The following is a 57,671-nucleotide window of genomic DNA, read 5'->3' on the forward strand; positions in this document are numbered from 1 at the left end:
GATGGACAATAGCACCGCAATTAAGCCCCTCGTCGGGATCATTATGGGAAGCCAATCGGACTGGAGCACGATGGGCGAGGCCGCCGCCTTGCTCAAGCAGCTGAAAATCCCATTTGAAACAAAGATCGTCAGTGCGCACCGCACTCCCAAGCTACTGTGTAGCTACGCCGAAGAAGCCGAGGATCGCGGCATTCAAGTCATTATAGCTGGCGCTGGCGGCGCTGCCCACCTACCGGGCATGACAGCTGCGATGACACACTTACCCGTACTGGGCGTCCCCGTACAATCCAAAGCACTCAGCGGCCAAGATTCGCTACTCTCCATCGTGCAGATGCCAGCAGGCATTCCAGTCATGACACTCGCCATTGGAATCGCAGGCGCTAAGAATGCTGCCCTTTCAGCCGCGTCCATCCTTTCTTTGGCTGATCCCGAGGTGCGAAAGCGTCTAAAAACGTTCCGCGACCAACAAACGCAAACTGTACTTCAAACAGAACTCCCCCAAATATGATAACTCCAGGCAGCACAATCGGAATTTTAGGCGGCGGACAGCTGGGACGCATGCTCATCCTAGCAGGACGTGCACTAGGCTACCGCTTTCACGTCTTCGAGCCTAAGGGCCCTTGCCCCGCGGGCATGGTGGCCAACCTCGAAATCAATGCAGAGTACTCCGACGAGGCGGCACTCAAACGCTTCGCCCAAGGTGTCGACATCATCACCTTGGAGTTCGAAAACATCCCATCCCAGGTAATCGACATGCTCAGCGCAATCAAACCCGTGCTCCCCAGTAGTCGTGCCCTGCACATTTGCCAGCACCGACAGCGCGAAAAAGACTTCCTAAAAGAAAACAAACTCCCCTGCGTTCCGTTCGAATATGCGGACTCAGCTGAAAGCTTAAAAACAGCAATCCAGGCCATAGGCTTTCCCTGCGTGATCAAAACAGCCGCTTTTGGCTATGACGGCAAGGGACAGATCAAATTAAATGCCCCGGAAGAGGCCGCCGACACCGACTATCTCTGGAACTACTTGGAAAATCCCCCACGTGTGGTGGTTGAAAAATGGATTCACCACGTGGGTGAATTTTCAGTCATCTGCGCCCGTAAGCCCGATGGCAGCACCAGCACCTTCCCGATGGCGGAAAACATACATGTGCACCACATTTTGCACGCCTCCATCGTGCCAGCTCGAATCACTCAAGTCACTCAGACTGCTGGAGCCGAACTGGCTTGCAAAATCGCAGACCTACTCGACGTGGTTGGCTTAATCGCGGTCGAACTCTTTCTGCAAGAAGATGGCACCCTGATCATTAATGAAATGGCACCACGCCCTCACAACTCAGGCCACTATAGTATCGACGGCTGCTTAACCAGCCAATTCGAACAACACATACGCGCAGTCGCCAATCTCCCATTTGGCTCCACCGAGCTACTCAAGCCCACAGTAATGATAAACCTACTGGGTGATGTATGGTCCAATGGAGAACCTGACTGGACAAACTTACTCACCGATCCTCGTGTTAAATTACACCTCTACGACAAGGGCGAGGCGCGCCCAGGCCGCAAGATGGGACATTTCACACTAATTGGCGACAATATAGATGACACCCTCGCAGCCGCAGAAAAACACTTTCAAGCACTCTGCGGACAATAGCCAACGATCTGCTTCAAAAATGATTCGACCTCGAAAGTTCGATGTCCCACTTTGATCGCCTTCAAAATGAATATCCAGCCCACCAGATCCGAATTCAAGTCACTCACAGCTAAAGGAAATACAATTCCAATTTATCTTGATCTGACGGCCGATTGCGAAACCCCACTTGGCGCTTACTCAAAGATTCGCCACCAAGGCCCAGCCTTCTTATTTGAATCCATCGTAGGCGGTGAGCGCATCAGTCGCTTCTCTTTTTTGGGCGCCAATCCACGCAAGGTGTTACGCGTCTTTGAAAAGGAAACCACGATTCAGCACAAGGATGGCTCAGTCGAGACGATCGCCACTCCCACTGATCCGCTCAATTTAATCGAATCAGAAATGGCGGGCTATCAGCCAGTAGAACTGCCAGACATGCCTCCGTTCTGCGGGGGCGCTGTCGGCTTCGTTGGCCACGAGTTTATTCACAGTATAGAACCTACAGTTCCAAAACCGAGTGAGAACCCACTCGAGGTCCCAATCCTCTACTACATGATCGCCGATTCTGTTCTGGTTTTCGACCATGTCAGACAGATCCTACGCATCTGCGTACATGCCCATACCGACGATCATGATACCGATGCAGCCTACAACAATGCCGTGCGCGAAATTGAACGCATTTACGACCTACTCGAAGGTCAACCCCCGGTTGAACATCGCCCGATCGGAGTCCCCAGTGAAATACACGTCCCCGAAGGGAACTTTACCCAGGCGCGCTTTGAAGATGCCGTCGACCAAGTCAAATCTTACGTGCGCGCTGGTGACGTAATACAAACCGTTCTATCCCAGCGATTTGTAAAAGAATTCAAACCAACCCCAGTCGATCTCTACCGCGCATTACGCACCGTTAACCCCTCGCCCTACATGTTCCTAATGGAAGACCCAGACTTCTCAGTAGTCGGTGCCTCTCCAGAAGTACATGTCCGCCTGACAGGTGATCAAGTAGAGATCCGCCCAATCGCAGGCACACGCCATCGTGGTAAAAATGAAGCTGAAGACCTAGCCTTAGAACAAGATCTATTAGCAGACGACAAAGAGAAAGCGGAACATCTAATGCTAGTCGATCTCGCTCGCAATGACATTGGCCGAGTGTGCCAATATGGCTCTATTCGAGTTCCGGATTACATGACTATAGAACGTTATTCACATGTTATGCACATCGTTTCACAAGTTGTGGGAACAATTCGCCCAGAATGCACCGCTTACGATCTGATGCGAGCCACCTTCCCTGCGGGTACTCTAAGCGGCGCCCCCAAAGTTCGAGCCTTGCAAATCATCTCAGAACTCGAAAATAGCCAACGTGGCATTTATGGCGGCGCTCTCGGCTACTTTGAATTCAATGGAAATCACGACTCTTGCATTGGAATTCGAACTGCTGTGATCAAAAACGGAAAAATCTACATCCAATCTGGCGCTGGCATTGTCGCCGACTCAGTCCCTGAAAGTGAATTCATGGAAACGATCAACAAAGCCAAGGGTATGCTGAAAGCCGTTGCCTTGGCCGAAAATATGTTTAACAGCAGAAAAAAAGCGTCTAATAGCTCAAATTAGCATTTTTTTGTAAGGCGATATAATTTGTTGCGATAGGTATTGGAACCTCGGGAATAAATCCGCGGTCAGAGTATCCTAACAGTGAAAACCACCACTGAAACAAATTATAATCATGGCACAGACAGCAGAAAGAACCCGTAATCGACGCTCACAAGCCAACCAGCTCTCCGCGGTCCCGCGCGCCCGAACGGACGTCATAGAGGCCGTCACTGACGTGCGCGAGCTCCCAGCCACTGACCGGAATGTCATGCGCACCTATATGCAAGAGATTTCAAAAACTCCCTTGCTATCGAAGGAAGAGGAAGTCGAGCTAGCGGCACGCATACAAAGTGGCGATAAAGCCGCCCGCGATCATATGATTTCGGCCAACCTGCGGCTTGTAGTCAAAATTGCCTACGATTACAATAACTTTGGCCTGCCACTATTAGACTTAATTAGCGAAGGTAATATTGGCCTGATCAAGGCAGTCGAGCGCTTTGACCCTTCTAAAGGCGGTAAACTCAGCACGTACGCGGCCTGGTGGATCAAACAATCAATCAAACGCGCCCTCGCCAACCAGAGTAAGACCATACGCCTACCGGTGCACTTGGTCGACCGTATCGCTAAAATGCGCAAAATCACTGCGGAACTTGCCGACGAACTCGATCGCGAACCAACCGACGAGGAAATTGGCTACGCAATGGACATGCCCGTCAACAAAGTTGCCCACTTGAAGTCAGTAAGCATTCGCCCCGCGTCCCTGGACGCCCCCGTCGGCGAAGATGGTGAAACGACTTTCGGCGAACTGGTCGGCGACGACAATGAGGCCTCCCCATTGGAAAATTTACAGGAAAAATCGATGAGTCACGACATTAAGTCCGTCATTGATCGCCTGGAGGAACGTGAAGCTGAAATCATCCAACTCCGATTTGGGCTCGACGGCAATCGCCCACTCACACTGGAAGAAGTTGGCGAACGCTTCGATGTAACTCGTGAGCGAGTACGCCAAATTCAAAACATCGCAATACACAAAATGCGGCGACTAATGACCGAAAACGAGCGTCAACGCTCAAAAGAAGAGGTTCAGGAAGAACGCATTGAACAAGAAAAGATGAAGGTATTACAGGAATTTTTTGAGGAACAAGTAGCCTCATAGTTTTCTGACTCAACTGTTGTTTGTTAAAAAAATGCCCTCTGCGTGGAAACGTCAGAGGGCATTTCTGCATCTGATGACAAAGATGTGAACATTCACTCACCAGCTTCGGAAAGCAGGCCGACCCATTCACACAAATAGAGGCTGACGTCGGTCCGGCCGCGCGGCAAAAAATATACCACAGAACATATTATCAAGAAGCCACAGGCTCTGAACGGGCCATGCGGCTCGGATCAAACCGCTCAACCATTGGCACCTACTTGGAGATAATTCGCTCTAGCGCTGATCAAGCGCTAGATAATCGCGTTGAGTCTTGCCAGTGTATATTTGACGCGGACGGTGAATGCGACTCTTAGGATTCTCAGCAATCTCTTTCCAATTTGCAATCCAACCGGGCATACGACCGATCGCAAACATTACGGTAAACATTTCGACAGGGATCCCAATCGCCTTGAGAATAATACCACTATAGAAGTCAACATTTGGATACAGCTTACGGCTAATGAAATACTCATCTTCCAAGGCAGCCTGCTCGAGCTTACGTGCGATGTCTAACAGAGGATCCTTCATGCCAATGCTCTCAAGAATGCCCTCAGCACTCTTACCTAAAATCTTCGCGCGTGGATCATAATTCTTATACACTCGGTGCCCAAAGCCCATCAACTTAGCCTCGCCCTTCTTAGCAGCTTGTATAAATTTTGAACCATCGTCCCCCGCAGCGTGAATTTCTTCAAGCATCTTAATCACCGCCATATTCGCACCACCGTGCGAGGGGCCCCAAAGCGCACAAACTCCTGCTGACACGGAAGCAAATAGATTAGCCCCCCCCGAGGCCACCATACGCACTGTAGAGGTGGAGCAATTTTGCTCGTGATCTGCGTGCAGCATCAAAAAGAGATCAAGCGCCTTACCTGCACCATGATCATCGATGTATTCATTATATGGCTCTGAAAACATCATATGCAGGAAGTTTCCAGTATAACGCTTATCCGCGGGGTAAACGAAAGGCATGCCCATCTTCATACGATAAGTCATAGCAGCGATCGTGCGCACCTTAGAAATCAAGAGCGCTGCAGTCTCGTCAAAGTGAGCTAAATCCTGCTCGCGGTCATTCGACGACATTTCAGGATAATAGGCACCCAGCGAATTCAGCATCGAAGAGAGAATTGCCATCGGGTGCGCATCACTGGGGAAACCATCAAAATGGCTATGCATACCAGTGTGAATAGACGCATTCTTACAAACCTGTTGACGAAAGGCACGCAGGCAGCCTTCCGATGGCAACTCGCCGTAAATGACCAGCATCGCGGTCTCGAGAAAAGATGAATTCTCGGCCAGTTGCTCAATGGGATAACCACGATGGCGAAGGATTCCCTTTTCACCATCAATGAAAGTGATATCGCTCATGCATGAGCCTGTATTGCCGTAGCCTTCATCAAAAGTGATACAACCACTCTTCGCTCGCAGTGTCCGCGTATCTAGGGCTTTTTCGCCCTCAGTTCCCTCAATAATGGGGAACTCAAAATTTTCGTTTCCAAGTCGGATAGTGCCTGTATTTTCCATGGTAGTGGTCGTATTGCTGCGTCAGTAAAGAAATCCCAGAGCGTCAAAGGTCCTCTCTGAGTGCCTTAGCTCTAATAAAGCTAAAGCGATCTCAAAAAGTTTCGGTATAGATGCAATCCTTTTGCCTGACTTTTTTCGGGATGAAATTGGGTTGCGTAACAGTTTCCGGAACGAATTCCAGAGACAAAGGATCCGCCATAATCAGTACGAAAGAGCGCCAGACTGGGATCCTGCGGCTCAATGTAATAACTATGGACGAAATAAAATTGATCTTGGCCTGAAACAAGGCCTTCTGTAAGGGGAGCGTGAGAATCAAAGCTGACTGCGTTCCAGCCCATATGCGGGATCTTCAGCGAAGGATCGATCACGAAGCGCTTGACGGATCCCTTAAAAATACCCAGCGCCTCCGTGTCTCCCTCTTCGGAATGCTCAAACAACGCTTGCAGTCCAAGACAGATCCCAAAAAAAGGACGATCTGCAGCGATCCAATCACGAATGGTGACATCAAAGCCAGTCGCCTGCAAGAGACGCATGGTATCCACAATCGCCCCCTGCCCGGGAAAGACCAAGGCATCAGCCGGACCGATCTGGCTGGGCTCTGAGACCAAATAGGCATCAGCCCCGACATGCTCCCAAGCTCGCACGACACTACGTAAATTCCCCATACCGTAATCAATAACGGCGAGACGTGGTTTGGACTTGGAAGCGTGTTCAGACATATCGAAGCGACCGAAGCTGCCAAATTTTGAGCAAGTTGCAAGCAGACAAGATTTTCGATGAGGAAAAAATTTTCCAGAGCGCAATTCCGAGAGGCGACAACAAACAAAAAATAGGCAAAATGGGGCTCCCGCCGCTTTCACACGACCTTCCCAGCAGGCGAATTGTTGGATTTTAACCACAAAAAGGCCTGACAGTAATACTGCCAGGCCTTGGATTAAATTCTTCGAGTAAGATAATTAGACCAACTTCTTAAAAAGCAGTGTCGCATTATGCCCACCAAATCCGAGATTGTTGCAGATCGCGACATTGACATCAGCCACCCGCATCTCATTCGGCACGTAATCCAGATCACACTCAGGATCAGGCTGATTATAATTAATCGTCGCAGGTATCTTACCATCGCGGATTGCAAGTGCGCAAACTGCCGATTCGATACCTCCAGCGGCCCCCAACAGGTGCCCGGTCATCCCCTTGGTTGAAGACACCGGAAGTTTATAAGCATAGTCCCCAAAGGCCTTTTTAATTGCCCCCGTCTCAAACTTATCATTGTAGGGAGTCGAAGTACCGTGAGCATTGATATAACTCACATCTTCAGCCTGAATGCCCGCTTCCTTAATCACATTCCGCATCGCGGCACCCAACGCCTTCCCCTCTGGATCGGGCGAAGTAATATGGTAAGCATCACAGGTTGCGCTGTAGCCAGCAATCTCACAATAAATAGTGGCACCACGTGCTTGCGCATGCTCAAGTGTTTCCATGACCAAGACACCAGCCCCTTCACCCATGATGAAACCATCTCGTCCCTGATCGAAGGGGCGGCTGGCTGTGATTGGATCGTCATTATAACTCGTGCTCATCGCTTTCATTGAGCAGAAACCAGCATAGCCAAGCTCAGTAATCGCAGCTTCGCTCCCACCAGCCAACATAATATCCGACTCACCATCACGTAACATGTGATAGGCTTCACCGATACTATGCGTACCAGAGGCACACGCACTCACAATACCAAAATTAGGACCACGAGCTCCAACTTCAATCGCCACCACGCCACTGGCAATATTAGCAATCAGCGAAGGAATCATGAAGGGCGATACACGACGAGGGCCACCTTCGTATAAACGACGACTCTGGGTCTGAATCGTCAACATGCCACCAATACCAGATCCAACAAGCACACCGAAACGATCGGCCTCGAGTTTCGCAGTATCCTCAATTCCTGCATCCTTAAGCGCTAGGCGAGAGGCTGCGACAGCAAACTGAGTATAGCGATCATTACGACGGGCCTCCTTGGGGTCCATGTATTGTCCAGCCTCAAAATGGGTACACTCTGCACCAACTTTCGAAGGGTACTCTGTGATATCGAACGATTTCACTGTATCGATGCCACTCTTACCTGCCAGCAGATTATCCCAAAAAGTCTCTACCCCGTCACCGTAACTGGTTACGGTGCCGATGCCTGTAATCACGACACGTTGTCTCTCAATTGCTTCACTCATGATGTCTATATAAAAATTAAGCCGCATTTAAGCGGCTTAATCGTAAGTTTGAAAGTAGAATTTTCTTATCCTGCCTTTTCAGTGATGTATTTAATCACATCACCTACAGTTTGCAACTTTTCTGCATCAGATTCTGGAATTTCGCCGTCGATTTCATCGCTGAATTCTTCTTCGAATGCCATGATAAGTTCAACTGTATCAAGCGAATCAGCACCTAGATCATCCAGAAAGGATGCTTCTGGAGTAACTTGCTCCTCATTAACGTTAAGCTGATCGACGATAATTGTCTTTACGCGTTGTTCGATTGTTTGGTCTGACATAATTTTCTGTGTTTAGGTTAAATAAAACTAGCTATTGAATGTGGCATCACATGACCATACCACCGTCAACTGTAAAAACCTGTCCGGTGATGTATCCTGCATCCTCCGAAGCGAGGAACCCCGTAACCGCAGCAATGTCCTTGGCCTCCCCCATACGCTTCATCGGAATGATACCAACAATCGCTTCCTGTTGCGTCTCGTTAAGTTCCGCGGTCATGTCGGTAGCAATGAAGCCAGGTGCCACCGCATTGACAGTGACATTCCGAGCTGCGAACTCCTTGGCCAAGCTCTTTGTCATACCGATCATGCCAGCCTTGGCAGCGGCATAATTCGCTTGTCCGGCATTGCCAGTCAGTCCAATGACCGAGGTCATGTTAATGATGCGCCCCCAACGCTTACGCGTCATCGGGCGCGCGAGATATTTAATAAAGGTAAAGCAGCTGGAAAGATTGGTTTCGATCACATCATCCCAATCATCATCACTCATACGAAACAATAGACCATCCCGTGTAATTCCTGCATTATTCACCAGAATATCGATATTCCCATGTTGCTCCAAAAGCGCTTCACAAGCTTCCTTAACGGCAGCCTTATCAGCCACGTCAAGGGCACGGGACTCTGCGGAGCCGCCACTGGCATTAATTGCGTCCGCCACAGCCCCACAAGAGCTCTCCGAGCGGCTGACGCAAATTACGTGGTGTCCCTTACTGGCAAGTAACTTAGCAATACTTTTGCCGATGCCACGGCCGGCACCAGTTACGAGGGCGATTCTTTTCTCTGTGGTTTCACTCATGTAAAGTGAAGTTTCCGACATTTCGTTCCTTTGGCGCAAGCCCAATGTTGCCTCCGAGCAACATTGACAGACAGGGCACTTACAGGCTCTAGTTAGCTTAATGTCAGAACAAGAACCACAGCGCATCCAAAAGCTCATCGCAAATTCCGGGCTTTGCTCACGCCGCGAGGCCGAACGCTTTATCGAAGAAGGCAATGTCCGCGTGAACGGAAAAATCGCCCAACTCGGCGACAAGGCCACACTTGATGCGGCCATTTTTGTAAATAATAAGCCGATCATGCGCAAAGAAGAGCGCCCGATCACGCTAATTATGAATAAACCAAAGGGTGTGCTCTGCACAAACTCAGATCCACATGCCGAACGCACTGTGTTTGAACTGCTCCCTCCCGACCTCCAACGCCAACGCCTATTCTGCGCAGGACGTCTGGACAAAGACAGCGAAGGCCTACTGGTCATCACTAACGATGGCGATCTAGCTCACCGTCTCACTCACCCCAGTACTGAAATCGTCAAACGCTACCGGGTCGTGCTACACCGCGACTTCAACAAGGCCGACATCCCCAAGCTACTCGCAGGCACCGAATACGAAGGTGACTTCCTTAAAGCTGAAAAAGTTATCCCAGCCCCTCAAGTCGGTGAAGGCCACCAACGCCGACTGGAAGTGCACCTACATCACGGAAAGAAGCGTGAGGTGCGCCGCCTGTTTGAGGCCAACCGATACTTCGTTAAAAAGCTAGTTCGCGTGCAGATTGGCGGCATTATTCTAAAAAACATGCCCCGTGGCGGCATACGCATTTTGGGCAAAAAAGACATTGAGCGTCTCTTTGGTTGATGCTAGCCGCAACCTCAAGCATCGGCTCAAGGCCTCTCCAAATTAGCTCACAGTGACAGTCAGCCATAATATTGAGAATCAAATCCTGCCGGCTCAGGCTGTCACTTTATACATTACCACCTCGACGACCGTTTAAAATTACTCATTTAAAGCGACACGATAACACTATGCGAAGAACCTTCTCAATTTCACTACTCGGCTGCATATTGGCCATCAGTTCGCACGCGGCCCAAGAGATACTATTGCGCCTACAGCCCAGTCTGGACGCAGCGGTAATCGCAAAGGTCACAGCCAGTCAAAAGGTGCTCCTTGACACGGCGCCCGCCCCCATCAATGCCGAACTTGGCTGGCGCCAAATCGCTCTACCAACTCCATTTGAAGGCTATGTCCCGGAGGCGACACTCAGCAAGAACTTCACCATCATCGAAGGCACACCCGTCCACTACCTTCCCACCAACGAGTCCGTAAGTATCACCCAAATCGATAAAAATGATCACTACGAGGTCTTACGTGTCAAAGAAGCATGGGCAACAATTCGGGTCCAAAAAGACATTACAGCTTACTTCCTCTACAATACTGAGGAAGCAAGCGCCTCGAACTGGACCGCCCCCCTCAATACCCCACAGGCGAACAAGGTGAACGATACAGATTCAGCGCCTAAACCCATTGCCTTCCCGGAACCAGTCACCATCCCTGCCCCACGCGCCCGTATCAATCCCGACCAGCCCATCGCACAACTCGACCCCACCACACTCCCCCCAGAGAATGTCACCTGGCAAGCCGCAGCTCAGAATGAAAAACAAACAGAGCGCAAGGCTCATGATCAGGATCCGCACACACCGCAGCTCTCGCTGCCCATCATGGTTTCACCAGATCAAACACAAGCGAGAGAAAACATCCCCGAACTCGGTCCCGCAAAAACCCCACGCCTGCTAACTGGCACACTAATCCGCGAAATTAATGTCGAGGGGCCAGGCTATCCAATTCGTCTACGATCTCCCGAAGGCCGCTTGATCGCCTATGTGGACTTCTCCAAGATCTACATCAGTGACCTCACCCCCTACCTCAACCAGAAAGTCTACCTACGCGGACAAATCTATCCACTGCCCAAGACCCATAGCCAACTCGTGATCCAAGCGGAAACACTCCGCTTAGCTGAGTAGTCAAGATGCAAGCAATAAAAAACATCACCTTTGCGGTCAATACCACCAAGCCAGGAGCCGAAGAGGCTGCTCGCTATCTTGCGGGCATAGCTGATTGCGAGGGCGTGCGAACTACCATCAGCAGCGACTACCCACTCCAAGCTGATGCGCTCGACGAACAGGACCTCTGCTGCTCAATCGGAGGGGATGGCACCCTGCTAGGGGTACTCGATGCCGCGCTCCAATCAGGCTGTGCCGTGCTCGGAGTCAACATGGGGAAACTCGGGTTCCTAGCCACATTCACTGCCGAAGAAGCTGCGCAGGACCTGCCACAGCTCATTCAAGGCCACTACGAAATCGCAGAGCGCTCCGTACTTCAGTGCACCACTCGCAATGGTGAATCGGTTTATGGACTCAACGATGTTGTGTTAAAAGAAACCGACGGCCTCGGCCTGATACGGCTACAAGTCGCTTCCAACGGCAACCCTGTGTCCGAATACCATTGCGATGGCCTCATATTTTCCACCCCCACCGGCTCGACTGCCTATAATCTCTCCGCAGGCGGGCCTATTATCGGGCCCAAAGTCAGTGCCATCGCAATGACACCGATCTGCCCCCATACGCTGGGTAATCGCTCCGTGATCTTCGACAATTCCTCACGTATCAGCGTCACCCATCTCGAACCGGGTCCCTGTCCACGCATTACCATCGATGGCCGCGTGCGTTTTGCCTCAGCCGACAACTTTCCCATCGAGATCGCCGTCGCCGAACGCAGTTTCCGCCTGATGCAACACCCCGACCACTCCCACTTCGCCATCGTCCGCGACAAACTGCGCTGGGGCGACCCGACAATTCGGTAAACGAATTGCCGGGAGTGGAAAGTTGGGAGTGAGACGTGGAAAGTAACTACAATGAGTATACAAAATTACATCACGGAACCCCGGCTCAAAGAAGCCCTGGACCTCGCCAACGAAATCAAACGCATGACACATGCACTAATCTCCAAACTAAAATAACTCCCTCTTTACTGCGCGCAAAGCGCACCTCCCTCAACTCTCGACTTCCCACTCTCCACTTCCCACTTCCCACTTCCCACTCCAAAAGTGAGCATTTTAGACAACATCGCAAAGCCCCAACGTGAGGCAGCCCTCAAAGTCGCTGAAATCCTGCGCCAAGCCGGCGGCCGCGCACTTTTGGTCGGCGGCTGCGTGCGCGACGGGCTGCTCGGCATTCCCGCCAAGGATATCGACATCGAAGTCTATGGCCTCGATGCCGACGCAGTGGAAGCCGCGCTCAAGCCTCACTTTCGCTTGGACACGGTCGGGCGTGCCTTTGGTGTCTTCATCCTCAAAGGGCTCGATATCGACATCGCCCTGCCCCGCCGCGAGTCCCGCACCGGTCCCAAGCACACAGATTTTAAAGTCGAAGGCGATCCCCACATGTCGCCCCGCGAGGCCGCTTCACGCCGCGACTTCACCATCAACGCCATCAGCTACGACCCGCTCACGGGCGAGCAACTGGACCCCTATAACGGCATCACCGATCTTAAAGCGAACTGCCTGCGCCACGTCTCCGAGGCCTTCAGCGAAGACCCGCTGCGCGTGCTGCGTGGCATGCAATTCATCGCCCGTTTCGACCTCACGGCCGCCCCCGAGACCATCGCACTCTGCCGCCAGCTCTCCCCCGAACACCTCCCAATGGAGCGCCTTTGGGAGGAATGGAAAAAGCTCATCCTCAAAGGGCAACAGATCCGCAAAGGTCTCAACTTCCTGAAAGACTGCGATTGGCTACAATATTTCCCAGAGCTAGCAGCGCTCGACGGCTGTGAACAAGAGCCACAATGGCACCCGGAAGGTGATGTCTGGACCCACACCGGCCACTGCCTCGACGCCTACGCCGCCCACCGTATCGGCGACGAATGGGAAGACCTCGTCGTCGGCTTCGCCGTGCTCTGCCACGACTTTGGCAAGCCCGACACCACCTACACCGACGACAACGGCCGCATCCGCAGCCCCCGCCACGACGTGCTCGGCGTGCCGATCGCCAAAACCTTTCTCGAGCGCCTCACCCGCCAGAAGAAAATTTTCGAAGAAGTGCTCCCACTCGTCGAGCAACACATGCGCCCACTGGCCCTTTACCGCGACGGCGCCGGCGACTCCGCCATCCGCCGCCTGGCTGCCAGAGTCAAGCGCATCGACCGCCTGGTCCGCGTCGCCCACGCCGACAAAAACGGCCGCCCGCCCATCGAATCCGATGGCTACCCCGAAGGCCAATGGCTACTTGATAAAACAGCCGAGCTCGCCATTCAGGACAACGCCCCCAAGCCCATCCTACTCGGGCGTCACCTCTTAGAGCTCGGCATCAAGCCCGGCCCCCACTTCGGCAAAATCCTCGACCGCGCCTACGAAGCCCAGCTCGACGGCGCCTTCACCGACGAGGAACAAGCCCGCGACTACCTCAAAAAGCTGGTAACCGAGATCTTGTAGGAGCTTCACCTGTCAAGACCGCCGAACACTAGCAGTCGCCCGAAACGTAGCAGGGTTGCTTTAGCGCCCTGTTTCCATGCCGAGCCGCTTTCAAAACACCAAATCGGGCGCTAAAGCAACCCGACTACAGCACCCAGCAACTTTCCCACATTCAAAGTTGGACCTTCGACGTTCGACGTTCAAAGTTCTTCTCCACATGAAATCTCTTTACCTACTCGACGGCATGGCGCTGGCCTATCGCGCGCACTTTGCCCTGATTCGCAGCCCCATTTACACCAGCAAAGGCTTCAACACCTCGGCCATCTTCGGCTTCACCGCCACCCTGATCGATCTGATCACCAAGCAAAAGCCAAGTCACCTCGCGGTGGTCTTCGACACCTCCGCCCCCACCGAACGCCACATATTACACCCCGAGTATAAGGCGCAACGCGAAGCCATGCCAGAAGACCTGGCCGCCGCACTGCCCCACCTCTCGCGTGTCGCCGAAGCCTTCGGCATTCCTGTGCTTAAAATGGATGGTTACGAGGCCGACGACATTATCGGCACCCTCGCCCACCGCGCGGAAGCGGACGGCTTCGACGAAATTTACATGGTCACCCCCGACAAGGACTTTGGCCAACTAGTCACCGACAAGATCAAAATGTATCGCCCCGGCCGCAAAGGCGACGGCGGCGAAATCCTCGGCGTCGAGGAGATCAAAGAAAAATGGGGCATCACCCGCGTCGACCAAGTCATCGACATGCTCGGCCTCTGCGGCGACGTCTCCGACAACATTCCCGGCGTGCCCGGCATCGGCCCCAAGACCGCCGAGAAACTACTGGCCAAATACGACACTGTCGAAGGCCTGCTCGACCACGTCGATGAGCTCAAAGGCAAACAACAGGAAAAAGTCCGCGACAACGCCGACCAAGCCCGCCTCTCCAAAAAGCTCGCCACCATTCAACTCGATGTTCCCATCGATTCCGACTGGGACGCCATCCAGCTGGAAGCGCCCGACCAGGAAAAGCTGATCCCGATCTTTGCGGAATTCGAATTCCGCACCCTCGGCAAACGCATCTTCGGGGCCGACTTCTCCGTGCAAGCCGCCGCCACCGACCTCGTGCTCATGAGCGAGGACGACGAGAAAGCCGCCAAGCAAGACCCGGGATCGCAAATCTCCGCATTTGCTGCGTCCGAGTCCGCCGACCCACAATTGGCCCTCATTCCCGAGATCGCCTTCAAAAAGTTCGGCGACCTCAAGACCGACTACCGCATCGTCGAAACCGATGCCGAACTCGCCGAGCTCGTCGGCAGCCTCACAGCAGCCAAAGCATTTGCCTTCGACACCGAGACCACCGGGCTCAATCCCCGCGCCGCGCAACTCGCCGGCATGTCTTTCTCCACCCAGCCACACAGCGGCTACTGGGTGCCCGCCAGCGAAGCCGCCCTGGCCGCGCTGCGCCCGGTCTTCGCCGACGCCACACTCACCAAAATCGGTCACAACCTCAAATTCGACCTGTCCATCTTAGAGGAAAACAACCTCCCCGTCGCCGGCCCCTGCTACGACACCATGCTGGCCCACGCACTGATCGACCCCGAACAGCGCCACAACCTCGACACACTCTCCGAGGACTTTCTCCAATACTCCCCCATTCGTTTCAGCGAGCTACTGCCCGACGCCAAAAAAGGCGAGTCGATCGACTACTCCGGCGTCGCCGAAAAGGACCTCGCCCACTACGCGATCGAAGACGCCGACATCGCGCTGCAACTCTGGCAAACCTTCGAGCCCAAGCTCAAAGAAAGCGGCCAGGCCAAAGTCTTTTACGACATCGAAGTGCCCCTACTGCCCGTGCTCGTCACGATGGAGCGTGAGGGCATCCGCATGTGCGAAGACACACTCGCCGCCACCGGTGCCTCACTCGAAAGCCACATCGCGCAACTACAAGCCGACATCTACCAAGTCGCCGGCCACGAGTTCAACCTCAACTCTCCCAAGCAACTCGGCGAAGTTCTTTTCAACGAACTCAAACTCGTCGAAAAGCCCAAGAAGACCAAGACCGGCCAGTTTGCCACCAACGAGCAAGTACTCTCCAGCCTCGCGCCCAAGCACCCGATCGTCGCCGACCTACTCGAATATCGCCAGCTCACCAAACTCAAGAGCACCTACATCGACGCCCTGCCCAACTCAGTCGACGCCAAAACCGGCCGCGTGCACACCCACTACGGCCAAGTGCAAACCGCCACCGGCCGTCTCTCCTCCAACGATCCCAATCTGCAAAACATCCCCGTGCGCAGCCCCAAAGGACGCGAGATCCGCAAAGCCTTTGTGCCGCGCGAAGGTTGGAAACTCCTCGCCGCCGACTACTCCCAGATCGAGCTACGCATCCTCGCCGCCCTCACTGGCGACGAAGGCCTACTCCAAGCCTTCAAAGAAGGGCAAGACATCCACACCGCCACCGCCGCCAAGATCTTTGGCGTCACACCCGAAGACGTCACCCGCGACCAGCGCAGCACCGCCAAAATGGTCAACTTCGGCATCCCCTACGGCATCTCCGCCTTCGGCCTAGCCCAGCGCCTCGGCACCGTCAGCCGCAAAGAAGCCCAAGAAATAATCGATAATTACTTCGCCCAATTCCCCGGTATCCCCGGCTACATGGAAGCACAAAAAGAAAGCGCCCAAAAGAAAGGCTACGTCGAAACCAAGTGCGGACGCCGCCGACACCTACGCGACATCAACTCCGGCAATGGCACCATCCGCGCCGCCGCCGAGCGCAACGCCATTAACATGCCCATCCAAGGCACCGCTGCTGACATGATCAAGATCGCCATGGTGCGCATTCAAAACGCCATCCAAGAAGCCGACCTAAAAAGTCGCATGCTACTCCAAGTGCACGACGAACTCGTCTTCGACCTAGAGCCCAGCGAAGAAGCCCAACTGCGCGAAATCGTCACCCAAGGCATGATCGGCGCGCTGGAACTCGCCTGCCCCATCGAAATCGAAATCGGCCTAGGCGACAACTGGCTCGAAGCGCACTAAAAAAGAGAAAAAACGTCTTAATGCAATGCGAACATCAGCTCATAAATAAACACCAAAGCGTAGAAAAGATCCAGCGCGTGGAGACAAGTCGAATGGATCTCGAACCAAACAGGAGTCAGGCACGAGATGATCAGTTCAAGCCAGAATGATGAGTCGCAGTTTGAAACTGACTAGAACACTTCTGTTTTAGATGGACACAAAATTCGTATCAGCAAAATGAGATCGATTCGCTAAATCAATCAGCCAAGGTTGACATCTGTTGCAGAGCTCAAATTCTCTACACATGCAAGAGACAAAAGTGGCCGTCATCGGTTTAGGAATTATTGGTTCAATCTGGGCAGCAAATTATGCCTCAGAAGATATGCTGGCAGCCAGCTGGAACCGTACTCCTAAACCAGATCTGGATCTCAAACAAACTGACTTAGCCGGCTGCGCCAAAGCAGCGCAGCATTTACAAATTTGCCTCTATGATGCTGATTCTGTACGCGAGGTGCTGAAACAATTGCTTCCCCATCTCAACGCAGGACATGTTGTGATTCAGTCCTCCACCATCGATGGCGAGAGTGCCACCGAGTTTTCGAAATTGGTACATAACACTGGAGCTCGCTATTTAGAGGCTCCTTTCACTGGTAGTAAACCTGCCGCCGAACAGAGACAAACAGTGTTTTTCCTCGGAGGATCCCCAGCCTTAGTCACTGAAATAGAACCACTATTAGCAAAGCTCTCCAGCAAGCGTTTCCACATCGGCACTCCCCATCAAGCAACTGCTGTTAAGTTAGCAATGAACTTACAGATAGCAAGTATTAGTCAGGCGCTATGTGAAGCCATTACACTCACTCGAAGTGCAGACATCAGCGACGATTGTTTCTTTGAAGTCCTTAGAGCCAATGTATCATGGTCAGGACTAGCAGAACTCAAAGAATCCAAGCTCCGACAGGCTGACTACAGTCCACAATTCTCGACCAAAAATTTACACAAAGATATGCGCTTAGCGAAACAAACAGCTAAGTGTGAACTACCACAACTGGAACGCACCCTACAAACCCTTGCGACTGCAGAGGCAGCTGGTTATAGCGAACAGGATTTCATTTCTATGATTCAATTACTGGAAGAATGAGCACTCGGCCTAACGCCACTCATGCTTCGGGTAACGCCCTGCTAATTCCTTGCGTACATGCTGATAAGCACCGCTCCAAAAGCCATCTAGATCATCCGTTAAATGCGCCGGACGTTGATTGGGTGCAAGTAATTCGACAAGAAGTGAAACTCGACCATTGGCGACGCGTAATTGACTGCTGGGTACATCGTAAAAATCTTGCAATTTAGAGGCAATGATGGCTCGACCGTCAGCTTCGTAGCGAATGCGAGCGGGACGATTACGGCGCGGTAAGCTCATTTCAGCAGGTGCATAGCTATCGATGTAATACAATTGCTCCGGGCGAATCCATTCCTTCACCGTGTCCAGCACTGGACGATCCTTAATATCTTTATAACTGAATGCTCCGTGACAGATTTGCTCAATCAAAAGTTGACGTGCTTCATCGTCAATCGAAGCGACTTCTGTCTCAGGACAGTGACGTGCCACAAAATTAACACGCTGTATCCAGTTTTCTACGACAGAATCCCATTTTTTTAAATTCAGTTTCCCTGCCACGACTTCAGCCGCCAGTAACGCAGCAGCTTCATCACAATTAGGCTCACCTCGATCATTCGACTTCAGCACTAGATCGCGAAAACGCCGTTCTTGACGACACACGACTCGCCTCGCCGATTCATCATAACGAGTCAGCTGCGCCTCGCTAAAGTCCGCATCAAATAATTCATCCAGCCACCGAGGTTCGACCACAGTCGCCAACCCTAATAATACCGTCACCTCACCGCGCAGCTCCCGTTCTTCAATCTCAGCTGCAACAAATAACTCACTCTCAACAACACTCTCACGCCGCAGCTCTCCGGAGCGCCCATGTACCATACGGCAGCGCCGTGTGCCACGATCGTTACGTATAGCAAGATGATCTGAGAATGCGACCAATAGGCACTTACAAATACGTTCTTCGAAATCAGGCAAAACACCTGAACGTACATCCAAACCAGCCTTTCCGGCAAGTTTCAGAATTTGCTGCGCCACTGCGCTCGCTTGGCGTGCCGCTCCAGCATGAATCCCCAATGCACCGCACGTATTGGGATTAAATTTAGCAGCATGTGCCACTTCCCAAGCTCTTAAATGTACAAAGAAATCAGAACGCGAATCCGCATGATCCTCAACCTGCCGCAACTGCTCACGTCGTATATGCGCGTCTCGCGCCGTACGATAAAAATGCCGGCCTTGGCTCAGAGCCGCAATTAAAGCTACATCTGGCAGCACCCCCAAACGATCTGCTTCGATCAATAAACGCGCATAACGAGGGTGCAGGGGGAAGCCAGCCATCTTGTCACCAAGATCAGTAATCAAATTGTCTGAATTCAAAGCACCTAAATCCCGCAATAATAGATAGGCACGCTCTAATACATCCGAGTCAGGCGCTTCGAACCAAGGAAAACACTTCAAATCTTGAATGCCTGCAGCGGCCAACATCAAAACAGTTTCCGACAAATCGACACGCTTCACTTCAGCTTCATCGCGCTCCGAACGCGCTAAATGCTCAGCCTCACTCCACAGCCTCACACAGACTCCCGGGCCCGTACGCCCCGCACGTCCGGTTCTTTGCTCCGCCGCCGCACGACTGATCGGCTCGACCAGAATCGAATTAATCCCTCGCCGCGCATCGTAACGCGCAATACGAGCCAGACCGCCATCAATCACTACACGTACTCCCTCAATTGTAATCGAAGTTTCGGCCACATTGGTTGAAACAATAATCTTAGGGCGTCCACCACTTGAAACAGCTCGATCTTGCGCATCGGGTGATAACTCTCCATGCAATGGCAGCACCTCATAGCCATGTGATTCAGGTAAGTTCTCGATACATTCGATCGTCTTGCGAATTTCGAAGGCCCCAGGCATAAAGATCAATACATCGCCACTCACTTTGGATGCGACTGATTTTTTAAAGGCGCCTGCAGCACGTTCCCAAACTGGGCCCGCCTGTCGCCCCAGCGCTGCGCCCGCATAACGAATCTCGACCGGGTACATGCGCCCCGCAGCCTCGACACGATGACACGGCGCAAGAAAATCCTCCAAAATGTCAATATCCAAGGTCGCCGACATCACTACCAACTTTAAATCCGCTCGTGCTTCACCTAGCACCTGTAAAGCACAAGCCAGGCTCAAATCACTCGTCAAATGACGCTCATGGAACTCATCAAAGACCACTGCCCCCACTCCCTTGAGCATTGGATCGTCTAAAAGTTGTCGCAGTAAAATAGCCTCTGTCACAAAGCGAATGCGTGTCTGTGCACTCACCACATTCTCAAAACGAATTTGGTAGCCCACCTCACCACCGAGTGGCACGCCTCGCTCGACGGCAACACGTTTCGCTAACAAACGAGCAGCCAAACGCCGCGGCTGTAGCACAACGATTTCACCTTCAATCTTAGAACGATCCAGTAGAATTTGAGGTATCTGTGTCGACTTGCCGGAACCTGTCGGAGCCGACAGCACGACGCGCCCAGTTTCTGCGAGACCTGTCAGCAAGTCGTCAGCGACATCATAAATAGGAAGAGTTGGAGGAATCGGTGGCATAAAATTCGGTCAGTATCATTTGAGGCAGAATCATTCCACTGCGTAAAGACTGGAAGGTCGTCATAAGGAGATGTCCTTCACGCATAAAAAAGAGATGTTGCCACCGTAATTCTACCTCAAACAGCGAAATCAAGGCCGCTTTCGCTGTTGAGCCTGCTTACAAAACACTGTCTACTCTTCCAAATGGACAGTGAATCATTACAGCGCAGTCTCCGTCAGGAGATACTCTTTGCACGTCGCAGGATCTACGAGGTCGGCGAAGCAACTCCGCTGCATTCGATTATTTTAAGGGAGCCCGACCTGCAAATCTTTGTAAAGCGCGAAGACCTCTCCCCCATTCATGCCTATAAGTGGCGCGGCGCATATAACCGCATGGCTCAGTTAAATGCCGATGAATTACAACGTGGCGTAGTCACTGCATCCGCAGGCAATCATGCCCAAGGTGTTGCGCTGGCAGCGCGCAAGCTCGGCACCCACGCGATTATTTATATGCCTCTATCCACGCCACGCATGAAGCAAGTTGCAGTGCAACGCCATGGTGGCGACTGCGTCACCATTCGCCTGCACGGCGACAGCTACGATAGTGCCAGTGGAGCCGCCCACAGTTGCGCAGCAAAAGATAGACTGACTTACATCCATGCCTACGATGACCTCGCTGTTATGGCTGGCCAGGGAACCCTGGCCGATGAGATCGTGATGTCTGGCAAAGGTCCCTTCGATGTTGCCTACTTACAAGTCGGCGGTGGTGGTATGGCCGCCGCCACCGCGAGCTGGTTGAAAATGAATTTCCCCGGGATTCATATCATCGGAGTCGAAGGAGTGCAGCAAGCCTCGATGGCGGCCGCGGTCAAAGCTGGCAGACCCATTGCATTGGACCAAGTTGACGTCTTTTGCGATGGCACTGCCGTGCGTAAAGTTGGCACCCTCACCCACCAAATCTGTGCTGAGCTTGTAGACGAATGGATGACTGTGAGCAACGATGAAGTCTCCGCCGCGATTCAATTTTTATGGGAGCAATTGCGCTGCATTCCCGAACCATCCGGAGCAATGGGAATCGCCGCGATACTCAAACAGCGCGAAGTACTCGCAGGCAAGCGAGTGCTCAGCATCCTATGTGGCGCGAATATGGACTTCGAACAACTCGCCACCATCGCTCGTCGCTCGGCAGTTGGTGCTGCGCGGCGCCGTTACCTTAAAATACAAATTCCCGAGAAGGCGGGAGCGATGTACCGACTACTGGAAGCACTCCCCGACACGGTCAATATTGTCGACTTTCAATATGGAAAAACCGACGCCGAAATGGCTGGCCCCGTCATCGGCTTCGACCTGTCCCCCATACAATATGCCGCCCTCACACAAGCGCTGACAGATGGTAAGTATACATACAGCGAAGTCACAGCCGAAACCGATGTTGCATTTCGACTCATTCCTTACGAGTCCAAGCTATTAAGAAATCCGACCTTCATCACACTGGAATTCCACGAACGCTCCGGAGCACTCGCAGATTTCCTACGCGCGGTGAGTCCACACTCAAACCTGGCCTATTTTAACTACATTTATTCGGGCGAGCGTGTCGGCCGCGCCCTACTCGGCTTTGAATTCGAAACAATCGTCGCACATGACAACTTCGAGCAAGTGCTTCAATCAGCTTCGCACGCCTACCGCGCCTACGAACTGGTTTCCCAAAATACCTTAAAACGCATTCTTGGGTAAAGTATCACAAGCCTCATACTTTGATGACCAATGATCACAGTAAACAGCGACGAAACGCTCAATATCTTGGCAGTCTGGTAGTAAAGACTTAATCATCGACCACTCATGTACGACTCCGGACTCATTTTCACGGCAATCATGCCGATATTCTTCATCATCCTCGCAGGGTTTATCGCTCGTCGAGTGGGCTGGTTGAACGAAGTCGCTGACCGGAGTCTGACTACGGTAGTCGTAAATCTACTCTATCCCGCCTTCATCTTCTCTCTGGTACTCGGCAATGAAGCGCTGCGTGAACCTGCGAATATTGTGCTGCCCCCGCTCATCGGGCTCACCACCATCGTCGCGGGCTTCGGAGGCATCATGTGGCTGGCACGCCAACTCAAAATCGGCGATCCGCGTGAATGTCGAACCTTTGCCTTTAGCACTGGCATTTATAATTACGGCTACTTTCCAATCCCAATCATCGCCTTATTATTTAACCGCGAAACCACTGGCGTCTTACTCGTCTACAACGTCGGTGTGGAAATCGCCATGTGGTCTCTGGGGGTCGGCTACATTCTTTCAGCCAACGACCCCAAGCCGATTTGGCGACGCCTGCTAAGTGCCCCGGTAATCGCCATCCTCGTGGCAGTGCCTCTTAACTGGCTACGTGTCGATCAGCACCTCCCCAACTTTGCCTTCGAATCAATTGATCTACTGGGAAAATGTGCGATTCCACTGGCACTACTACTGATCGGCGCGACTTTTGCTGATCTAGCCAAAGGCGTGCGTATCTTCGACCGTCTCCGAATACCAATCACTTCAGTCATCATTCGACTCGGAATATTCCCGGTCATCTTAATCTTCTTCGCCTTTCTCTTTCCCTTCCCAACGGAACTCAAAGCCGTAATGGTCGTGCAAGCCGCAATGCCCTGCGGCGTCTTCCCCATCGTGCTGGCTCGTCAGTTCGACGGTTCCCCCGAAGTCGCACTTAAAGTCGTACTCGCCACCACCATCGTTAGCTTCGTCACGATTCCACTCTGGATTTCATTCGGAGTGCGCCTACTGGGCCTATAACCAGTTCCAATGTGAGCAAATATAGAGCGACCGCTAGCGCACAGCCGAGAACGAATCTTGCTACCAAACGATTTGGCGGCTAAATACATTTTCTAGTTGGAGTCCGCGCTTGAGGCGGTTTTATCATCAGATATACTTTATCAGCCATCATTTATTACGCATAAGTCACTTTATCTATGTCCTCTGAATATAACGAAGATAGCATCAAGTCCCTCGATTGGAAACAACACATTCGCCTGCGTCCGGGCATGTATATTGGAAAGCTGGGTGATGGCTCCTCCTCTGACGATGGCATCTACATTCTGCTCAAGGAAGTAATCGACAACTCAATCGACGAGTTTGTGATGGGCAACGGTAAGGTAATCGAGGTCAACATCGACGGCACTCACGTCTCTGTGCGCGACTACGGCCGCGGTATCCCCCTGGGTAAGCTGAAAGACTGCGCCTCAAAAATCAATACGGGGGCGAAATACGATTCGGAAGCGTTTAAAAAATCCGTCGGCCTGAACGGCGTCGGTATCAAGGCAGTCAATGCACTCTCTTCCGAATTCGAAATCCAAGCATACCGCGATGGAAAAACCCGCTGCGTCAGCTTCTCACAAGGCGAGGTCATCAAAGAGGATTTAAAGGATCGCGATGAGACCGAAGCAAAAGACGGCACCGCACTCCGTTTCGACGCCGACCCCGAGATATTCGGCAGTATCCGTTTCCGCGATGACTATGTGGAAAACATGCTCTGGAACTACGCCTACCTGAACAGCGGCTTAACCATCGTCTACAACGGAAAAAAATTCAAATCAGAGAAGGGCCTCCACGACCTGCTGGACAACAAAATCGATGGAGAACCCATGTATCCGATTATCCACCTTAAAGACACTGACGTAGAGATTGCCTTCACCCACAACGACTCTTACGGCGAGGACTATTACTCCTTCGTCAACGGCCAACACACGACCATGGGAGGCACCCACCTCGCCGCCTTCCGCGAGTCACTCGCCAAGACGATTAAAGACTTCTACAAAAAGGATTTCGATGCCGTCGACATCCGCACATCGATATGCGCGGCTGTCAGCATTAAGGTCGAAGAACCTGTTTTCGAATCGCAAACAAAAACCAAGCTAGGCTCGCAAGACATGGGCCCCAAAGGTCCCACCGTGCGCACCTTCATGAATAACTTCATGAAGCAGGCGCTCGACAACTATCTACACCGCAATCCCGAAACAGCCGAGATTCTCGGAAAAAAGATTCAAGAGTCTGAGCGCAATCGCAAGGAATTGAAAGGCATTCAAAAACTCGCACGCGAGCGTGCGCGCAAGGCTAAGGTGCATAATAAAAAGCTGCGCGACTGCCGAATACACCTCGACAGTAAAAAGGATGGTCGCCTCGACTCCACCCTCTTCATTACCGAGGGTGATTCCGCTTCCGGCTCCATTACAAAGGCACGCGACGTCAATTCACAGGCAGTGTTCTCTCTAAAAGGCAAACCACTGAACTCCTTTGGCTTGACCAAAAAAGTCGTTTACGAAAACGAAGAGTTCAATCTGCTACAGGATGCACTCAACATCGAGAACGGACTCGACGATCTGCGCTACAACAATGTCGTGATCGCCACTGACGCCGACGTGGATGGCATGCACATTCGTTTGCTATTGATCACATTCTTCCTGCAATTCTTCCCCGAGTTGATCAAACAGGGACATCTCCACATCTTGCAAACACCTCTCTTCCGCGTGCGGAACAAAAAAGTCACCCGCTACTGCTACACCGAAGAAGAGCGTCAAGCAGCATTAGAGGAGTGCAAGCCCAAGCCTGAAATCACCCGTTTCAAAGGTCTGGGTGAAATTTCGCCAGACGAATTTCAGCACTTCATTGGCAAAAACATTCGTTTGGATCCAGTCATCATCCCCAAAGGCATGACGATTAAAGACATGCTGACCTTCTACATGGGTAAGAATACCCCCGAACGCCAGGAGTTTATCATCGATAATTTGAAAGTCGAAAAAGATATGGCGGACAAAGAAGCAGAAGCGGTGGCTTAGCGCTGAAAGTAGTGACGACTGGCCGGCCACCACTAGAGGCTCTGCTTAGTCCCCCTTCTTTTCACTGGCGAAGATTGTGATATCGGCCGACTTTTCGCCGGTGATCTCCTGGGCGCGCTTCAAGGCATCGCGTGTTGAAATAGTGGGGTTTTCTGGGTGATAGCGGAAGAAATTGCTCTCGCCCAACGTCTCCAAAAGACCGGAATTTTTAAACACTCGCTCCACGTAAGGATGTGCCCCACTCACAATGACATCCCGCCCATTGGAACGCGCAAAAAGCACCAGATCTTTGATCGTTAATGCGACAGAAGCATCGAGGTTATGCGCATTGCGTAAGCGTAAAATAATGACGCTTAGCGCTGGATGCTGAACTACGTGGCGCATTTGATCCAGAAAGACATCGCTGGAAGCAAAGAACAAGTCCCCCTCAACGTGCACGATCGCGATCTCGGGTCGATCCTTGCGCTCGCGCTCCAACTTTTGTTCTACTAGCTTACCACTGTCATCGAAGGACACTTCTTTAAGCCCTGGTTTACTTGCTTTATGCAGAAAGAGACCTATTGAAGCAGCGGCACCTAAGTAAATCGCAGTGTCAAGCGGCAGGAACAAACCACCAATAAAAGTTGAAAGAAAGACAGTCGCATCGCTGCGAGTCGTTTTCAACATGACCCAAATGGTGGTGCGATTAATCAGGGATAAGCCAACTAGAATGACTAACATGGCCAGTGCCGGCTTAGGAATATAACCTATAAAACGCCCAAATAAAAACAGTCCGGCCACCAACAGAACACCACTGAAAATACTGGAAATGGCAGTCTGCGCCCCACTGCGGAAGTTGAGCACAGAGCGCGTTAAAGAACCAGATACGGCCATTCCCCCTCCGAAGGCACAGGCAAAATTAGCTGCCCCCATACTGAGCATTTGCTGATTCAGATCGACTCGATCACCCGACTGAGCGGCAAGTGTCTTAGCGATCGAAGAGCTCTCTAAAAGTGAAAGGAACGCTACCGCCAGTGCACCATTCGCAATCACAGCCAAATCCCCTAGATCAAATCGTGGCAGGCCGAACGTCCACGAGCTCACACTAATCGGACTAAGCATTTCTGCATGAACACCGTAATGACCGAGAACTACAGCTAATCCACCAGCGATAAGTAAGGTGAGCGCTACGGTCGGCAAGCCCTTTGCCCAGCGCTTCAAGGGCAAATAGACCAATAAGGTAAGCGAGGCCATCGTCAGAGCCTCCCATTGCGTCTCACCAATACCAATAATTAGATTTTGTAAGGACTCAGCAAAGGTGCCCGCTCGCGGTACGTGTAGACCGAGCACTGTCTTAAGTTGGTTAACAATAATCAAACAGGCTGCGGCTGTGATATAACCAACCACAACTGCCCTCGATATATATTGAGTAATACTGGCCACTCCAATAAATGCACCCGCCACCATAAAAACGCCAACGAGAATGAGCATCATGGGTAAAGCGATGACGGCTTGCTCTGGTGCGTAGCCTAAGGTCAGAAAGGTGCTCAGCAGCATGACCGCGGTCGCATTGGTCGGCCCTAGCATAACAAAACGCGAACTCGCCAAAAAGGGACCAGTAATACTGGAAAGCGCCGAACAAAAGATCCCCATCTGCACAGGTAGTCCGGCGATCAGCGCATAAGCCATCCCCTGAGGAAAATCGAGTAAAGAGACATTGATCCCAGCACGAAAATCGGCCAGTGCTTTACCTACGGTATAGTTGCGTAGCGTTTGATAGAGTGGAAAAGGATGTAGACCACTTTTACGAAACCAATTCAATACTTTACCCAACATTAGAGATTAAGAAAATAAAGTATAGATGAGGCGCATTACGTACCGAGCTGTCAACCTTTCACTGGACTCAGAGCCTGATGATCACGACTGACGCGAAGGTTTTCTGCTGTTGCCGCTGAAAGAACTAATGCGCAACCAAACAGCGTGCGCACACTAGGGAATTCAGCAAAAAAGAGCATACTCAGCACCATTCCATAGGGCAGCATGAGACTGGTAATAATCAAAAGTGTCTTAGCTTCTAATTCACGCAAAGCAGACACATTCAAAAAATGTGGGATCGCTGTAAAAAATATGCCCAACAAGAGTAACTTCCCCCAATTCGCCTGAAGTTCCGCTGATGTCGTCGTACTGCCCGAAAAGCCAAAAAGCACGGCGATCCCAATCAGCTGATAAAATAGCAACACCAGGCCTGATGCGCTCTTGGCGCGACTACGTCGATGTAAATTCTGCCTCAAAGTAAGAAAAATGGCAGAAACCAGACCAAAGATAACTCCCTGCAAGTAACCATTCTCCCAATTAAAATTCGGCACTAAACAACAGACACCGATAAACACGAGCACACACAGCAGCAAATCGATGAAATCAGGCCACTTACGCCGCATCGCAGCTTCTAACAGAACTGAAAAAACAGGCGCCGAAAACAGTGCGGTAATCCCAATCGCCACTGTCGAATATTGAATGGCGGCATAATAAGTATACCAATGCAGACCAAAGATTGCACCTAGGCCGATCTGGAAATACATATCCCGCCGTCGTTCCAATCGTAGTGATTGGCCACGTAAACGACACAGCAACAACATCACCACCATGGCGACAATAGTGCGCCAGAAGGTAATCACACCCGCTCCCAATGGAATCCATTTGGCAAACAAAGCCGTACCTCCAAAAAGAAGTGTCGCGAGGTGAGCATTGAGCATTCCTTGTTTGTGCGTATCCATAAAGGCTTGCACTCTCTAGTATGCTCTTGCCAGGTCAAGCCTCTCAAAGGCTTTCATTCATCCAATCCACAACACTGAGAATAGATTCAAGTCTGGAACAAAAAACCGCGTACCTCTTCTACTGTTTATAGTGAATCCCATCAACTACACTCCACCCTTCGGACTTCGCAACGCCCATTTGCAGACCATCTATCCCACTCTCTTTAGAAAAGTGCCGGTGATCACGCAAGCACGCGAACGCATCACGACACCAGATGATGATTTTATCGATCTAGATTGGGCTCAAACGGAAGGTCGCAAACAATTAGTGGTGATCACACATGGTTTGGAAGGACATTCGCGCAGCCACTACTGCCAGGGAATGGCAACTGCATTTGAACAAGCAGGTTGGGATGCGCTTATCTGGAATTTCCGTGGCTGTAGCGGCGAGCCCAATCAACAGCTTTGTAGCTATCATAGCGGTGCAACTGGTGAGCTGCAAATAGTGCTAGAGCACATTTTTAACACAACCGCTTATCAGAAAATTGCGCTCATCGGCTTTAGCTTAGGCGGCAACCTGATGCTTAAATACCTCGGAGATCTCGGCTCGAAAATTGATTCACGAATTCACAGCGCGGTTGCCATCAGTGTCCCCTGCGACTTAGCCAGTAGCGCCAAGCAACTGGAGCACTGGCAAAACCGTATCTACATGGCTCGCTTCATGCGCAGCTTACGGCATAAAGTTCGCGAGAAGGCGCTGCGCTTCCCAGGCACACTAAACATAGATGGCCTTAAAAAGATGCGTACCTTCGCCGAATTTGATGAAGCTTACACGGGGCCCATTCACGGCTTTAAGGGAGCCCATGATTATTGGGCAAAGTGCAGCTGTGGACCAGTGCTTCCCAATATTGCGATCCCCACGCTGTTAATCAACGCACTTGACGACCCATTTCTGACGCCAGCCTGTTTTCCCCACCAAGCTGCGGCCACAAACCCCAACTTCAGCTTAGAAACACCGTCACATGGCGGGCATTTAGGCTTCGTCACCCGCAGCCACACAAACGAATACTGGTCTGAAATAAGAGCAGTCAACTTTGCTACAAACTAACAGCGCGTCATCCCTCACCATTTGCGCATGCCAAGTGAAGGCAGTATCAACCCAGTTTACACCACGGCTGAAGCACTCGGCGACTTGCTTAGACCCGTGCACGCATGAATGCTTTTATCGCTTCAGGAGTCGGCTCCACACTGTGTTTAACGATTTCACGCGACTTTAATGCTTCTAGCGAAGGGTGTGTGGAATCTGTACCGATCGCAGTTTGAATCGTGTCTGGGAATTTCGCTGGGTGTGCGGTGGATAAAATAATCTCCTTGCCTGCGAAACCTTCAGCAAATCCACAAGCGGTATGCGGATCAGCGATGTATCCATATTTTGTATACACATCTTTAATGATGCTGGCAATCTGCGCGTCGTCGGTGCGGGAGCTGCTAAAACCAGCAGCATCGAACTGATCAAATACGTATTTTCCAGTCTGCTTGAAGGTCTGTATGATCTCGCGCACTTTGGCGGAATCGCGTCCTTCGGCGTAATAAAGAAAGCGTTCAAAATTAGACGCCACCTGAATATCCATCGACGGCGCCACGCTGGGTGCGACCTCATCGAGCTGATAAGTGCCCGTTTGGAAGAGTCGGTGCAAAATGTCGTTTTGATTGGTCGCCACGCGGAAGCCTTTAATCGGCACGCCCATGCGCTGCACCAACCAACCGGCCAGCACATTACCGAAGTTACCAGTGGGCACTACGAATGTAATGTCGTCGCGCACATCTTCCGGTAAACGGAAATAGGCGGACAAATAATACACGCACTGCGCGAGAATCCGCGCAAGATTGATTGAATTGACCGCAGATAAGCCAACTTCGGCGGCAAACTCATGGTCTTCAAAGACCGTCTTCATGGCCGTTTGCGCGTCGTCGAAGCTGCCCTTGATGGCCAATGGGAATACATTATCGGCCCCAGTGCAGGTCATCTGACGCTCTTGGAGGGGCGAAATACGGCCATCTGGATACAAAATAAACGTCGTGACGCCCTCCTTTCCCAGTAAGCCGTGGATCGCAGCTGCGCCGGTATCGCCGGATGTGGCTCCCAATACCGAAATACGACTCCCGGTGCGAGCAATCTGTGATTCGTAGAGATTGCCAAGTAATTGCAAGGCAAAGTCTTTAAACGCAAGTGTCGGTCCATGAAAAAGTTCCAACACATAGCGCTTATCGTCGAGCTTCACAATCGGAGCAATATCAGCATGATCAAACTTGGTGTAACTACGCGTGACGATCCGCTTAAGTTCAGCTGGATCAATATCAGTGGCAAAAACTGAGAAAAATGCCTCGCAAAGCGCCGCATACCCGAGCTTCGACCATTCCGCGAGTAAGGGCTTCAAATCTGGCAAGTCTTGAGGCAGATAGAGACCACCGTCAGGCGCAAGGCCTTGCGCCACTGCAGTGGAAAAAGAAACTGGTGGCACTTGGCCGCGTGTGCTGATAAATTGCATAAGATCCAGTTTGTCACCACAGCAACAGAGTCAATCGAGAATTACCCCGATTTCACCGCAAGACACAATTAAATGCCACAGGACCGAATGAGCCTGGTTCAGAGCTCTGGAATGCTAAGCAGCACTGACAGATTAGGCAGGTAACTGCCCCAAGCCAAAGGCCGCGTGCACTAAACGAGTGGCTTCTTCAGCCTCCTCAGGGTCAATTCCGACTGAGATTTTAATCTCTGAAGTACTGATCAGCTGAATATTAACGCTGCCCTTAGCCAAGGCCTCAAAGAGGGTCGCAGCGACCCCGGAATGCGAACGCATCCCGACACCGACCACCGATACTTTAGCAATATCACTGGCCTCGAAGAGCTTACCAGCGGCCTCGTCAGGAAAAGACTCCGTCACTGCTTTTTCGGCACGATAAATATCCTCGCGTGGCACAGTAAAGGTCATGTTGGCCTTCCCATCACGCCCCAGGTTCTGCACGATCATATCAACGCTGATCCCGGCAGAACCAAGCACTTGAAAGAGCTTGGCAGCAGTGCCGGGGCGATCGGGCAAATCGCTGACCACGATTTTTGCTTGGTTTTTATCAAGAGCAACGCCACTGACGACGACATCTTCCATAGAGGCAACTTCTTCTTTCACAATAGTACCAGGGTTGTTGTTAAAACTAGAACGAACTTCAAAAACGACATTAAATTTTTGCGCAAACTCGACTGCACGATTTTGCATTACCTTAGAGCCTGAGCTAGCGAGCTCCAGCATCTCCTCGTAAGAAATTTCATCGAGCTTCTTCGCATCCGGGACCAACCGGGGATCGGCCGTATAGACGCCATCCACATCCGTACAAATTTGGCATAGATCCGCCTTCAGCGCTGCTGCGATCGCGATTGCGCTCAAATCGGAACCACCGCGCCCCAGCGTAGTGATTTGTCCCTCTGCCGAGTAGCCTTGAAAGCCAGCCAAAATGACTACCTTACCAGCCGCCAATTGTTGCTGAATATCGCCCCCCGAAATGCTGGTAATACGCGCACGCGTGTGCGATGGGTCGGTCAAGATACCAGCCTGTGTGCCCGTGCGGGACACTGCAGGCACGCCGATCGCGTGTAAGGCCATGGCCGTTAAAGCGATGGTCTCCTGTTCACCCACCGTTAACAACATATCCATCTCACGCTCGTCAGGCTGAGGATTCAATGCTTTGGCACGACCAATTAATTCATTGGTGACACCAGAACGCGCGGAAACGACCACCACGACCTGATTGCCGGCGTCATAGGTCTCCTTGACCCGCTGCGCGACATTTTTAATTCGATCAACATCCCCGACCGAGGTGCCGCCATATTTCTGAACGATGAGTGCCATGTTGTTAGTTGGGAAAGTCTTAACTGTGATAAGTGAAGCCGCCTACGCAATACTAGCCGACAGAAGTTTCAAGGAAAGATTCTCCGAAGCAAAGACATAGGTTGACGAGATGGGCAAAAGCGCGTTTAAGAACTTTTTCATGACTGCATCTGACCAATCGGAACTAAAACCGAAATATAAACGCATTATCCTCAAGCTCAGCGGGGAAGTGCTCCGAAATACCGAAGATGGCGAACCCATCGATCCAGCGACGCTTAAGTCGATCTGCGAAGAGGTAAAAAAAGTATACGACATCGGGGTCCAAATCGGCCTAGTCATTGGGGGCGGCAATATTTTCCGTGGCCTCAGCGGCTCTGAAATGAAAGGAGTGGATCGCACCACAGGCGATTATATGGGCATGTTGGCCACCGTAATCAACGGTCTGGCGCTGATGGATTGCTTGGAAAAACTCGGGGTCACGGTACGCTTACAAAGTGCGATCCCGATGGATAAGCTCGCAGAACCCTTTATTCTACGCCGGGCCACGCGCCACCTGGAGCGCGGCCGCGTCGTCATCTTTGCAGGCGGCACGGGCAATCCCTACTTTTCAACCGACACCACCGCAGCACTGCGCGCGAGTGAGATCGGCGCAGAGATGCTCATGAAGGCCACCAAGGTCGACGGCATTTATGACAAAGACCCTGAAAAGCATGCGGATGCCGTGAAATATGACCATGTCCCTTACATAGACGCTCTGCGAGAGCGCCTCAAGATAATGGATTCAACCGCATTTTCGCTTTGCATGGAAAACAAGCTTCCTATTCTCGTATTTAGTATGCGGGAGCCGGGCTCGATCTACCGTGCCGTCATGGGTGAAGAAATCGGCACCTTAGTCGATTAATTCCACTCCGCTGTTTTAATAATCAACATCTTATTACCATGCCAAAAGAAATCATCAAATCCATGAACGCCGACATGAAAAAGGCGGTCGACCACACCCTTCACGAATTCAGCAGTCTACATACTGGTAAAGCCACACCAGCAATGCTTGATGGTGTGCGTGTCAATGCTTATGGGAGCACAGTCACACTCAAAGAAGTCGCAGCAGTCACCACACCCGATGCACGTACCATTATGGTGCAGCCTTGGGATAAAAGCGTAATCAAGGATGTCGAAAAAGGCATTCAAGAAGCTAACCTAGGCCTCAACCCGATTATCGACGGTGGCATTTTACGTGTGCCAGTGCCGGAACTGACCGGGCAACGTCGCCAGGAATTGGCCAAAACTGCAGGCAGCATGGCCGAAGATGGCCGTGTGCGCATCCGCCAGGGACGCCGCGATGCACTGGATCTGCTCAAAGCCGCCAAGAACGACGACGGCCTACCAGAGGATGATTTTAAGCGCTATGAAAAAGAGGTACAAAAAGCGCACGATGATTACATCGCTGAAATTAACCAACATTTAGCGACCAAAGAAGCCGACCTAAAAAAAGTCTAAGCTTCGCGCCCATACATTCGTCATTATTTCGCTTTGTGGTCACTCCTATGGAGTGCTCGCAAAGCGAAAGTGCACGAAGCGACGACCGAACTACGCCATATAGTGAACCCGCTCAATCACGCTAAACGCATTGTCATAAAGCTCGGCACGGGCGTACTGACATCTGGTATCGGGAACTTGAATACCGCCCGCATTGCAACCCTATGCGGGCAAGTCAACGCCTTGCGCCAACGCGGAATAGAAGTGATACTGGTCAGCTCAGGCGCAGTGGGCTTGGGCATGGGAAAGCTGCAACTTGACAAGCGCCCCAAGGATCTGGCCACACTCCAGGCATGCGCCGCCGTCGGCCAAAGCATCCTGATCAACAACTGGCAACAGGGCTTTGATCCGCATGGCTTAACCGTCGCTCAGATATTGCTCACGCGCGAAGATTTGCGTGCACGCCATCGGCATAATGCTGTTTTTAATACAGTCGAACGCCTGCTCGCCAATGGCGCAGTGCCCATCGTCAACGAAAATGACACCGTCAGTGCTGCCGAAATTAAATTTGGCGACAACGACACATTATCTGCCTTAGTGGCCAGCGTCACAAATGCGGACATGTTATTCATCCTCTCGAATATACCTGGGCTGATCGACATGCAAGGCACTGGCCAAGTCGTCGCCACCGTGCCGGCAATCACACCTGAGATCGAAGCGATGGCACAGGGCACCAAGCATACGACCTCAGTCGGCGGCATGATCAGTAAGCTTTCGGCAGCAAAAATTGCGCATCGAGCGGGCTGCGGCGTCATTATCGGCAGCGGCAGCGACCCGGAACTATTCAACAAACTACTCAAGGGCGAAAGTGTGGGCACCTATTTTGTACCCAGCCAGGAACCAGTCAAATCCCACAAACGCTGGATTGCTATTCAAGACGACACTCATGGCTCGATCACAGTGGACGCGGGTGCGGTCGAGGCACTGGTCAAGCGTGGTAAAAGCCTACTGGCAGCAGGTATAATCAACTGCGAGGGTCCGTTTGAAAGCGGTGACGTGGTACAAATTCACGCCCCCGACGCTGCTATTATCGCGCATGGAATCGTCAATTACGATATGGAACGCATCCAAGCCAAGCTACCAGAGCTGGAAGACAATGTCGTGATCCACAGAGACCACTTAGTGCTGCTGTAAGACTCCGCAGACTGGCTACCAACTGACTCGCAGGCCGTCGTAAGCGAGGTGAACATTCTCAGGCAATTCAGCCTCAGTAATGTCGTGATCGACCATATAAGTCATGTGTGTAAGAAACGAAATGGGCGCATCCATCTCGACTGCCGTCTGGGTAGCTTCGCCAATTGTCATATGAGAAGGATGCGGATCTGGGCGAAGCCCGTCCAGAATCACAACATCCGATCCCTCAGCGATGAGTCGCGCCTCTTCGCCGACTTCCTTACAGTCGGTATAATAAGTAAACTGCTTACCTGTTTCCGCCTCGGTAAAAACGAGTCCCAGCACTTCAATGGCACCGTGTGGTAAGGCCACAGATTCCACCGTGCCACCAGGCAGCTCCAGTGTCCCAGGCATCAGCCCTAACTGAAAAGCAGGGTAGCCTTTAACCAGTGGCCGATCTAGGATTGCATAAGGATAAATTTGACGAATGCGCCGCAGACCTTCTTCACTACTGTAAACAGGCAAGGCCTTGCCTCCATTCAAATCACAAAAGCGGCGCAGATCATCCATTCCTAGTATATGATCCGCATGCCCATGAGTTAGAATAAAAGTGTCAATTTTATCGAGACCATGTTGCACACACTGCATACGAAACTCAGGTGCGGCATCCACCTGGATATGATGCCCCCCCATCTCAACATGAATCGAAGTTCGGGTGCGCCAGTTCTTCGGGTTATTCATATCGCAGCCCTCCCCCTCGGGCTGAGCAATCATGGGCACCCCCTGCGAGGTACCGGTTCCTAAAAATATGATCTCCATAACATAGGGGATGGCGCTTCCTGACGACGCTGGCAACTCATCAAAATAGCAGCGCACTGGTTTTTCATGAAAGATTCAACTACTCAGACCGAACGACCTCCAACAATACATCGCGCAAGTGCTGTAATTTGACTGGCTTCGGCAAAAAGTAATTCATACCTGCTTTTTTAAAGCGGCTCTCATCAGAGAGGGTATTGAAGGCCGTGACTGCCACAATTGGGATTTGCGTCCCCAATTCACCAGCCTCTCCGTTACGCAAAGCAATCGAAGCGCTCAAGCCATCCATGATGGGCATATCAATATCCATCAAAATTAAATCGAAGGTCTTCGACTGACTAACTAAATCCAACACTTCACGTCCGTTGGTCGCAAAATGGCTTTCCTGCCCCATATGCTTAAGAACAGATGCCATCAGGCTACGCGCCACCGGATCATCTTCCGCAACTAAAATGGAGAGCTTAAAAGGCAGTTGTTTCACCGATTTAGGCTGCCGATTTTCGCTCTCGAGGCTCAGCCCCCCCACAGGTAGTTTCTCTGAAGGTGAGGCCTGCATTTGCTCCATTTCAAAGGAAAGCAGCGTAGTCACACCTCCTTCCACCGGATGCACCTTAGAAAAGAGCGCGCCTCCATATTTCTCCAGCAGCATAGAAGCCACAGACCAATATAAATACTCCATTTTGATCCGTGGCAAACGCTCTCCCGTAGTCAAACCACCCGCCGTGCGAATCTGCTCTCGCCGATCATCCGAAAAGATCTCCAGCGGGTTGTAGACACTCACACGCACCTCGCCGTCGCTCGCTTCCCAGCTAACCGTCAAGGTTTTCCGGTCACTCGGGATCTCGACCAGAGAAATCGCCTCTAAAGAACCTAAAATTGTGTTTTCTACGATATTTCGCAGATGATCATAATCACCCCGCAGCCGTAGCCTTTTATCCTGATGAACCAACTTAATATTTAAGCCACGTAAACCCGCCCGAAAATCAAGATGTCGCTTAATTTGTTCGAACATCTCAAAAGGGCTCACCCACTCCCGGTACTCGGGTAAATCATCCCACTCCGCCTGAATCTTCGAATGGTTCACTAATGTGCTGATCACCGCAAGCATGTGGCGAGCGCAGCCTTCAATCGCCACGAAGTCCTCGTCTTCCCGCTCTTCATTCAGAATCTGTACGATACCGAGAAGGCCATTCAAGGGCGTGCGTAACTCATGCGAAAGCGTCGCAAACAACACATCGGAGCCCACATCTGCCTTAGCTGTGCCACGATTACCAGCCCCAGCGGCAGGGGTCTTCGCCGATTCAGTAGCCCGATCCTGATGGTGGCTAAGCTCACGAATTTGCCGTCGCTGTCGCAGCACAAACAACAATAGCACAACTATACATACAAGACAGAGAATAAAACCTAGAAGAGTCACCAAATAACAGGATGCAGTATACCGCTTGGGGTCAAATACATATATATGCAGACGCGCTTAAAACCCTCGCTCAGCAAGATCTTTAATAGTTTCCGCGAGCGCAACTTCCATGCTGCGCTCTGGTCGGAAAGCAAGATCCTGTATGGCGGGCTGCAGATCAAAGTAGTGGTCTTTAGCCAACTCGACAGCGACAAAACGTGTAATCGGCGGCTCCCCTGCCCGCCCCAATAAGCGCCACAGTGTTTCTGCAACAGCGCCGGCAGCATAGGCCAAGCGCAATGGAACACGCTGTGTCAAGGGAGCGTGTCCAAGTCCTGTAAGCACCTGATTTAGCCAGGTCCACAACTCGACTGGTTCCCCCTGGGAAATAAAATATGCTTTACCGGCACACTTGCCGGTATCCAAAACATCCAATGCATTCAGATGAGCCGCAGCGACATCTTCGACGTAAGCAACATCCACACGATTACTGCCATCCCCCACAATTCGCAAGCGCCCAGCCTTCACACTCTCGATCACACGCGGTAACAAATGTGGATCTCCTGGACCAAAAATCAAATGCGGTCGCAAAGCCACGACTTGTAATGTATCACAACTCGCCGCCAGTATTTCCTGTTCTGCAATAGCTTTGGTGTGGGCATAGTGACACAGCCAACGCCGCCCATAAGGCATATCCTGGCCACCACCTCGAATTGCTTGACGATTAAACACAACACTTGGAGTACTGGTATAAACGAGTCGTCTCACCCCCTCTGCCTGACATGCCGCCACAACATTACGCGAGCCCAGAACATTGGGTCGGTAGTAGCTATCCCAACTGCCCCAGACACCGGCCTTCGCCGCAACATGAAAGACGGCGTTAACCCCCACGCAAGCCGCACGCACCTCAGCCGCATTTCCTAAGTCGCCTGTAATCACGCGCACCCCCTTAGCCGCTAAACTTGGTTGCGGCGAACGCCCGAAGGAGCGAACTGTATAGCCACGCGCAAGCAAGCGCTCAACAACAGAACGACCAACAAAACCTCCACCTCCAGTGACTAAGACTTCCATGGATCCAAGTTATTTCGTCGCAAATTTTCTCGCAAGCGACAAACGGTGTATCTTCGCATTGTGGCGCACATCGACAGGAAAACTCCTTTCAAAGAAAAAATCCTGAATTGGAGCTGTCAATGTATGGCTCATCGCGAGCGCTTTAAGTGATTTGATAAACGACGCCCGCGCGCTCCCCGAACTCGGGAATGCAGTCTTCTCCGGTTCAATCACCACTCCAGGACGCCCTTCGCCAAGATCGATCAAGGCCGAACGAAACACCTGTGGATGCGCGTTAAAAATCGCTTCGCAGCAATCGGTATACATCGCGCCGGAAGCCGTCAAAACCCGCTCCACCTTGCGTCCACAAAACCATAACCGCCCTTCAGCATCCAGCCAACCCATGTCTCCCATTCGATGCCAATGCCCAATCGCATCGGCAATCTTAGCATCCGCATCCGCCTGCTCCAGCTGATCATAAGCTCGAGTCACAGAAGGCCCTTGCACAATAATCTCACCGATAGCTCCAGCCGGAACCTCCTGCACTGCATCAATTACAGTAATCGGTCCATCCACAGGCTGAATCACACGTACCGCCACATTAGGTAAGGGCCGCCCCACACATGTGCCCTCTCCCAGTTGAGTGCGCGCTGCGGTCTGCTGCAAAACCTCTGAGGCCGAAATTGAGCTCACAGGTAGGGCCTCAGTCGCGCCATAGGGCGTATGAATTTCACCATTCGGGATGATCGTTCGCATCTGCTGCATCAGCGCAGGCGGCACCGGCGCACCAGCCATTAAAATCCGCCGTACACTGGGCAGCACAATGGATTCACGTTCACAATAGCGTGCAATTTTCGTCCACAGCGCGGGCGATCCAAAACTATTAGTCACCGAATTCTGCTCAATGGCCCTTACAATCTGAGCGGGGTCAACCGTAGCAGGTCGACTCGGGTTCATATTCGGTACCACCGTACACATTCCCAAAGCAGGATTGAACAAAGCGAAAACAGGCAACATTGGCAGATCAATTTCCCCTGGCTGGATCATATACTGCTGCCGAATCGCATTCACTTGAGCCAAAAACATACCATGCGCATAGCAAACCCCCTTGGCTGGACCTGTTGAGCCCGAGGTAAATAAAATAGCCGCCAATTCATCGACTGCGGAATCCACCACAGCAAAGGATCCCGAAGACTTAAAACCGTCTATTTTCTGTTCAAATCCTCGGCCAACTCCGAGCTTAATCGTGACCCCCTGAAAACTTGGCCGAAAAAGACGAGCAATCCAAATCGCTGGCGTAATGCCCACAAGGGCAGCGGGCTGAGAGTGCCGCACACAGCGCAAAAATTTTTTAAGTCCCATGCCGGGATCAATCACAATCGGCACGGCACCCATTTTAAACAGGGCAAAGACAATACGAATCAAATCCAGCCCTGGCCGCACCATCAATAAGACTCGCGTACCCCGCTGAATCCCTGCTGCCGTAAAATAATGCGCAGTGGCCGCAGCCTCAGCTTCCAGCTCAGAAAAGCTGCGCGCTACATAACGAATGGCCCCGCTGCCATCATGCCCGACTGGCGCTCGCACAGCCGCAGCCGTCGGCTGGGCCACTGCTTGTTGAGCCAGAAAATGTGCGACATTATAAGCCATCGTGTCTACTGCAGCGCGCGTTATCCATATCAGTCAAGTGATCGCACGCGCGGCTGCTCACTCAAAAATTTAATACACTTCAACTAAAGACTCTACTGTTTACTCAATGCGTCTCCCTCAAGTAGCATCCCCATCTTCGCGCGCAGTGATGCTGAAATTGCAGCACGATCAGTCGCATTCTCTGCGATGCAATTGACAATCGCGCTCCCGACAACCACTCCATCGGCCGCTTGTGCCACCGTGCGCACATGATCGGCATTCGAAATGCCAAAGCCCACCACTACTGGCAGATCCGTATGCTGCTTGATCTGAGCAACATTAGCTTGGATACTCTCTGACATTGAGGCCTGCTCCCCAGTCACGCCTTCGCGTGAAACATAATACACGAAGCCAGTAGTTGCTTCGCATATTCTTTCCAAGCGACTTTCAGGAGTCGTTGGTGCCACAATAAATACTGTCTTCACATCATGCTTGGCACAGGCTGCGAGATGCTCAGCAGCCTCCTCAGGCGGCAGATCCAAGGTCAATATGCCATCCACACCCGCAGCCTTCGCACGCGCAGCGTACCTTTCACTGCCTTGCGCAAAGACTAGATTATAATAGGTATAAAAAATAATCGGCACCTCGCTAAACTCACGGATAGCGGTGACTAGATCCAAGACGCGCTGACTGTCACTGCCACTTTCCAAAGCACGTTGTGCCGCCAATTGATTAGTCAAGCCGTCTGCTAAAGGATCTGAAAACGGCACCCCCAGTTCCAAAACATCAACGCCAGACTCTAACACCGCACGGCAAGCAGCGACAGACCCGGCAAAATCAGGATCCCCGGCACACAGGTAGGCAACAAAGGCGGCGCGATTCTCTTCGCGCGCTCGAGCAAAGGCTTTTTCGATTCGATTCATGATGTATATTATCCAGCTGAGAAAATGGTAAAAGGTTCGAGAAGTCAGCAATGACAGTGAAGCCATAGCGATCACTGTCCAAACTTCATGCTTTCCCACGACGAAGCAAGACCTTTGCGGCCTCGACACCAGTCCTCATACAAAAAGCCAAAGCCCACGCTTTGCTCGAGCCTACCCTAGCCCGCCCTAGCCGCCCTAGCCCAACCTAGAAAATTTAGCTATTTCGAATCAAGGCTTTCTCAATCAATGGCAACATCTTACCATGACGAAAGAGCGTCACCTGCCCGGTACTGCCGGAAACCACGATACAGAGACAGTCCATCGCCTGCGTAATCGATGCCGCCGCAGCATGGCGACTGCCCAAACCGCTGTGCAACTCGTGCTTATAATCCGGAGCATGGATCAGCGAACCGGCTGAAATCAGTACGCCATCACCTCGAATAATAAACGCACCGTCAATCGAAGAGAGTTCTTTGACCGTCTCATCCATAAAAGGATTCAGAATATTACGGTCCTCATCCTTGTATCCATAGAACGGATTCAAAATTAATGGCTTGGTATACTGAGAAATTTGCTCCGCATTGCCCAAGGCAAAAAGACAGCCTACCGGATGCCCCTCACGTCCTTCCACAGCCAATTCAGTCGCGATCGCCAGCACCCGTTCAATGACCTCAGGCTTCACACTGGCGGGTAACATATCAGACTTACTCGCCAGCATCGTATCGAACTCACGCTCCACATCGACCACTGTAATACTGTCAAACTGATTACTTTGCGGTAGCCCTCCAATACAGCAAAGACGATCGGTACTCGAGAAAATGCCACGAGTGAGCCCGATCAATACCGCACTGCGAAGCTGGGAAAAACGATGGTTACTGTACGAACGGATCGGAATCACCGCATCAATTTCCTCCCGTTCCGTAGCAGCCTCCGAGGTGCCATGCGCAATCAACACCGTCTTAAAAGCCCGAAAGACCTGCCCCACTTCAACGCCCCCTCCAAAGGTATCTGCAAATACCAGCACGGAAGTACACTGGGCGCCTTTGGCGATCTTTGCCGCCTCGCGCAAAATAAGATTATTAAAACGGTTGTGACGGCGACGCGGCTTATCCTCTTCGCCCGCGAATACCTGCTTTAGTTCCTTGCGAAAGTCCGCAAGCTTTTCAGCAGCACGCAAACGCTCCATATGCCCATTATCTTGAAAGATACGTGCCAACGAAGCCAGGCTATACAGATAGCTACGCGCATGCTCAGATGCGAGCAGCAAGAAGATATAGCGTATTTCCTGATACTCAGCCTGCCCCTCGTAAGCCAGGCCATTGGGACAGCGCCCGACTGCGACCATGTACGGTCGCTTCATATTCACCCGTGCATGTGGCAGGCAGACACCATTGCCCAGATAAGTCGTCATTTGACGCTCTCGATCCAGCAAATCAGCCAGCAACCCCTTTTTAGTGAGTCCGCGCTCCTTACTCACATCACAGACTTCGAGCAGCTCCGACACAGCGCTTTCAAAATCCGTGCTTTCTAAGTCAATCACACGGGATTTAGCGATGTATCTATCAATGCGCATGCAGGCGTGGCGAAGTTTCCAGTTCAGTAATGATTAAGCGTTAAGCCACTATTAATACGGGAGATAGGAGAACTGGCAACTATCAACTGCATTTTTAAGTTTACTGATCCCACTCAAGCGCCCCCTTCTTGAGCTCATAGCAAAGGCCTAATACGAGCACGAAAAGGAAGAAGAAACCAGGCAGTAAAATGGGCAAATTAGCAGAAAGAAATTCTCGAAAGGTCAACACCCATGGGAAGAGGAATACGACTTCGATATCAAAAAGAATAAAGAGCATCGCCGTGACATAAAACTTGATCGCAAAAGGAGCATGGCCAGAGCCCTCAGCCAACATGCCACATTCATAAGGCGTATTTTTAATTGCAGTATCAGTGCCGCGCTGCCCAAAAATGTGCGACGCAACAAGTACAACCGTACCGATACTGGCTGCGATTAAGATTTGAACAAGAATCGGATAATAGTCCGCGATTTGCATAGTATTAAGAAAGAAGTCTGCTTTAGCCTAGAATTCAAGGCGTTTCTACATCGAATCGCAGAAAGTAGCGAACCAGGCGACTCACCATGGCGTCATACGCCGCAACCATGACTGCGGCTCCGGGATCTCAGCTGCAGGTGGAGCGGCCGGTTCAGGCGCAAGCTGCACACGCACTCCACTTGCTGGCAGGGGCACTGGCACGATACGGATTCGATCGCGATCCAGCTCGCCAAGTCCTAAACTCGCGGCAAAAGGTAACTGCTTGGGCATGGGCTCAATCTCCGGAAAACCTTCCAACAAACGCATCGCATTCATACGGTCATACAATAAACGATCCAATGCCACGGGATCACTACTCATCCACAAGCGGGGTTCCGAACGCGTGTAGATCGAATTAAAGTATGGACCTGCAATAAACTGATAACGCTCCAGGGAAACAAAATTGAGAACCAAACGCTCTTCCAACTCTGGAATTGCTGCAATTTCAGCCACCGCAGCCGATGCCGTCGCTTGGTTGATTAAAAAACGGCGACTATTACTAACATTCCAAAGGGTCGCATTGGCCAAAACCCCATCAACACCGAGCGCGGGATCATCCGCCCCCACGGCAAGATTGATCCAAAAATCGACTTCAAAAATCAAAGGTTTTGGCAAATAGCTCTTACGCCCCTGTGCGCCTGCAGCCAACTGCTGCGAACGACGTTCTGCTGCAATCAGCTGCGGTTCCTGCTGCAATGCCGGGGGTAAGGGACTATCATAGAACCACTCAGAATCATAATATTGCTCTGAATTTAAAGCGATCACCGGACAGCCTTCAAACTCTGCCGTCGCCTGACTCAGCGGAGGCATCACCCCCGCCTCGCGTAAGTCGTGCGCGGAATAGTCCACAATCAATATCGAGGCGCGCGGATAGCCACGTAGCTCCAAAGCCTCCACCACTGCGCGTATCAGCTGCAAGGGAGTGCTCAAGCCTGGACCCCCACGGGTATTAATCTTAAGCGCGACCTTTCCGCGCTCCCCGATATGCAGCCGTTGGGCCACTGCCGATTCATAGCTAGCAAGGAGACGCTCCACTTCAGTATAATAAAGGCTTCCGCTGGCGATTGGCGACTCCCAGACCAGCCCATGCGGGGCACGTGGAACCAAGGCAGCCGACGCCACACTAAAGAAACTACACCAACACGCTCCCATGATAAGAAACGACCATGCGACGACTCGCCGCCTATCCACTTGACAGCTATAAAGCTGAAACGAGAGTGGACGCTTCGTCGTTTTGTTGCTAAATGCACTCACAAACCGAACACAATTCCCCCACATGTTAAAAGCAAACTTCAAAAGCGTATTCTTCATCACACTGATCACGACCTTCATTTTACTGCTAGGTTGCAGCAGCCCTGAAGAAAAAAAAGCCGCACAAATTAAAGAAGCGCTCGCTCTTTCTGCGGCGGGTTCCAACTCCGAAGCCTTAAGTATCCTCGAAGGCCTCACCCAGACCTATCCCAACGATCTAGAAATCCTAAAGTCCATCGGACAGATCTACAGCGCGCAAGGCGACGCAAGCATGGCCGCCTTCTTCCTCGAACAAGCTTATTTACAGGCTCCAGCAGACACTGAGCTACTCTTTCAAACTTACCAAAGCCTAGAAGCAGCCGAGCAACCCGCCGCGCATCTGCTGGAAAAACTCGCAGCCCAAGCACCGGCCAGCATGACGCCCGAGCTCTGGATTCGCCTCGGCCAGAGCCGCCAAGCAGAAAATAAAGTAGAAGCTGCCTTGGACGCATACCTGAAAGGCGTCGACCCAGAGCAACAAAAGCCGGCACCACAAACGGCAGCAGCAATCGGCCAACTCTTTGTTCAAGTCGACAACTTGCCGCAGGCCGAATCCTGGTTACAAATTGCAGCCGATAATGACGATCCGAATGCACTCACTGCACTGTTCGGATTACTTGAAATCCAACTACGTCAAAAAAACTGGGCCCAAGCTGAGGCCACCATAGCGCGACTCGACAAACAATTTCCCGGCGCCGTGGAAGCCAGTCAATGGCAACAGGCACGCCAAGAACTCATCCGCTGGCGCAAAGCTCAAGACGAGATGCAGGCTAAACTCGCGCAAGTAGAGGCCGATAAAAAGGCTGCCGAAGCATTACGTGCCACTCAGGAAGCCCAATCTCAAGCCAACACTCAAACTCAACCACACACACCGGCACCGGCAAATGCCCAAGAAGCACAGGTCGCAGTTGACGATACAGTCGACACACAGAACCCGGTACCCACAGAAGGCAAGGCTCAGATCATAGCGGACCTAGAGGCCGCCGAAGCCATGGCCAACACCCCCGCCATAGAAAACGAAGCGGCCGAAGTCCTCCCCCCTGACATCACCTTAGTCCAGGACATAGCGAGCGAAGCCTCCACCGAGAACCGCAGCAAAGCAATCAGCTTTGACCCCAGCATCGCCATCGAACCCGCCGACCCAGCCTTCAGCTTCGAAGTCGATTACGACCAAGCCCCAAGCGCGCCGGAAACCAGTTATCGCATGGAAGCGAACACTCCCAACGAGCCTGTTCTCACTACGGAGAACACGCCCCCCATTGGCATCGACAACTTTTCCAATTTAAACCGCAGCGAAGTCACAGAACCGGTACGCTTCAGCGAGCGTCCCCGTAGCATCGAAGAACTGATGGCCGAAGCCGAAACAGCCACCTTCGACCGCGATTACAAAACTGCGATTCGCAAGTATTGGGCTGCCATCAGCATCGCTAATAACCGAGCTGACGTCTGGAACCTGCTCTCGCGCGCCTATCTAATAGATGGCCAACTCAAAAATGCCGAAACCACCGCCTTGGAAGCAGTACGATTAGAGCCGCGCGAAGTCGCCTATACGCTCGACTACCTGCGCGTCGCCCAACGTTCCAAGGAACCGACCGCTTTCCTGACAGAATTGGAAACCGCCTACGACCGCTTCCCCAACAGCCCCGAGATCACCCTCTCGCTCGCACGTGGGCACGAACGCATTTCCAAGGACCGCGCCACCGCTCACAACCTGTATCTACGCTTCATCGACATCGCCCCCAACCATCCCCTCATCCCCGAGGCACGGGCGGCAGTAGCACGACTGCGCTAACAAAGAGTCGATCTGAGCTTGCGCAGACCGACCTGAGCTCTAGGCGTATCTAGTCTGAGCATGCTCAAAGACGATTATTTACATTTCATCATCCACCTTCATTTTCTTTTCTCAACTTGCCACGCGTCAAACAAAGCTCAATCGAAACCATAAAACACCAAGTCAACTTGGTTGACGTGGTCGCACCCTATGCCCAGCTCAAAAAAGCCGGGCGCTCATGGAAGGGTCTGAGTCCATTCACTCAGGAAAAAACACCCTCTTTTTACGTACACCCCGACCGCGGCTTCTACAAGTGCTTCAGTACCGGCGAAGGTGGCGATTGCTTCACCTTCATCATGAAGCAAGAGAACCTCGAATTTATCGAGGCAGTGGAATTTCTCGCCAAAAAATTTAATATTTCCCTGGAGTACGAAGCCGGCGGGCCTTCACGTGAAGAAGTCTCGTTACGCAAGCAGATCTTCGAGCTACATGAACTCGTCACCACTTGGTTCCATCAGCAATTTCTGGAATCTCAGGAAGCTGGCCCGGTACGTGATTATTGGAAAAACAAACGTGGCTTCAGCCCCGAAACAGCTAAGGAAGTAAAAATCGGCTATGCTCCTGCGGCCCGCGAAGCCTTGGCGCTCTACTGTAAGGAGCGCAAGATCTCCACCGCAGCCATGCTACAGTCCGGCCTCTTCTTCGCCCGAGATGGCGAACGCAATCATGAGAACTTCAAATCACGTTTTCGTGGCCGTTTGATGATTCCCATACGCGATGTTCAAGGCCGCGTGGTGGCCTTCACTGCACGCCAACTACCGCAAACACCAGCAGACGATCCTGCCCGCGAAGCAAAATACGTCAACTCCCCCGAAACGTCGATCTTCCACAAAGGCCGCATCCTCTTTGGAATGGATCACGCCCGGACCCATTTAAAAGATGGAGACAGCTTCTTATTAGTAGAGGGACAACTCGACGCCATCCGCTGCTGGTCCGTCGGCCTACACACCGCAGTCGCCCCCCAAGGTACGGCGATCACCGACGATCAGATGCATCTACTCCGTCGCTACGAGCCCAACAGTATTGAATGTCTACTCGACGGAGACTCCGCTGGCCGCAAGGCTGCCCTACGCGCTCTTCCCCTGGCCTTCAAAGCTGGCCTCGAGTTTCGCTTCCTATTACTGCCAGAGAAAGCCGACCCTGATGATTTACTAAGGGAACAAGGTGCCGAAGCACTGGTCCCACTACGTGCAAGCTCCAAAAGCGGCATCGAACTCCTCATCGCCGAAAACCTCCCCAAGGACCGCCCGCCCAGCACACACGAGAAAACCACTGCCCTACGCGCCGTCTTCGAGCTGCTACATCACGTGCCTTCCGAGGTGGCCCGGGAAGACTACATTCAAATCGCAGCCCGGCTGGTAAATGTCGACCCAATGGCCGCGCTTCGAGACTTTCAAAAAGTACCAGCACCTCGTCCAGCCTACCAGCAACAAGAAAAAGCCCAGCCAGCATCTAAAGCCAAACGAGACCCGCTATTGACACAGGCCACTTGGGAGCTACTTTGGCTCGTTTTACATCATCCGGAATATGCCAATAAGCTTTCTGAAATTATTGATTACGAATGGATTAATACAGACTCCACCACAGGCCGCCTGCTCTCTCGACTGCTTGCTGAATTACGCGAGGGGATGATAGAGAGCGTTGAGCAAATTGAAAACATCATTGATACCGTCGAAGAACGACAACTCCTCGCAGACATACATTCCCGTGAACTCTTGGTTGAAGTGCCCTCCAAACAAATCGAGTTTTGCCTAGAACGCCTACGACGCAATTATGTAGAAGCCCAGATTAAACAATTGGAACAAAAGATCATCAATTCAGATCCCGAAACACAGATCCGCCTCATGCGTGAGCGCAAAGCACTCCTACGCAACGTTGCACTTCCACTCCAAGTAAAACTTTAAGACCGTATACTTCACGACCACTTCACGAAACTAATTATGCCAGCCGCGAAAAAGAAAACCGCCACCAAAGCTCCCGCTAAAAAAACCGACGCCTCCAAAGCATCGGTCAAAAAGAAGGTCGTCAGCAAAAAGACTGCGACAAGCAAGAAGGCCGTCGCCCCTCAAAAGGTCGTCATCGACGATGAAACCGACGACGCAACACTTGAAGCCGCTGCCAAGAAAGCCGTCAAGAAACGCAAGCTATCCCCCAAGGCACAGGAAAAACTCAATGAGCGTATCCGCAATCTGATCCGCCTATCGAAGGAACAAAGCTTCCTGACTTATAAGGACATCAATCAGGCACTGCCTGATTCCGTCAACAATCCAGACGAGATTGAAAATGTCATTTCCATCCTACAAAACCTTGAAGTCGAGATCCTCGACGACAATGAGGTCGAAGCCTTCAAAGCACGGCAGGAAGAGACAGAGGAAAAGGAAGTTCGCACTTCTCAAAATGACATTCTGGACGATCCCGTCCGCATGTATCTCAAGCAAATGGGTCAGGTGCCTTTGCTTACCCGTGAGGAAGAAGTTGCCATCTCCAAGCGTATCGAGAAGGCGGAGCTCAAGGCCCAAGACGCACTCTTTTCCACTGCACTGACATTGGAATTTCAAAACAACATCGTACAAAAGCTGCTAAATCGTGAAGAGCGCTTTGATCGCGTCGTTTTGGACAAGAAGATCGAGAGCCGCGAAGCCTACTTTAATAGCTTACCTAAACTACTCGAAGAAGCACACCGTCTCGGCGAGCGTATCTATGCCGCGTGGGACAGCCACATCAACGCAACTAATGAGTCCAACGCCAAGCGCGCCCGCACTCGTATGATTAAATACGAGGAAGAGTTGCGCAAGGTACTGCGTAAATACTGCCTGAAGCTCAAATGTTTCGAAGATTTCCTCAACGACCTCACCCCCGTCTATCGTGAGGTCTCGAACCTCTACGATGACCTCGCCGACGCCGAAATGGTGTCCGCCCGCCGCAAGACTAAGGTCGATGTTCAGGCCACAGAACAACGCCTGGAAGAAATCAAGACCGAGTTTAAAATGGATTCACGCGAATTCATGGATATTATTCGCGAGGTCCGCCTAGGCATGCGCGAAGCACACAAGGCCAAAACGGAAATGGTGGAAGCCAATCTGCGCCTGGTCATTTCTATCGCCAAAAAATACACCAATCGTGGCCTCTCCTTCCTCGATCTGATTCAAGAGGGCAACATGGGCTTGATGAAAGCGGTGGAAAAATTTGAATATCGCCGCGGCTATAAGTTCTCCACTTATGCAACTTGGTGGATTCGCCAAGCGATCACCCGCTCCATCGCTGACCAAGCACGGACAATTCGTATCCCGGTCCACATGATCGAGACCTTGAATAAGGTCATGCAAGTGCAGAAACAACTGCTACAAGAGCTCGGCCACGAACCCACAGCAGAAGAAGTTGCCGATGAAATGAACCTGCCGATCGAGCGCGTGCAATCCATCATGAAAATGGCGCAGCAACCGATCTCGCTACAGAGCCCGGTCGGCGATTCCGACGACACCAACTTTGGTGACTTCATCGAAGATAAAGGAGCAGAAAACCCCTACGATATGACAGCTTACAGCTTATTGCGCGAAAAGATCACCGACGTGCTCGACTCGCTCACCGAGCGCGAGCGCCGCGTGCTCTCTCTGCGTTTCGGCCTCGCCGATGGCTACTCCCGCACGCTGGAAGAAGTGGGCCGTCAGTTCAAAGTCACCCGGGAGCGTATCCGTCAAATCGAAGCTAAAGCACTGCGTAAGATGCGACACCCCACGCGTATCCGCCAGTTACACGGCTTCTTTGAGGGCGACATCAATCTCGAAAAACCAGGTATGGACAGCATCAAACGAGAAAACGCTAAACACAAATAATCGACTATGTGCTCCCAACATCGCCCCCTCTATTCACTTGTTGTCATCGCCCTCGCTCTGCTCAGTGGTTGCAGCAACCCTTCGGGTGTCCGCGTCACGGAGGGTGATCAACAAATCGGCTCTGCACGCACTGGCACAGTCATTGCGGTCAACACAGCCACCATCGTGCATGTCAATGAATTCGAACGACTGGCTACATTACGTAACGCACGTACACTAGAGGATAATACCTTCTTAGTCACACGCGATAGTGCGGGCAATCAAACCGCCACCCTAAAAACCCGCCCGCAGCGGGACGGTCTTCGCACTGCTGACATATTAGAAGGTCTCCCGCGCATTAATGATCGAGCACTTCCAGTCAGCCTCAGCGAAAGTGAGCGCCTGCGCAAAATTTATCGTGACCCCGTCGTCGACTAAGCTTAAGGCTTCTTAAGATCCTCCCTCCTAAGTTCCTCGATCTTAGGCAGTTTTCTATTCATTCACACCAGCCATTCAACATATTCAATGAATCCTTTCGCTTTTATCCAAAACATCAATGGTCCGGAGATTCTCCTGATCTTCCTCATCGTTCTGCTGTTATTTGGCGCCAAACGTCTCCCCGAACTCTTCAAGTCTTTTGGAAAATCGATTCGCGAGTTCAAGAAGGCGACATCAGAGATTGAAGAAGACATCCGCACTGCCATGGATGAAGAGCCTAGTAAACCTGAGGTGAAAGCGGCTCCGCGCCAAGTCGAATCCGCCAGCGCTGGCGAAGAAGCCGACAAGACAGAAAAAGTCGAGAAGGCATAAAAAATGTTTTCAGGCAGACTCTGACCGGCCTCTCTCTCTGACCGGCCTCTCTGCGATTAGGTATTAAACAAGCGATCACCAAAATCACCCAAGCCGGGCAAAATATAGCGCTGCGCATTCAGCTCACGATCAATTTTCCCCGCCACAATTGGTACATCGGGATGAGCTGCTTCGAAGGCGGCGATGCCTTCGGGGGCGGCAATGATACATACCATATTCACCCGTCTGGCACCATGCGCTTTAATTTGTTCGACGCATTGTGCTGCAGAGCCACCCGTCGCTAGCATAGGATCGAGCACGAACACCTGTGAACTGGCACTGAGATCGGGCATTTTTGCATAATAACAACTTGCTTCAGCAGTCGTCTCATCCCGTTCTAAACCAATGTAGCCCACGCTGGAACCGGGAATAATCCCCATCGCCGGATCAAGCATCCCTAGCCCCGCGCGTAAAATCGGCACAAACACTACACCAGCGCTAAGACGTGCCCCATCAGTCGTCTCCAAAGGTGTTTCCACCTGCACTGGATCGAGGCATAGCAGTTTAGCCGCCTCCACCATGATAACTTCTGTCATGCCCTTGCAACAGCGGCGAAATTCCGACGCTGTCGTCTGACGATCACGCAGAATCGTCAGATAATGTTGCACCAGTGGATGTGTGGATAGATCTGTGGTCATAATGTATTAAGCAAGTTGAACCCCAGCGGCCAACAAATCAGCAAATTGCACACGCACACGGTCCGCAGTCTCGGCAACTTCTTCATGTGACAATTCGGTTTCGGAAATACCGGCTGCGGCATTGGTGATACAGGAAATACCCAGCACACGCATGCCAAACTTACGTGCCACGATCGCTTCAGGCACTGTCGACATACCCACGGCGTCTGCACCCAGTGCCGCAAAGGCACGAATCTCAGCCGGTGTCTCAAAACTAGGTCCGGTGGTCGCTAAATAGACCCCTTCCTTCAGGTCCACTCTTTGCGCGAGCGCCCACTCACGTATTTTGGCACGCAGCGCACCATTATACACTTCGGTCATATCCGGGAAACGCACGCCTGCATCGCCCTGCCAACCAATCAAGGGATTGGTGCCTAAAAAGTTAATGTGATCGCTCAGTAGCATAAAATCGCCAGGAACGTAGTCACGATTGATGCCTCCCGCCGCATTGGTCACAAATAGTGTGTGCACGCCCATACGATGCATCAACCGAATGGGCAAGGTCAGCTCCGACATAGTATAGCCCTCGTAGAAATGAAACCGCCCCTGCATACAGAGCACCCGTTTACCTTCGAGCGTGCCAAAGACAAATTGCCCCGCATGTCCCGGTACGGTAGACACCGGAAACCCGGCGATCTCAGTATAAGGCAATCGACCGAGCACTTCAATACGATCATCTGCAAAGAAACCGAGGCCCGAGCCTAAAATCAAAGCGATTTCGGGTTGAAAATCAGTGAGTTCTTGAGGCAATTCGGGCAGTTTCATAATCAGTCGCAAACACAGATCTCCCCTCGCTAGTCTCTAAAACGGAAGCCTGTTTGCAGGGAGGCTGACAAAAAATCCCTCCAAGGCAACTTTTGTCTGTAGCCATGCAAAAGCAAAGCGAGGATAGAAGCCCTCGCTTTGCTAAGTAAGCTTTCACTGCATTACTGACGCAGTGCGCCAGCAGCCTGTTCCTCTAAAAACGACTGATAAGCCATCGCCACACCTTGCTCGATATCAATCTTGGGCGACCAACCAGTCTCTTTAATACAAGAAATATCCGTTAACTTCCGAGGCGTACCATCCGGTTTACTCGTATCAAAAGTAAGCTCGCCTTGGTAGCCCACCGTCTGCATCACCAGACGAGCGAGATCACCGATCGAAATATCTTCGCCACATCCTAAATTCACCCAATTCGGTGGATTCTCAAGTTGCAGCAAATGCAAGATACCTGCCGCAGCATCATCCGCATGTAGAAACTCACGCAATGGGGTGCCGGTGCCCCAAATCGCGACCTCGGGCGCAGCATTTTGCTTCGCTTCATGAAAACGACGAATCAGTGCCGGCAACACATGCGAATTTTGAGGATGATAATTATCCCCCGGCCCATACAGATTCGTCGGCATCGCAGAATGATAACAGACGCCGTATTGACGGCGATAGAACTCACACATTTTCAAACCTGCAATCTTAGCGATTGCATACGCTTCATTGGTAGGTTCTAGCGGCGCAGTTAAGAGCGACGCTTCACGTATCGGTTGTTCCGCAAGCTTGGGGTAGATACAGGTACTCCCGAGGAAGAGCAGGCGTTTTACACCAGCCTGATAGGCTGCATGAATCGTGTTTTGCGCGATCGACAAGTTCTCATACATGAACTCGGCTGGATAAGTATTATTTGCATGAATACCTCCGACACGTGCCGCCGCAATGACCGCAACAGTAGGTCGCTCTGCTTGAAAGAAAGCATGCACCGCCGACTGATCGAGTAAGTCCAGCTCACTGCGCGTGCGCGTGAGAATCGAGTCATAGCCCTCGGACTGCAGAGCACGCACGACGGCTCCTCCGACCATGCCACGATGCCCGGCCACATATATTGTATCCTGCTTATCCATTTGTTGCTTGCTTATAAGCCAGCTCCTGTTTTGCCAAAACTAAATCGGAATCGACCATAATCTTAACCAAGTCCTTAAACTTCACCTTGGGCTCCCAACCAAGTTGCTTCTTCGCCTTAGCCGGATCTCCGATCAATAGATCGACTTCTGTCGGACGTTCATAGCGCTTATCATAATCGACATATTTCTCCCAGTCCAAATCGAGCAAATTAAAGGTTTCGATCACGAAGTCTTTGACCGAATTGGTCTCATTAGTCGCCATAACATAATCGTCCCCCTCATCCTGCTGCAACATCAGCCACATCGCTTCGACATATTCCTTCGCATAACCCCAGTCACGCTGTGCATCGAGATTGCCAAGGTAGAGCTTATCCTGCAAACCGAGCTTGATACGAGTCGCCGCACGCGTGATCTTGCGAGTCACAAATGTTTCTCCACGCCGGGGAGACTCGTGATTAAATAAGATACCGTTCGTCGCATGCATGCCGTAAGACTCGCGGTAATTCACAGTTAACCAATAGGCATAAACCTTGGCACAGCCATAGGGCGAGCGCGGGTAAAAAGGCGTCTTCTCCGTCTGAGGCACATGCTGCACCATGCCAAACATCTCCGACGACGAAGCTTGGTAAAAGCGGCATTTGCCATCGAGTCCGACTTCGCGAATCGCTTCCAGCAAACGTAGCGTGCCCAAGCCAGTCACATCACCGGTGTATTCAGGTACGTCAAATGAAACCCGCACATGACTCTGTGCACCCAGGTGGTAAATCTCATCAGGCTGTATTTGATAAAGTAGCTTCATTAACATCACTCCGTCAGCCAAATCACCGTAGTGAAGAAATAACTTAGTGCCGTTGATGTGCGGATCGGTATAAAGATGATCGATGCGCTGCGTATTAAAAGTCGAGCAGCGACGAATGATGCCATGCACCTCGTAACCTTTCTCGAGCAGAAGTTCTGCAAGATATGATCCATCTTGCCCGGTGATACCTGTAATCAGTGCTTTTTTCATAATGACCTCACTATAATCATTTACCCCAACACTGTCTTTTCGTATTTACGTATTATTATTTATATATATGCGAAAAATAAGATGAAAACAAGGGAACAAACCGTAGCGATTGCATTTGACTTAAATTTTCGGCATGCGGCAGAAATATTTAGTGGTGCTTCCGATTATCTGGCCGAAATGCATTTGGATTGGCAGTTAATGCCGCTAAATTTTGGTTTCGAGACACGCCTAATGGAACTCGCGCGCTCTGGCCAACTGGCAGGCGCACTGGGCACCTTCGTCAGTGACGGCTGGGTGGAAGGGTTACGTCGAGCAGGCGTCCCCGCGATCAACATGTTCAACTTTTCCAAGATTGAAAGCTTACCAACAGTCGGCCCCGACGACTACGCAACCGGGCTGGCGGCAGCGACTCATTTACGCGTGCAGGGCGCCCAAAGCTATGCCTTCCTTGGGGCCGATGGGGTGTATTACACACGGCTACGTGAAGCAGGCTTTAAAGCAGGTCTGGCACTGGCGCTCCCCAATGCAACTGGCCACACCAATGCGCAGGAATGTATTCAACTTCGACCGGGTCCCACACTCGGCGACCAACTGGAACAACTGAAAGGGCGTGCGGAACTCATCGGTATTTTTTGCTCCAACGACCTCAGTGCCCGCGAACTCATCACGCTGGCACGCCAAAAAGACATCCATTGTGGCAAAGATATCTTAGTGCTCGGAGTCGACAACGACCCCTCGGAATCGATTTTTGCTGGCATCGGAATCAGTAGTTTCAAGCAACCGATTCGCGAGACGGGATATATGGCTGCGCGTGCGCTACATCAGACAATCCAACAAGAAAAACCTCCCAGTCACCTACAATTAACAACTCCCAGTCAACTCATACCTCGTGCCTCTTCACTCGCCTCCAACCGGGCACGCATCGCGCAATTGGCAGCCAACACCATTCGGGAAAATTTGGCCAATTCAGAATTGGACGCGGCCTCGCTAGCGCAACGTATCGGCGTCTCACGGCGCTCGCTCGAATTAGCCACTCAAGAGCAATTCAACACTAGCCCCTATCAGATGCTGAGCCAGGCCCGCTTGCAACTTGCACAACAGCTGCTACGCAGCACCCGGCTCCCCATCATGGAGGTGGGCATCCGTTGCGGCTACCCGGAAGCACACCATTTTTCGGCATGGTTTAAGCAACGCTGCCAAATCGCCCCCAAAGTATACCGCGAACACCATAGCCACTAACGCAGGCGGTCAGGCTTGAAGCACAAAAGCGCCAACTGAAATCCTGCTACAAAAATTAAAAAAACACCGTCTCATCCGGTTGCCGAATCTGTGTGCGAAACCAAGTGCCTTGCTTTTTCACCAAATGCAGCGTGTTTTGAACAATGCTAGACAGTAATTCCTCGCGCCGCATGTCACCTGCCAAAAAGGCAATCGTCTCACGATAACCAATCGCAGATGCGGCACTGGGATTCGCCTGCAAGCCCAGTTTCAATAAAGCCTCCACCTCTTCAATCAAGCCCTGCTGCAGCATCAAATCCGCGCGATGTGCAACACGCTGTTTCAAATTCTCCTTATCACGTCCGAGTAATATATAATGCTTACTACAATCGCCATAGGGCTCCGGACGCGCAGCGAATTCGGCCTGTAAAGTCAGCAAGTCCTTACCAGAGGCAATACAGCGCTCGAGCGCCCGCAAAACGCGGCGCGGATTCTTAATATCTAAATTACCAAATCCTGCCGGACTACGCTCTCGCAAATCCATGAGTAAACCTTCCAAGCCCTCAGCCTCGTAAAGTGTAGCAACAGCTGCACGCACCTCATCACTAACTTTCACAACATCAATCACCGGCGCAAAAAAACTCTTCAGATAAAAGCCACTGCCCCCGGTCACGACCACCGATTTCCCACGCCTAAAAATAGCCTCTACCGCAGCCTGCGCATCCCGCACATAAGCTACGATATCGTAAGGCTCATTAACTGGACACAGATCAATCAAATGATGCGGCACACGTGCAAGCTCAGCATGTGTCGGCTTGGCAGTTCCAATATCCATTCCACGATAGACCAGCGAAGCATCGCAAGAGACAATCTCCGCATCATGAGCTTGGGCATAGCCGAGTGCATACTCCGTCTTACCTACGGCTGTGGGTCCTGTGATGATGTGTAGTGATTGTTTCATTTGCGTAAATTGAGGTTCTCGACTTGTGTATAGGGCGCGATTTTCGGACACTTGCGCTTCTATCCAAACATGGCAATCACGTAGCGCAATCATCCGCCGCGATGCCCAATGCTTCTTTCGGAACCGTCCTCCAAACTCCTTTATAATGAAAATCTGCATCGTCACTGAAACTTATCCTCCGGAAGTCAACGGTGTCGCGATGACTTTACACCGTATTAGCGACGAACTACGCCAACAAGGTCATCGGGTCAGCATAGTACGTCCCCGCCAAAGCTCCGAAGCGCAAAATGCACAATACACGGATGAAACTATCGTCACCGGACTACCACTGCCTGGCTACGACGGCCTGCGCTTTGGACTCCCCTGCCGCCGCAAACTTCGTACGCTGTGGGCCGCCGAGCCACCTGACATTATCTATGCCGCTACCGAAGGGCCGCTAGGACAATCTTCCATAAAGGCAGCAGCGGATCTTAAGATCCCTATAGTCTCTGGCTTTCACACGAACTTTCACGAGTATATGAAGCACTATAAATTGCCCATCCTTGAAAAGATGGTCGAAGGCTTCCTACGCAAAACACACAATAAAACCCGTCGCACCTTCGCTCCTTCGCAAGATGTCATTCAACGTCTGCAAGACATGGGGATCGAAGGCACTCGCCTACTTGGACGCGGCGTCGACACCAAGCTCTTCAATCCCGACAAACGCGATCCCCAGCTACGCCAACGCTGGGGTGTGCGCGATGACGGTCTGGTAGCACTCTTTGTCAGCCGGCTCGCCGCGGAGAAAAACATTCCGCTGGCCGCCCAAGCGTTTGAACAAATAAAACGCGATCATCCCAACGTTGCCTGCGTCTTTGTCGGGGATGGCCCTGCCCGGGCAAAACTGGAAAAGGCGCACCCAGACTTTATTTTCGCCGGCATGCAAAAGGGGGAAGACCTCGCACGCCACTACGCCTCTGCCGATTTGTTTGTATTCCCCAGCGTCACCGAGACCTTTGGCAATGTCGTCACCGAAGCGATGGCCTCCGGCCTCGTCACTCTGGCTTATGATTATGCTGCACCTGGACGTTTCATCATCGATGCCCGCAACGGATTTCTAGCGCCCTTTAACGACAGTGCGGCCTTCCTGCAAGCGGCCATCCGCGCACTCAGCCAAAAAGCCAACTGGCCCAGTATTCGCAGCGCCGCTCGCAATACCGCGATCGGACTGGGTTGGGAGGGCATAGTGAAACAATTTGCTGCCGACCTCGAAACAGTCAGAAATGAATCCTGAGTCAGCACTCACACACTCCCCGTAACAGCTCACACAGCCACACACATTACTTTAAGCGAGCTTCGAAAACTCCAATATCTTCCGGAGTGTCGATACCGATCGTCGCCTGATCCGTGATACCAACATGGATACGATAACCGTGTTCCATTGCACGCAACTGCTCCAGTTTTTCAATTTGCTCCAAAAATCCTGGCTCCAGACTAGAAAATGCACTCAAGAAATCAGCCTTATAAGCATAGAGGCCCAAATGCCGGTAACAATGATTTTGCGCCAACCAACTCGCATCCACTTGCCCCGCCGTGTCTCTCGCAAAGGGCATCGGCGAGCGTGAAAAATACATGGCATACCCCGCGCGATCACAAACCACCTTCACCTGATTGGGATTGGCAAAGTCCTGTGGACGCTGAAACGGCACTGCCAGCGTCGCAATCGCAGCTTCACCTTCCAAACCTGCAGCCAGCGCCCGTATTTGCTCTCCAGTGACGAG

The 57,671-nt window shown here is 51.8% G+C and carries 48 protein-coding genes (1 of these 48 cut by a window edge); 24 read left to right on the forward strand and 24 right to left on the reverse strand.

Annotated elements, in window-relative coordinates; all coding sequences use genetic code 11:
* Nucleotides 1–19 precede the first annotated feature (19 nt).
* From purE to QEH59_RS03740, 4 genes are all read left to right on the forward strand, one after another.
* On the forward strand, nt 20–508 hold the full coding sequence (purE, locus tag QEH59_RS03725; protein WP_345785323.1) for a 5-(carboxyamino)imidazole ribonucleotide mutase: 489 nt from the start codon (nt 20–22) through the stop codon (nt 506–508).
* A complete protein-coding gene (locus QEH59_RS03730) occupies nt 505–1,647 on the forward strand; it encodes a 5-(carboxyamino)imidazole ribonucleotide synthase (protein WP_308984012.1) in 1,143 nt (380 codons plus the stop codon). Before purE ends, QEH59_RS03730 begins: the two co-directional genes overlap by 4 nt.
* Before the next feature lie 66 nt (nt 1,648–1,713).
* Nucleotides 1,714–3,234 (forward strand): anthranilate synthase component I, encoded by a 1,521-nt coding sequence (gene trpE / locus QEH59_RS03735; RefSeq protein WP_308984013.1) that lies wholly within the window; start codon nt 1,714–1,716, stop codon nt 3,232–3,234.
* A gap of 247 nt (nt 3,235–3,481) precedes the next feature.
* Nucleotides 3,482–4,369 (forward strand): sigma-70 family RNA polymerase sigma factor, encoded by an 888-nt coding sequence (locus tag QEH59_RS03740; protein ID WP_425609232.1) that lies wholly within the window; start codon nt 3,482–3,484, stop codon nt 4,367–4,369.
* Nucleotides 4,370–4,642: 273 nt separating this feature from the next.
* Here the strand turns inward: QEH59_RS03740 and QEH59_RS03745 are convergent, their stop codons facing one another.
* The 5 genes from QEH59_RS03745 to fabG form a co-directional block, all read right to left on the reverse strand.
* On the reverse strand, nt 4,643–5,929 hold the full coding sequence (locus QEH59_RS03745; protein WP_308984015.1) for a citrate synthase: 1,287 nt from the start codon (nt 5,927–5,929) through the stop codon (nt 4,643–4,645).
* An 80-nt stretch (nt 5,930–6,009) separates the two neighbouring features.
* Nucleotides 6,010–6,648, reverse strand: coding sequence for an imidazole glycerol phosphate synthase subunit HisH (gene hisH, locus QEH59_RS03750; RefSeq protein WP_308984016.1), 639 nt, complete (start codon nt 6,646–6,648; stop codon nt 6,010–6,012).
* A gap of 237 nt (nt 6,649–6,885) precedes the next feature.
* The gene (gene fabF, locus QEH59_RS03755; protein ID WP_308984017.1) at nt 6,886–8,145 is read right to left on the reverse strand and encodes a beta-ketoacyl-ACP synthase II; all 1,260 of its coding nucleotides are present in this window, start codon (nt 8,143–8,145) and stop codon (nt 6,886–6,888) included.
* A 65-nt stretch (nt 8,146–8,210) separates the two neighbouring features.
* The gene (locus QEH59_RS03760) at nt 8,211–8,465 is read right to left on the reverse strand and encodes an acyl carrier protein (protein ID WP_308948153.1); all 255 of its coding nucleotides are present in this window, start codon (nt 8,463–8,465) and stop codon (nt 8,211–8,213) included.
* A 46-nt stretch (nt 8,466–8,511) separates the two neighbouring features.
* A complete protein-coding gene (fabG, locus tag QEH59_RS03765) occupies nt 8,512–9,258 on the reverse strand; it encodes a 3-oxoacyl-[acyl-carrier-protein] reductase (RefSeq protein ID WP_308984018.1) in 747 nt (248 codons plus the stop codon).
* Nucleotides 9,259–9,358: 100 nt separating this feature from the next.
* Here fabG and QEH59_RS03770 point away from each other — a divergent pair, with 100 nt between their 5' ends.
* The 6 genes from QEH59_RS03770 (at nt 9,359) to QEH59_RS03795 (ending at nt 17,851) form a co-directional block, all read left to right on the forward strand.
* Nucleotides 9,359–10,090 carry a pseudouridine synthase gene (locus QEH59_RS03770; protein ID WP_308984019.1) on the forward strand — a complete coding sequence of 244 codons (732 nt, stop codon included), beginning with the start codon at nt 9,359–9,361 and terminating at the stop codon, nt 10,088–10,090.
* A 167-nt stretch (nt 10,091–10,257) separates the two neighbouring features.
* Complete coding sequence (locus QEH59_RS03775) at nt 10,258–11,253, forward strand: SH3 domain-containing protein (RefSeq protein ID WP_308984020.1); 996 nt, start codon at nt 10,258–10,260, stop codon at nt 11,251–11,253.
* A gap of 5 nt (nt 11,254–11,258) precedes the next feature.
* A complete protein-coding gene (locus QEH59_RS03780) occupies nt 11,259–12,092 on the forward strand; it encodes an NAD(+)/NADH kinase (protein ID WP_308984021.1) in 834 nt (277 codons plus the stop codon).
* Between the two features lie 243 nt (nt 12,093–12,335).
* Nucleotides 12,336–13,718: a CCA tRNA nucleotidyltransferase gene (locus QEH59_RS03785; protein ID WP_308984022.1), complete on the forward strand. Its 1,383-nt coding sequence runs from the start codon at nt 12,336–12,338 to the stop codon at nt 13,716–13,718.
* Between the two features lie 196 nt (nt 13,719–13,914).
* On the forward strand, nt 13,915–16,734 hold the full coding sequence (gene polA, locus QEH59_RS03790; RefSeq protein WP_308984023.1) for a DNA polymerase I: 2,820 nt from the start codon (nt 13,915–13,917) through the stop codon (nt 16,732–16,734).
* 283 nt (nt 16,735–17,017) lie between these two features.
* Nucleotides 17,018–17,851 carry an NAD(P)-dependent oxidoreductase gene (locus QEH59_RS03795; protein WP_308984024.1) on the forward strand — a complete coding sequence of 278 codons (834 nt, stop codon included), beginning with the start codon at nt 17,018–17,020 and terminating at the stop codon, nt 17,849–17,851.
* 9 nt (nt 17,852–17,860) lie between these two features.
* Here QEH59_RS03795 and hrpB read toward each other — a convergent pair whose 3' ends face one another.
* Entirely contained in the window at nt 17,861–20,416 is a 2,556-nt protein-coding gene (hrpB, locus tag QEH59_RS03800) for an ATP-dependent helicase HrpB (RefSeq protein ID WP_308984025.1), read from the reverse strand.
* A 183-nt stretch (nt 20,417–20,599) separates the two neighbouring features.
* On the opposite strand from hrpB, the gene QEH59_RS03805 reads away from it, so the two are divergent.
* The 3 genes from QEH59_RS03805 to QEH59_RS03815 all read left to right on the forward strand — a co-directional run bounded on the left by QEH59_RS03805 (nt 20,600) and on the right by QEH59_RS03815 (nt 25,224).
* Nucleotides 20,600–22,129: a pyridoxal-phosphate dependent enzyme gene (locus tag QEH59_RS03805; RefSeq protein ID WP_308984026.1), complete on the forward strand. Its 1,530-nt coding sequence runs from the start codon at nt 20,600–20,602 to the stop codon at nt 22,127–22,129.
* Nucleotides 22,130–22,234: 105 nt separating this feature from the next.
* On the forward strand, nt 22,235–23,185 hold the full coding sequence (locus tag QEH59_RS03810; RefSeq protein ID WP_308984027.1) for an AEC family transporter: 951 nt from the start codon (nt 22,235–22,237) through the stop codon (nt 23,183–23,185).
* Nucleotides 23,186–23,361: 176 nt separating this feature from the next.
* Nucleotides 23,362–25,224: a DNA topoisomerase IV subunit B gene (locus QEH59_RS03815; protein WP_308984028.1), complete on the forward strand. Its 1,863-nt coding sequence runs from the start codon at nt 23,362–23,364 to the stop codon at nt 25,222–25,224.
* A 45-nt stretch (nt 25,225–25,269) separates the two neighbouring features.
* Here the strand turns inward: QEH59_RS03815 and QEH59_RS03820 are convergent, their stop codons facing one another.
* Nucleotides 25,270–27,039 carry a SulP family inorganic anion transporter gene (locus tag QEH59_RS03820; RefSeq protein ID WP_308984029.1) on the reverse strand — a complete coding sequence of 590 codons (1,770 nt, stop codon included), beginning with the start codon at nt 27,037–27,039 and terminating at the stop codon, nt 25,270–25,272.
* A gap of 50 nt (nt 27,040–27,089) precedes the next feature.
* The gene (locus tag QEH59_RS03825) at nt 27,090–27,977 is read right to left on the reverse strand and encodes a DMT family transporter (RefSeq protein WP_308984030.1); all 888 of its coding nucleotides are present in this window, start codon (nt 27,975–27,977) and stop codon (nt 27,090–27,092) included.
* Nucleotides 27,978–28,107: 130 nt separating this feature from the next.
* Between QEH59_RS03825 and QEH59_RS03830 the strand changes: the two genes are divergently transcribed.
* On the forward strand, nt 28,108–29,064 hold the full coding sequence (locus QEH59_RS03830) for a YheT family hydrolase (protein ID WP_308984031.1): 957 nt from the start codon (nt 28,108–28,110) through the stop codon (nt 29,062–29,064).
* A gap of 88 nt (nt 29,065–29,152) precedes the next feature.
* On the opposite strand, the gene thrC is transcribed toward QEH59_RS03830, so the two are convergent.
* Both thrC and QEH59_RS03840 read right to left on the reverse strand, forming a co-directional pair.
* Nucleotides 29,153–30,505, reverse strand: a complete 1,353-nt coding sequence (gene thrC / locus QEH59_RS03835) for a threonine synthase (protein WP_308984032.1) — start codon at nt 30,503–30,505, stop codon at nt 29,153–29,155.
* Between the two features lie 132 nt (nt 30,506–30,637).
* Complete coding sequence (locus QEH59_RS03840) at nt 30,638–31,861, reverse strand: aspartate kinase (RefSeq protein WP_308984033.1); 1,224 nt, start codon at nt 31,859–31,861, stop codon at nt 30,638–30,640.
* Between the two features lie 139 nt (nt 31,862–32,000).
* Here QEH59_RS03840 and pyrH point away from each other — a divergent pair, with 139 nt between their 5' ends.
* From pyrH to proB, 3 genes are read left to right on the forward strand one after another with little or no spacing between them, the layout of a single operon-like run.
* Nucleotides 32,001–32,741 carry a UMP kinase gene (pyrH, locus tag QEH59_RS03845; protein ID WP_308984034.1) on the forward strand — a complete coding sequence of 247 codons (741 nt, stop codon included), beginning with the start codon at nt 32,001–32,003 and terminating at the stop codon, nt 32,739–32,741.
* A gap of 38 nt (nt 32,742–32,779) precedes the next feature.
* Nucleotides 32,780–33,337: a ribosome recycling factor gene (frr, locus tag QEH59_RS03850; protein ID WP_308984035.1), complete on the forward strand. Its 558-nt coding sequence runs from the start codon at nt 32,780–32,782 to the stop codon at nt 33,335–33,337.
* 33 nt (nt 33,338–33,370) lie between these two features.
* Nucleotides 33,371–34,510, forward strand: a complete 1,140-nt coding sequence (proB, locus tag QEH59_RS03855) for a glutamate 5-kinase (protein ID WP_308984036.1) — start codon at nt 33,371–33,373, stop codon at nt 34,508–34,510.
* 15 nt (nt 34,511–34,525) lie between these two features.
* On the opposite strand, the gene QEH59_RS03860 is transcribed toward proB, so the two are convergent.
* The 8 genes from QEH59_RS03860 to QEH59_RS03895 all read right to left on the reverse strand — a co-directional run bounded on the left by QEH59_RS03860 (nt 34,526) and on the right by QEH59_RS03895 (nt 43,644).
* Entirely contained in the window at nt 34,526–35,308 is a 783-nt protein-coding gene (locus tag QEH59_RS03860; protein WP_308984037.1) for an MBL fold metallo-hydrolase, read from the reverse strand.
* Nucleotides 35,309–35,387: 79 nt separating this feature from the next.
* Nucleotides 35,388–36,680, reverse strand: coding sequence for a response regulator (locus QEH59_RS03865; protein ID WP_308984038.1), 1,293 nt, complete (start codon nt 36,678–36,680; stop codon nt 35,388–35,390).
* Nucleotides 36,681–36,779: 99 nt separating this feature from the next.
* Nucleotides 36,780–37,772, reverse strand: a complete 993-nt coding sequence (locus tag QEH59_RS03870; RefSeq protein WP_308984039.1) for an NAD-dependent epimerase/dehydratase family protein — start codon at nt 37,770–37,772, stop codon at nt 36,780–36,782.
* Nucleotides 37,773–37,781: 9 nt separating this feature from the next.
* Nucleotides 37,782–39,401 (reverse strand): fatty acid CoA ligase family protein, encoded by a 1,620-nt coding sequence (locus tag QEH59_RS03875; protein ID WP_308984040.1) that lies wholly within the window; start codon nt 39,399–39,401, stop codon nt 37,782–37,784.
* Between the two features lie 92 nt (nt 39,402–39,493).
* Nucleotides 39,494–40,303 carry a tryptophan synthase subunit alpha gene (gene trpA / locus QEH59_RS03880; RefSeq protein WP_308984041.1) on the reverse strand — a complete coding sequence of 270 codons (810 nt, stop codon included), beginning with the start codon at nt 40,301–40,303 and terminating at the stop codon, nt 39,494–39,496.
* A 214-nt stretch (nt 40,304–40,517) separates the two neighbouring features.
* Nucleotides 40,518–41,876, reverse strand: a complete 1,359-nt coding sequence (locus tag QEH59_RS03885) for a PTS sugar transporter subunit IIA (RefSeq protein ID WP_308984042.1) — start codon at nt 41,874–41,876, stop codon at nt 40,518–40,520.
* Between the two features lie 100 nt (nt 41,877–41,976).
* Entirely contained in the window at nt 41,977–42,351 is a 375-nt protein-coding gene (locus tag QEH59_RS03890) for an NADH-quinone oxidoreductase subunit A (protein WP_308984043.1), read from the reverse strand.
* Between the two features lie 81 nt (nt 42,352–42,432).
* Nucleotides 42,433–43,644 (reverse strand): hypothetical protein, encoded by a 1,212-nt coding sequence (locus QEH59_RS03895; RefSeq protein WP_308984044.1) that lies wholly within the window; start codon nt 43,642–43,644, stop codon nt 42,433–42,435.
* Between the two features lie 22 nt (nt 43,645–43,666).
* Here QEH59_RS03895 and QEH59_RS03900 point away from each other — a divergent pair, with 22 nt between their 5' ends.
* The 5 genes from QEH59_RS03900 to tatA all read left to right on the forward strand — a co-directional run bounded on the left by QEH59_RS03900 (nt 43,667) and on the right by tatA (nt 50,133).
* Complete coding sequence (locus QEH59_RS03900) at nt 43,667–45,472, forward strand: hypothetical protein (protein WP_308984045.1); 1,806 nt, start codon at nt 43,667–43,669, stop codon at nt 45,470–45,472.
* A 116-nt stretch (nt 45,473–45,588) separates the two neighbouring features.
* Nucleotides 45,589–47,415: a DNA primase gene (dnaG, locus tag QEH59_RS03905; RefSeq protein ID WP_308984046.1), complete on the forward strand. Its 1,827-nt coding sequence runs from the start codon at nt 45,589–45,591 to the stop codon at nt 47,413–47,415.
* A gap of 36 nt (nt 47,416–47,451) precedes the next feature.
* A complete protein-coding gene (rpoD, locus tag QEH59_RS03910; RefSeq protein WP_308984047.1) occupies nt 47,452–49,344 on the forward strand; it encodes an RNA polymerase sigma factor RpoD in 1,893 nt (630 codons plus the stop codon).
* Nucleotides 49,345–49,350: 6 nt separating this feature from the next.
* Nucleotides 49,351–49,761 carry a putative periplasmic lipoprotein gene (locus QEH59_RS03915; RefSeq protein WP_308984048.1) on the forward strand — a complete coding sequence of 137 codons (411 nt, stop codon included), beginning with the start codon at nt 49,351–49,353 and terminating at the stop codon, nt 49,759–49,761.
* An 87-nt stretch (nt 49,762–49,848) separates the two neighbouring features.
* The gene (gene tatA, locus QEH59_RS03920) at nt 49,849–50,133 is read left to right on the forward strand and encodes a twin-arginine translocase TatA/TatE family subunit (protein ID WP_308984049.1); all 285 of its coding nucleotides are present in this window, start codon (nt 49,849–49,851) and stop codon (nt 50,131–50,133) included.
* Nucleotides 50,134–50,189: 56 nt separating this feature from the next.
* Here the strand turns inward: tatA and upp are convergent, their stop codons facing one another.
* From upp to gmd, 4 genes are all read right to left on the reverse strand, one after another.
* On the reverse strand, nt 50,190–50,810 hold the full coding sequence (gene upp / locus QEH59_RS03925; protein WP_308984050.1) for a uracil phosphoribosyltransferase: 621 nt from the start codon (nt 50,808–50,810) through the stop codon (nt 50,190–50,192).
* A gap of 6 nt (nt 50,811–50,816) precedes the next feature.
* A complete protein-coding gene (locus QEH59_RS03930; protein WP_425609233.1) occupies nt 50,817–51,632 on the reverse strand; it encodes a purine-nucleoside phosphorylase in 816 nt (271 codons plus the stop codon).
* Between the two features lie 143 nt (nt 51,633–51,775).
* Nucleotides 51,776–52,723: a GDP-L-fucose synthase family protein gene (locus QEH59_RS03935; protein WP_308984052.1), complete on the reverse strand. Its 948-nt coding sequence runs from the start codon at nt 52,721–52,723 to the stop codon at nt 51,776–51,778.
* The gene (gene gmd, locus QEH59_RS03940) at nt 52,716–53,732 is read right to left on the reverse strand and encodes a GDP-mannose 4,6-dehydratase (protein ID WP_308984053.1); all 1,017 of its coding nucleotides are present in this window, start codon (nt 53,730–53,732) and stop codon (nt 52,716–52,718) included. The genes QEH59_RS03935 and gmd overlap by 8 nt, the downstream gene beginning before the upstream one ends.
* Nucleotides 53,733–53,813: 81 nt before the next feature.
* Between gmd and QEH59_RS03945 the strand changes: the two genes are divergently transcribed.
* Nucleotides 53,814–54,971: a substrate-binding domain-containing protein gene (locus QEH59_RS03945; RefSeq protein WP_308984054.1), complete on the forward strand. Its 1,158-nt coding sequence runs from the start codon at nt 53,814–53,816 to the stop codon at nt 54,969–54,971.
* A 55-nt stretch (nt 54,972–55,026) separates the two neighbouring features.
* Here the strand turns inward: QEH59_RS03945 and miaA are convergent, their stop codons facing one another.
* A complete protein-coding gene (gene miaA, locus QEH59_RS03950; RefSeq protein WP_308984055.1) occupies nt 55,027–55,911 on the reverse strand; it encodes a tRNA (adenosine(37)-N6)-dimethylallyltransferase MiaA in 885 nt (294 codons plus the stop codon).
* Nucleotides 55,912–56,056: 145 nt separating this feature from the next.
* On the opposite strand from miaA, the gene QEH59_RS03955 reads away from it, so the two are divergent.
* Entirely contained in the window at nt 56,057–57,184 is a 1,128-nt protein-coding gene (locus QEH59_RS03955) for a glycosyltransferase family 4 protein (RefSeq protein ID WP_308984056.1), read from the forward strand.
* A 46-nt stretch (nt 57,185–57,230) separates the two neighbouring features.
* Here QEH59_RS03955 and kdsB read toward each other — a convergent pair whose 3' ends face one another.
* A protein-coding gene (gene kdsB, locus QEH59_RS03960) for a 3-deoxy-manno-octulosonate cytidylyltransferase (protein WP_308984057.1) crosses the window boundary here: on the reverse strand, nt 57,231–57,671 show its 3' portion. The gene runs 306 nt beyond the window's last position; the window shows 441 of its 747 coding nt (coding positions 307–747); the start codon falls outside the window, past its right edge; the stop codon is at nt 57,231–57,233.

Source organism: Thalassobacterium sedimentorum, from assembly GCF_031127905.1.
Classification (GTDB): domain Bacteria; phylum Verrucomicrobiota; class Verrucomicrobiia; order Opitutales; family Coraliomargaritaceae; genus Thalassobacterium; species Thalassobacterium sedimentorum.

Bases quoted from the DNA above. Each gene is read 5' to 3' on its own strand.
- QEH59_RS03730 (WP_308984012.1), top strand. From the start codon at position 505: ATGATAACTCCAGGCAGCACAATCGGAATTTTAGGCGGCGGACAGCTG.
- trpE (WP_308984013.1), top strand. From the start codon at position 1,714: ATGAATATCCAGCCCACCAGATCCGAATTCAAGTCACTCACAGCTAAA.
- QEH59_RS03740 (WP_425609232.1), top strand. From the start codon at position 3,482: ATGCGCACCTATATGCAAGAGATTTCAAAAACTCCCTTGCTATCGAAG.
- QEH59_RS03745 (WP_308984015.1), bottom strand. From the start codon at position 5,929: ATGGAAAATACAGGCACTATCCGACTTGGAAACGAAAATTTTGAGTTC.
- hisH (WP_308984016.1), bottom strand. From the start codon at position 6,648: ATGTCTGAACACGCTTCCAAGTCCAAACCACGTCTCGCCGTTATTGAT.
- fabF (WP_308984017.1), bottom strand. From the start codon at position 8,145: ATGAGTGAAGCAATTGAGAGACAACGTGTCGTGATTACAGGCATCGGC.
- QEH59_RS03760 (WP_308948153.1), bottom strand. From the start codon at position 8,465: ATGTCAGACCAAACAATCGAACAACGCGTAAAGACAATTATCGTCGAT.
- fabG (WP_308984018.1), bottom strand. From the start codon at position 9,258: ATGAGTGAAACCACAGAGAAAAGAATCGCCCTCGTAACTGGTGCCGGC.
- QEH59_RS03770 (WP_308984019.1), top strand. From the start codon at position 9,359: ATGTCAGAACAAGAACCACAGCGCATCCAAAAGCTCATCGCAAATTCC.
- QEH59_RS03775 (WP_308984020.1), top strand. From the start codon at position 10,258: ATGCGAAGAACCTTCTCAATTTCACTACTCGGCTGCATATTGGCCATC.
- QEH59_RS03780 (WP_308984021.1), top strand. From the start codon at position 11,259: ATGCAAGCAATAAAAAACATCACCTTTGCGGTCAATACCACCAAGCCA.
- polA (WP_308984023.1), top strand. From the start codon at position 13,915: ATGAAATCTCTTTACCTACTCGACGGCATGGCGCTGGCCTATCGCGCG.
- QEH59_RS03795 (WP_308984024.1), top strand. From the start codon at position 17,018: ATGCAAGAGACAAAAGTGGCCGTCATCGGTTTAGGAATTATTGGTTCA.
- hrpB (WP_308984025.1), bottom strand. From the start codon at position 20,416: ATGCCACCGATTCCTCCAACTCTTCCTATTTATGATGTCGCTGACGAC.
- QEH59_RS03805 (WP_308984026.1), top strand. From the start codon at position 20,600: ATGGACAGTGAATCATTACAGCGCAGTCTCCGTCAGGAGATACTCTTT.
- QEH59_RS03810 (WP_308984027.1), top strand. From the start codon at position 22,235: ATGTACGACTCCGGACTCATTTTCACGGCAATCATGCCGATATTCTTC.
- QEH59_RS03815 (WP_308984028.1), top strand. From the start codon at position 23,362: ATGTCCTCTGAATATAACGAAGATAGCATCAAGTCCCTCGATTGGAAA.
- QEH59_RS03820 (WP_308984029.1), bottom strand. From the start codon at position 27,039: ATGTTGGGTAAAGTATTGAATTGGTTTCGTAAAAGTGGTCTACATCCT.
- QEH59_RS03825 (WP_308984030.1), bottom strand. From the start codon at position 27,977: ATGGATACGCACAAACAAGGAATGCTCAATGCTCACCTCGCGACACTT.
- thrC (WP_308984032.1), bottom strand. From the start codon at position 30,505: ATGCAATTTATCAGCACACGCGGCCAAGTGCCACCAGTTTCTTTTTCC.
- QEH59_RS03840 (WP_308984033.1), bottom strand. From the start codon at position 31,861: ATGGCACTCATCGTTCAGAAATATGGCGGCACCTCGGTCGGGGATGTT.
- pyrH (WP_308984034.1), top strand. From the start codon at position 32,001: ATGACTGCATCTGACCAATCGGAACTAAAACCGAAATATAAACGCATT.
- frr (WP_308984035.1), top strand. From the start codon at position 32,780: ATGCCAAAAGAAATCATCAAATCCATGAACGCCGACATGAAAAAGGCG.
- QEH59_RS03860 (WP_308984037.1), bottom strand. From the start codon at position 35,308: ATGGAGATCATATTTTTAGGAACCGGTACCTCGCAGGGGGTGCCCATG.
- QEH59_RS03870 (WP_308984039.1), bottom strand. From the start codon at position 37,772: ATGGAAGTCTTAGTCACTGGAGGTGGAGGTTTTGTTGGTCGTTCTGTT.
- QEH59_RS03875 (WP_308984040.1), bottom strand. From the start codon at position 39,401: ATGGCTTATAATGTCGCACATTTTCTGGCTCAACAAGCAGTGGCCCAG.
- trpA (WP_308984041.1), bottom strand. From the start codon at position 40,303: ATGAATCGAATCGAAAAAGCCTTTGCTCGAGCGCGCGAAGAGAATCGC.
- QEH59_RS03885 (WP_308984042.1), bottom strand. From the start codon at position 41,876: ATGCGCATTGATAGATACATCGCTAAATCCCGTGTGATTGACTTAGAA.
- QEH59_RS03890 (WP_308984043.1), bottom strand. From the start codon at position 42,351: ATGCAAATCGCGGACTATTATCCGATTCTTGTTCAAATCTTAATCGCA.
- QEH59_RS03900 (WP_308984045.1), top strand. From the start codon at position 43,667: ATGTTAAAAGCAAACTTCAAAAGCGTATTCTTCATCACACTGATCACG.
- rpoD (WP_308984047.1), top strand. From the start codon at position 47,452: ATGCCAGCCGCGAAAAAGAAAACCGCCACCAAAGCTCCCGCTAAAAAA.
- QEH59_RS03915 (WP_308984048.1), top strand. From the start codon at position 49,351: ATGTGCTCCCAACATCGCCCCCTCTATTCACTTGTTGTCATCGCCCTC.
- tatA (WP_308984049.1), top strand. From the start codon at position 49,849: ATGAATCCTTTCGCTTTTATCCAAAACATCAATGGTCCGGAGATTCTC.
- upp (WP_308984050.1), bottom strand. From the start codon at position 50,810: ATGACCACAGATCTATCCACACATCCACTGGTGCAACATTATCTGACG.
- QEH59_RS03935 (WP_308984052.1), bottom strand. From the start codon at position 52,723: ATGGATAAGCAGGATACAATATATGTGGCCGGGCATCGTGGCATGGTC.
- gmd (WP_308984053.1), bottom strand. From the start codon at position 53,732: ATGAAAAAAGCACTGATTACAGGTATCACCGGGCAAGATGGATCATAT.
- QEH59_RS03945 (WP_308984054.1), top strand. From the start codon at position 53,814: ATGAAAACAAGGGAACAAACCGTAGCGATTGCATTTGACTTAAATTTT.
- miaA (WP_308984055.1), bottom strand. From the start codon at position 55,911: ATGAAACAATCACTACACATCATCACAGGACCCACAGCCGTAGGTAAG.
- QEH59_RS03955 (WP_308984056.1), top strand. From the start codon at position 56,057: ATGAAAATCTGCATCGTCACTGAAACTTATCCTCCGGAAGTCAACGGT.